The sequence below is a fragment of the Jannaschia seosinensis genome (assembly GCF_001408515.1).
Classification (GTDB): domain Bacteria; phylum Pseudomonadota; class Alphaproteobacteria; order Rhodobacterales; family Rhodobacteraceae; genus Jannaschia; species Jannaschia seosinensis.
Window position 1 is genome coordinate 1 of sequence record NZ_CYPR01000173.1, and the last position, 57069, is coordinate 57069.

Sequence of the window (57069 nt, forward strand, 5' to 3'; positions counted from 1 at the left end):
GCGAGGGCCTTCAGCCCTTTGGTCTTCGCGTCGATCCTTTCCGTCTTCTCAGCAATCTGCGCCAGCAAGTCCTGGCATTCCGCAATGATCAGCGACGGCAGATCGGACGCGGGATCATCCATCAGCGCCTCGATCCGCTTCAGATGAACAAGGCCGGTCGGGAATACATGGCCGTATTCGTAGAGAACGGCCCGCAGCGCGTTCACGAGCTCGGTGCGCTGATGGACCAGGCGCTCTCGGCTCCGGAACATTACCGCCTTTGCCTGCTGCTCCGCCGTCTTCGGCGCGACGAAGCGCATCTCCGGCTGGCGCGCGGCGATCACGATCGCCTCGGCATCAGCCGCGTCGTTTTTCTGACGCTTGACGAAGGGCCTGACGTATTGCGGCGCGATAAGTTTCGCTTCATGGCCGAGCGATTCCATCTCCCGCGCCCAGTAACTGGCGCTACCGCAAGCCTCGAACACGACAATGCACGCGGGCTGCTCGAACATGAACCGCCGGAACTGCTCCCGCGTCAGCTTCTTCCGGAACTTCACCTGCCCCGTCATCGAAGCTCCGTGCACTTGGAAAACTCGCTTTGCCAAGTCCACCCCGATCATCGTATCCTTCATCTCGCCGTCCTCCTCGCTGCGTGGCGTTGAACACCACGACCATGGCACATTGCGATGCCGTCTGGGGAGGGCGGCAACCATCCCATCTCCAAAGATGTAGGCCCAGGCGTAGCGGCAGTCCTTCGGTGCCCGCCGGCGCGTCCCCTTGCGGGCCCAGAGACGCGCGAGCGTCCCCTGTTGGCCAACGCGCGCCTCATCTTGGAACCAGACCTCCAGAGGCTTTTCCTTTGCCTCCTCAGGCAGGGCCGTGCGCACCAGTTCTGGAAAGTTTTTTATATAGCTCCTGGGCGTCTGGATCGCTCTGCGGATGACGCGGCCGCGCCGACAGCTTCACGAAGCCGAGCCGGCGGAGGATCGAGCTCATCGTCCGCTCCGCCACGCGAATGCCAAAGCGGCGCTCCACCACTGCGCACAGATCAACCCGCCGCCAGCGCACAACTCCGTCCATCTCCGGGTCCGGCCCCGCTTCGACGATCGCCGCCAGCTCGCTCATCTGCTCCGTGCTGAGCATGGGCGTCCGGCCCGGAAGAGGACGATCGATGAGACCCGAAAGCCCCTCCGCATTATAGCGATGAACCCAGTCGCGCAGGGTCTGCCGATCCATCCCGCAACTCTCTGCCGCCTCCGTCCGTGTCCGCCCGTCGAGCACGAAGGCCAGCGCAAGCATCCGCCGCGACGCCCTTGCGTCCTTCGCCCGCGCCGCCTCGCGCCGTAGGTCCGCCGCCGACAGCTCCCTACGCGTGATCTCCACCCCCATGCTGATCCTCCCTCACATCCCAGAGAGAGTGAATCAGCAACTGATACACCTGGGAAGCCCTCACAGAGTCAAAGCCTCGGGCCGTTGGTATCATTAAATAGTTGCCGGCGTCAAAATGGGTGAGGATCCGGGTGGGATCGTCCTGCGCGGTCGAAGCTCCCAAAGGCCCTTCGGGGTAAAGGTCCAGCATCAGGGCGCCCATCGAAGCTCGATCCGTGGCGTCAAGCCAGTCGGTCAGGGCGTGCAGGTTACGGACATCGTGATGGGCGTAGACAAACAGCTCGTCCGCATCGAGGGTCAGGCACCAATGCTCGTGCCCGTACCGCGCCAGAAGTACCGTCAGCCAATCCATTCCGAACCGGGCTTTTCTGTAGCTGTCGGGCGTGGTCCAGAGCGAGACGTCCGGCTGCGTGGCGAGATAATCGCGCGTGCCGTCGTCGCTGTCATTGTCGACGATCAGGAAGTGATTGACGCCCATAGCGCGGTGATGGCGCAGGAAGTGGGGCAGGCGGCCCATTTCGTTGCGCATTGTGGAGAAAACGAGGATGTCAGTGGGGGCGATATCCGCAGTGCGGTCGGCGACGGCGGCGATCTGCCGCCGCTTGGCGAAGGACTGCGCAAGAAGGCGGCGACGGCGCCATCGCAGCGTATAGGCCGCGCGAAGCTCCGCCGCGCGGCCCATGTCCGATCAGATTTGCCCCGCCGCGCTCAACTCCCGAAGATAGCCCCGCAGGTCGTCCTTCAGATCGTCGCGGGCCAGGCCGAAGGCCACGGTCGCCTGCAGGAACCCGTCCTTGGAGCCGCAATCGAAGCGCTGCCCCTCGAAGCGGAAGCCGTACACGCCGTCGTCGCCGTCGATCTCGCGCGCGATGGCGTCGGTAAGCTGGATCTCGCCCCCCGCACCTGCGTCGAGGCCGCCGAGATGGCGCATGACGTTCGGGCTCAGGATGTAGCGGCCGATCACCGCGAGGTTCGAGGGCGCGTCCTCCGTCGCCGGCTTCTCGACCATGCCGCGCACGCGCATCGCCTGTTTCGAGGAATCGTCGACGTCGAGGATGCCGTAGGAGGAGATGCGGTCTTCAGCGACTTCCATCGCGGCGACCATGCTGCCGCCGGTTTCGGCATGGGCATCGACCATCTGCGCAAGGCAGGATTTCTCCGACGCAATCACGTCGTCCGGCAGGATGACCGCGAAGGGTTCGTCATGGATCAGGCGCCGGGCGCAGGCGACCGCGTGGCCGAGGCCCAAGGCGTGGGCCTGACGGACATAGGCGATCTGTCCGTTCTCCATGTTGGTCTTGTGCAGGACGTCGAGAAGCTTGTCCTTCTTCTTGCGCTTGAGCTCCGCCTCGAGGATCGGGTTGTCGTCGAAGTAATCGCTCAGCGCCGACTTGCCGCGTGACGTGACGAAGATGAATTCCTCGATCCCGGCATCGCGCGCCTCGTCGATCGCGTACTGGATCAGCGGACGATCCACGAGAGTCATGATCTCTTTGGGAATGGATTTCGTTGCGGGCAGAAAACGGGTGCCGAGTCCCGCGACGGGGAAGATCGCCTTCGTGACGGTGCGTTGCATTGGTCCTCTGAATGTTGTGCGGAGTAGAACGCCCGCGGATCAGGTCAGGTTGCTTCGGGGTGCGAAATTATTGGCCAATCAGGTTAATTCCGGGGGCATGCGCGATGAAAAACGGGTTCTCGAAGCCGCTTTTACCGTAGCGCAGCGGGGTGTGGTCGTCGAATCGCACGACATGACCGCCCGCGCCGCGCAGCACGGCGTCGCCAGCGGCCGTATCCCATTCCATCGTCCGGCCGAGACGAGGATAGAGATCCGCCTCTCCGGTCGCGACGAGGCAGAATTTCAGGGACGATCCGGCGGACCGCATGTCGGCCACGGGATACTTGCCGATATATTCGTCCGTCGCGGCGTCGCGGTGCGACTTCGACGCGACGACGAGAAGGGCCTCCGGGTTCGGGGTCGAGACGCTGATCGATCGCGTTGCGCCGGGCGTCTCCTTGTCGAACGGCCCGTCTTCCTCGACCGATGTGCCGTCGCCCAGCGTCCAGAACAGCCGGTTGCGGGCCGGTGCATAGACGACGCCGCGCACGGGCACGCCGTCCGCGACCCAGGCGATGTTGACGGTGAAATCCCCGCGCCGCTGCACGAATTCCTTCGTTCCGTCGAGCGGATCGACGATGAAGAAGTCCGACACGTTCTGGCCGTGGGTCGCCGATTGCTCCTCGGTCACCAGAGCGGCATCGGGAAAGGCCGCGCGCAATCCGGCGGAGATGTGGGCGTCGGCGGCCTCGTCCGCGGCGGTCACGGGGCTGTCGTCGAGTTTGGCGCGGACGGCGAAGTCGTCGGTATCGTAGATCTCCATGATCCGGTCCCCCGCCTCGAGGGCCAGCTTCCGGAGCACCGTCATCATTCGCTCGAACTCCATGCCGCCATCCCTCGTATCGAACCTTCTTGTGGGATGAGACTTATGGTATCGAAGCGACGTAGGGCAAGCATTTGCTGCACCGCAGCGCCAGGAGGCGGAAAGGGCCGGAATGTTCAGGATCGAACAGCGCAATAATGCGGCATCCCGCGCCTTCGCACTGGCCGAACGGGTTTTCCACGCGACGGTGCGCCAGACCCGCAAGGGTCACGGCAACGGGCTGATCGCGCTGGTGATGAACATCGTGCAATCGGCGATCTTCATCGCGGCCTTCGTCCTGATGTTCGGCGTCCTCGGCCTTCGCGGCGCGGCGATCCGGGGGGATTTCATCCTCTACATCATGTCCGGCGTCTTCTTGTTCATGACGCATGTGAAGGCTCTGGGCGCGGTCGCGATGGCGGAGGGGCCGTCATCGCCGATGATGAAGCACGCGCCCATGAACACCGCCATCTCGGTCCTCGCGGCCGGGCTTTCGTCGCTCTACGTCCAGGTGCTGTCGGCGGTGCTGATTCTTGTCGTCGTCCATGTCGCGTGGCGGCCGATCGAGATCTACGATGCCGGCGGCTTCGCGCTGATGTTCCTGCTGGCTTGGTTCACGGGGGCGGCGATCGGGATGGTCCTGTTCGCGGTGAAGCCATGGGCGTCGAATTTCGTCGGCATCGTCACCTCGATCTACAGCCGCCTGAACATGATCGCCTCGGGCAAGATGTTCGTGGCGAACGCGCTGCCCTCGTCGATGCTGGCCTTCTTCGACTGGAACCCGCTGTTCCACACGATCGACCAGGCGCGGGGCTACGCGTTCATCAACTACAACCCGCATTACACGAACTGGGCCTATCCGCTGACGATCGGGATGATCTTTCTGGTGATCGGCATGATGGGCGAGTTCTACACCCGCCGGAACGTCTCGGTCTCATGGTTCGCCGGGCGCTGATCGTGTTGCTGCTCCTTGCCGGGGCGGCGGGGGCGGAGACGGGCGAGTTGCCCGCGCTGTTCGACGTGCGCGGAGTGGCGGCCGACGATGTGCTCAACATACGGGCCCAGCCTCGGGCGAGCGCCGAAATCCTCGGCACGCTCGCGCCAGAGGCCGAGGGCGTGGAAGTCGTCGACGCGGCTGATGGCTGGGGGCAGGTGAATGCGGGCGAGCGGGCCGGTTGGGTGGCGATGCGGTTTCTCGTGCGGCAGACCGGTCAGGAGGGATTGCCGGAGGCCTTGGCCTGCCAAGGGACAGAGCCGTTCTGGATCCTGCGGACCGGGGCTGCGCCGGCGTTTGTCACGCCCGAACGCGAAATCGCCGTGGATGCGCCCGAGATCCTGCGATCGCGCAACCGCACCGACCGCTACGGGGTCCTCGCCGAGACGGCGGCCGGGCCGCTTCGCGCCATCGTCGCGCGCGAGACATGCGGCGACGGCATGTCGGATCGGGCGTTCGGTTTCGGCATCGACATGATCTTTGGGGGCAAGGTCTATTCCGGCTGCTGCTCCATCGGCGACTGACCCGTCACCACGCGCAGCGTCAGGTTGATCCGGCCCGGCGCCTCCAGCAGGGTCGAGGTGCCCGGCGCGATCCGGTCTACCCCGTGGTGCAAAAGGCGGGCCTCGCCGCCCAAGACCATTACGTCACCCGAACGCAGCCAGACGCTCTCGGTCCGTCCGCCGCGCGCCTCGTTGCCGATGCGGAACAACGCGTCGTCGCCCAGTGAAATCGACACGACAGGCTGATCGAAATCCCCCTCGTCGCGATCCTGGTGCATCCCCATCCGCGCACCCGGCGCGTACCAGTTCACAAGGCAGCTTTCGGGGCTGCGGGCATCCGGCGCGACCGCGCGCCAGACGGCAAGGACGGAGGGCGGGATCGGCGGCCATTCCACACCCGACGGATGCCGCCGCTCATAGCGGTAGCCGCGCCGGTCGGGGATCCAGCCGAAGGTGCCGGCGGAGGTCATGCGCACAGACATCTCCTGCCCGCGGCGGGTCACCGGCACAAGGAACGGCGCGGTGCGCGCCAGGGCGCGAATGTCGGCCACCATCGCCGCCTGCGCCGCCGGATCGAGCATCCCGTCGAACAGGCGCACACCGCGGACTTCGCGGAAGTCGGGTTCAGTGTTCATTTCGTGTCCGTTCACGTCCTTGCGAGGCCAAAACCCCCTCCCTATATAGCGCCCGAACCGCGGAACGGGACGATCCCGATCCGTTTTCCAATGGGATGAGGCCCGGAGTGCCTGAGAGTGGGCTTCGGGACGAGCAAATCGCCAAGAGAGGATAATTCGAAATGGCAAAAGTCATCGGTATCGACCTCGGAACCACAAATTCCTGCGTCGCAATCATGGACGGATCGCAGCCCCGCGTGATCGAGAACGCGGAAGGCGCGCGCACCACGCCGTCGATCGTCGGATACACCGAGTCCGAGCGTCTGGTTGGCCAGCCCGCCAAGCGTCAGGCCGTCACCAACCCTGAAAACACCGTCTTCGGTGTCAAGCGCCTGATCGGCCGTCGCTTCGAGGACGAGCATCTCGCGAAGGACAAGAAGAACCTCCCCTTCAACGTCGTGTCCGGCAACGGCGACGCTTGGGTCGAGGTCCGCGGCGAGAAGTATTCGCCCGCGCAGGTTTCCGCGCTGATCCTTCAGAAGATGAAGGAGACCGCCGAGTCCTATCTCGGCGAAGAGGTGACGCAGGCCGTCATCACCGTGCCCGCCTACTTCAACGACGCCCAGCGTCAGGCGACCAAGGATGCCGGCAAGATCGCCGGTCTCGAGGTCCTGCGCATCATCAACGAGCCGACGGCCGCCGCGCTGGCCTACGGTCTCGACAAGAAGGAAGCGAAGACGATTGCGGTCTACGACCTCGGCGGCGGCACGTTCGACGTGACCATCCTCGAGATCGATGACGGCCTGTTCGAAGTGAAATCGACCAACGGGGACACGTTCCTCGGCGGCGAGGATTTCGACATGCGGATCGTCAACTACCTCGCGGACGAGTTCAAGAAAGAGCACGGCACCGATCTGACGCAGGACAAGATGGCCCTGCAGCGCCTCAAGGAGGCCGCCGAGAAGGCGAAGATCGAGCTCAGCTCCAGCCAGCAGACCGAGATCAACCAGCCGTTCATCTCGATGGGCTCCAACGGCCAGCCGCTGCACATGGTCATGAAGCTGACGCGTGCGAAGCTCGAAAGCCTTGTGGGCGATCTGATCAAGGCGTCGCTGAAGCCGTGTCAGGCCGCGCTCAAGGATGCCGGCATCTCAAAGGACGAGATCGACGAGGTCGTCCTCGTCGGCGGCATGACCCGCATGCCCAAGGTCGTCGAGGAAGTGACCAAGTTCTTCGGCAAGGAGCCGCACAAGGGCGTGAACCCCGACGAGGTCGTGGCGCTGGGTGCCGCGATTCAGGCGGGCGTGCTGCAGGGTGACGTCAAGGACGTGGTCTTGCTCGACGTGACGCCGCTGAGCCTCGGCATCGAGACGCTGGGCGGTGTGTTCACCCGGCTGATCGACCGCAACACGACGATCCCGACCAAGAAGTCCCAGGTCTTCTCGACTGCCGAGGACAACCAGAACGCCGTGACGATCCGGGTCTTCCAGGGTGAGCGCGAGATGGCGGCCGACAACAAGATGCTCGGTCAGTTCAACCTCGAGGACATCCCGCCCGCGCCCCGCGGCCTGCCGCAGATCGAAGTGACGTTCGACATCGACGCGAACGGCATCGTCTCAGTCTCGGCCAAGGACAAGGGCACCGGCAAGGAGCAGAACATCACGATCCAGGCGTCGGGTGGTCTGTCGGAGTCGGATATCGAGCAGATGGTCAAGGACGCCGAGGCGAATGCCGAGGCCGACAAGTCCCGTCGCGAACTGGTGGAAGCGAAGAACCAGGCGGAGAGCCTGATCCACACCACCAAGAAGCAGCTCGAGGAGCATGGCGACAAGGTCGATCCGTCCACCGTCGAAGCGATCGAACTTGCGGTATCGGCGCTTGAGGAGTCGATGGACAGCGAGGATGCCGGTAAGATCAAGTCGGGCATTCAGAACGTCTCCGAAGCCGCGATGCGGCTGGGCGAGGCGATCTACAAGGCGCAGTCCCAGGCGGAGGGCGGTGACGCCTCCGATGCCGGGGATACGTCCGAGGGCGAAGCGAACGACGAGGAAATCCTCGACGCCGACTTCGAGGACATCGACGACGAGAAGCGGGCCTGATCCCCGAGGCGAAACCGGAACGGACCGGCCCTGCGGGGCCGGTCTTTTCGTTGGAGAATTAAGCGATGGCAAAACGTGACTACTACGAGACTCTCGGGGTCTCGAAGGGCGCCGGCGCCGACGAGATCAAGAAGGCCTACCGCCGCAAGGCGAAGGAGTTGCATCCCGACCGCAACGCCGACAATCCCAATGCCGAGGCGCAGTTCAAGGAGGCCAACGAGGCCTACGACGTTCTGAAAGACGCCGAGAAGAAGGCCGCCTACGACCGCTTCGGTCATGCCGCCTTCGAAGGTGGCATGGGCGGCGGTGGCGGCGGCGGAGCACGTCGGCCGCATCCGGGTCAGCAGGGCGACTTCGCCTCGGCCTTCTCGGACGTGTTCGAGGATCTCTTCGGCGATTTCATGGGTGGCCAGGGCGGTCGTCCCGGTGGCGGGCGCGCGCGCGCGACGCGGGGCAGCGACCTGCGCTACAACATGAACATCACGCTCGAGGAAGCCTTCTCGGGCGAGCAGAAGACGATCACCGTGCCGACGGCGGTGCAATGCGGAACCTGCGACGGCAAGGGCACCGAGGGAGCGAGCGAGCCCGCGACCTGCCCGACCTGTTCCGGCATGGGCAAGGTGCGGGCACAGCAGGGCTTCTTCACGGTCGAGCGTGCGTGCCCAACCTGTGCGGGCGCGGGCCAGATCATCAAGAATCCATGCAAGGTCTGCGGCGGTTCGGGGCGCGTCGAGAAGGAGCGTCAGCTTTCCGTCAACATCCCGGCCGGCGTCGAGACCGGAACGCGCATCCGCCTGTCCGGCGAGGGTGAGGCCGGGCTTCGCGGCGGACCGACAGGCGACCTCTACATCTTCATCGAGGTTCAGCCGCATCCGCTCTTCGAGCGCGACGGCCCGAACCTGTTCTGCTCTGTGCCGGTGACGATGTCGACCGCTGCGCTCGGTGGGGAAGTTGAAGTGCCGACGATCGACGGCGGGCGGTCCCGTGTGAAGGTGCCGGCCGGCTCGCAGACCGGACGCCAGATGCGCCTGCGCGGCAAGGGGATGCCTGCGCTTCGCGGCGGAGGAACTGGCGACATGATGATCGAACTCGCCGTCGAGACGCCGGTGAATCTCACCTCGCGCCAGAAAGACCTGCTGCGCGAATTCGAGAAGATCGAGGCCGATAACAATCCCCAGGGCGACAGCTTCTTCCGCAAGGTGAAGGGCTTCTGGGACGGCATGACGCAATGAAACGTCGCGCGGCGCTGACCCTGATCGGCGCCGCGCTGACCGCGCCGGCCATCGCGCGGGGGCAGGGCCTCGAAGACGTGCGCGACACGGCTTCCCAACTCGATCAGCTTCACGCCATCATCGTCGTCCGGGACGGTGAAGAGATCGTGGCCGAGGCGTTCCGCGGCCCCGGCCTCGACAACGTGACCAACGTCAAATCCGTGTCCAAGACGCTTTTGTCTCTCTTGGTCGGCATCGGCACGGAACGCGGCGTGATTTCCCTCGATGACCGGCTCCTGCCGCTTCTTGGGCGCGATCCTGCGGGCAATGCCCGCGACGACATTACCGTGGCGGACCTCCTGACCCTCCGCGCCGGGCTGGGCAGCACGTCCGGCGGCAATTACGGGGCTTGGGTCTCCAGCGGCAACTGGGTCGACTTCGCGCTGAGCCGCCCGTTGGAATTGGAGCCGGGCGAAGACTTCATCTACTCCACCGGGACGACGCATCTTCTGGGCGTGGCGCTGGCGCGTGCGGCGGGGGCCGATCTTCTGACGCTCGCGCGGGACTGGCTGGGCGATCCGCTCGACATCGTCTTCGCGCCATGGGTCGCGGACCCGCAGGGCAATTATCTCGGTGGCAACGACATGGGGCTCAGCCCGCGCGCGCTGTCGCGAATCGGGCGGATGTGCCTGAATGACGGCGTGTGGAACGCGACACGGGTCGTGCCGGCCGGCTGGCTCGACCGTGCATGGACCCCGCGCGCCAAGTCGCCATGGTCGGGCGACGGATATGGCTATGGCTGGTTCCTGACGCGTCTGGCAGGGACGCGGGCGGCCTATGCGCGCGGTTATGGCGGGCAGGTTCTGGCGGTGCTGCCCGAGACGCGGACGGTCGTCACGATCACCTCGGATCCGACCCGGCCGGCCCGGTCCGGGGGATATTTCGGCGATCTGAAGCGCCTGATGGCGCAGATTGCCGCGACATGAGCGCATCCTCGGCGGGGCAGTAAGCGACTGAATTTCCTGCGCCGCGCGAATCCGGTCGATCCCGGTGGCGCCCTTGCCCACGCAACGATAGAAGGACCCCGCCGAGCAGCGGGAGCCGTCCATGTCCGTCACGCCGATGATGGCCCAGTACCTCGAGATCAAGGCCGAGGCGCGCGATGCGCTGCTGTTCTACCGGATGGGCGATTTCTACGAGTTGTTCTTCGATGACGCGGCCGAGGCGGCGGCGGCGCTCGACATCGCGCTGACCAAGCGGGGGCAACATGAGGGACGCGATATCGCCATGTGCGGCGTCCCCGTCCACTCCGCCGAAAGCTACCTCATGACGCTGATCCGAAAGGGCTTTCGGGTCGCCGTGGCGGAACAACTCGAACCCCCCGAAGAGGCCAAGAAGCGCGGGTCCAAGGCGGTCGTCGCGCGCGGGATCGTCCGGCTCGTCACGCCCGGAACGCTGACCGAGGATACGCTGCTCGAGGCCCGCGCCCACAATTACCTCGCCGCCTGGGCGGAGGTGCGCGGCGAGGGCGCCTTGGCTTGGGTCGACATTTCCACCGGCGCCTTTCACGTCGCCGCCTGCCCGCAGGTGCGGCTGGGGCCCGACCTCGCGCGGCTGGGCGTGCGGGAGATCGTGCTGGCCGAAGGCGAGACCGAGGCCCCCGCCGCCATCGCCGCCGAGCAGGGTGCCGCCGTCACGCCCTTGGGCCGCAGCGCGTTCGACTCCGCCTCCGCCGCGACGCGATTGAAGGCACTGTTCGGTGTCGGGTCGCTCGACGCGTTCGGCGCCTTCGGCCGGGCGGAACTGGGCGCCATGGGGGCGCTGGTCGAATATGTGGAGCTGACGCAGCGCGGCAAGCTTCCCCTGCTGCGTCCGCCGCGGATGGAGGCGGCGGGCACGCTCATGGCCATCGACGGCGCGACACGTCGCAATCTGGAACTGACGGTGGGCGCCGTCGGGGGGCGGAAAGGGTCGCTCCTCTGGGCGATCGATCGGACGGTGACGGCCGGCGGCGGACGGCTCCTGGAGCGGCGCATTTCGGCCCCCTCGACCGATGTGGACGTGATCCGTGGCCGGCTCGATGCCGTGGATTGGGCCGTGACTGACGAGGCGTCGGCGGGTGAGCTTCGCGATGTCCTGCGACGCGTGCCGGACATGGACCGCGCCCTGTCGCGCCTTTCGCTCGACCGTGGGGGGCCGCGCGACCTCGCGGCGATCCGGGGCGGCCTGAAGGCGGCGGAGACCCTGTTCGCACGCCTTGCGCAAACCGACCTGCCGCTCGACCTCGGCGATTTGACCGGGCAGGAAGCGCTGCGCGAGACGCTCGAAGCCGCGCTTGCCGCCGAACCGCCCATGCATCTGCGCGATGGCGGCGCGATCGCGCCCGGCTTCGACGCGGAACTCGACGAGGTCCGCACCCTGCGCGACGAGGGACGCGGCGTGATTGCGGCGCTGCAGGGTCGGTACGCCGAGGCGACCGGCATCGCCTCCCTCAAGGTCAAGCACAACAACGTGCTGGGCTATTTCATTGAGACGACTGCCATCCATGCCGACCGGATGCGCGCGAACGACACGTTCATCCACCGGCAGACCACCGCGAACCAGGTCCGCTTCACCACCGTGGAATTGTCGGATCTGGAGACCCGCATCCTCAATGCCGGCGCGCGTGCGCAGGATATCGAGGCCCGGCTTTTCGCCGCCCTGCGCAAGCAGGTGATCGACGCGGCCCCCGCGATCTTTGCCGCCGCGCGGGTACTTGCGGAACTCGACGTGACGGCGTCGCTGGCGGATCTCGCCCGCGGGGAAGATTGGTGCCGCCCAAATGTCGACCGCTCCCGCGCCTTTGCCGTCGCCGCCGGCCGCCATCCGGTCGTGGAGCGTGCGCTGAAATCCGATGGCGTGCCCTTCGTGGCCAACGACACGGAGTTGACCGCCGAGGACGGCGCGGCGATCCGGCTTCTGACCGGCCCGAACATGGCGGGCAAATCGACATGGCTGCGCCAGAATGCGCTGATCGCGGTGCTGGCGCAGATGGGCAGCTACGTTCCCGCCGATTCCGCCCATATCGGCGTCGTCAGCCAGCTCTTCAGCCGGGTCGGCGCATCCGACGATCTGGCGCGCGGTCGGTCGACCTTCATGGTGGAAATGGTCGAGACCGCCGCGATCCTGAATCAGGCCGACGACCGCGCGCTCGTCATCCTCGACGAGATCGGTCGCGGCACGGCGACCTATGACGGCCTTTCAATCGCTTGGGCGACCTTGGAGCATCTGCACGACGTCAACCGCTGCCGCGCGCTATTCGCGACGCATTACCACGAGATGACCGCGCTCGCCGCCAAGCTCGACGGGGCCGAGAACGCGACCGTCGCGGTGCGCGAATGGGAGGGCGACGTGATCTTCCTGCACGAGGTCCGCGCCGGCGCCGCCGATCGCTCCTACGGTGTGCAGGTGGCAAAGCTGGCCGGGCTGCCGGACGCGGTCGTGGCCCGGGCCCGCGCCGTGCTGGAGGCGCTTGAGGAGGGCGAGCGGTCCGGCGGCGCGAAACCCAAGGCGATCATCGACGACCTGCCGCTTTTCGCCACGACACCGGCCCCCGCGCCGAAACCCGTCAAGGACAACGCCGTCGAGGCGCGGCTGCGCGATGTCCTTCCCGACACGCTCAGCCCGCGCGAGGCGCTCGATCTGGTTTACGAATTGAAGCGGCTCGTGTGAGTGCTCCTGCCTTCTCGAACCGTGCCGAAGGCGGGAGCCGTTCCACGCGCCGGGGTCCCAAAGTCATCCCGCCACATCGCATGCTGCCGGCTCTGCGTCGGCGGCATGTCTTCCCTCGGCTCTAAGCCGGCGGTGTCGGTCGATATCCAGAAGGGCCGGAAAGCGCCCCGCCTGCCATGAGGCCCACGTCCTGCTGCGCCTGGCTCGACAGGACCGGCCCAAGCAACATCCGGCTGTTCCCCGACCGGCGCGCCTGACAAAGATTTTCCGACACTCGACGAAGGAGCATGCGATGAACTACGTCCTGCCGCCGCCCGAACAGGCCGCGATTGCCGTCAGGGGCACCGATGACCTGTTTCCCGTCCGGCGCATCTTCTGCGTGGGGCGCAACTATGCCGCCCATGCCCGCGAAATGGGCCGCGACCCGGACCGGGAGCCCCCGTTCTTCTTCACCAAGCCCGCCGATGCCGCCGTTCCCGCCGTCGGCGCGATCCCCTATCCGCCCGAGACGGAGAACCTTCATTACGAGGCGGAACTGGTCGTTGCCATCGGCACCGGCGGCCGGGACATTCCGCCCGAGCGCGTTGCCGATCACATCTGGGGTGCGACCATCGGGTTGGACATGACGCGCCGCGATCTGCAACTCGCCGCGCGCGACCTGGGGCGGCCGTGGGATTGGGGCAAGGCCTTCGACAATTCCGCCCCGCTCGCCCCTCTCGTCCCGCTGGCAGAGGTGCCGAGCCTGACCGAAGGCCGAATCTGGCTCAAGGTGAACGGCGAATTGCGACAGGATGCCGACCTTGCCGACCTGATCTGGCCGGTGGCCGAACATATCTCGATCCTGTCACGGTCGATGGCCATCGCGCCAGGCGACCTGGTGATGACCGGGACGCCTGCGGGCGTGGGCGCGGTAGTGCCGGGCGACGTCATCGCGGCGGGCATCGACGGGTTGGCCGAGATGGAGGTCACGATCGGTCCGCAGGCCTGAACGCCGGGGATCAGCCCTCGGCCACAACCGGCTGCGTCCTTGCCATGCGGCACAGGTCGCAGACCCGGACCGCTTCGGTAATCCCCATCAGCGCGAGGTCCCGGAACGACGGCAGCGCGTAATCATCGGCTTGCCCGTAATCCACCTCGTAGCCGAGATCCGCGAAGGACGCGATCGACAGGGCCGAGAGGGGACGGTGATCGCCCGACAGGAACCCTGTCAGAAGCTCGTCCCCGAAGACAAGCTCCCGCCAATGTCCCTCCCGGGTGCCCGCCCCGCCGGTATTGGCGATCGGCACATGCGCGCCGCCCTCGGGGTCGAGCCGCGCATATTCCCGCGCCGCGTTCATGCCGGTGAAGCGTGGATCGATGCTGCCGGACCCGGCCACCAGACCCTGCCGCGACCAGAGTGTGCCGAATCCCAGAACATGCGCCATCTCGTGCAGGATCACGTCGCGCAGCCGCCCGCCCGCATCCAGCGCATCCGCATCGGCCGTGTCGAAGGCCATGATGCCCGCGGCCGGAAGCTCCGTCCCGGGGCGCAGCACTGTCGGCCCCGCCTGGCCCAGAACGCCCTGTGGCCCGTCAATTGGTGCGATGGAGACGTCGATCACCAACCCCGGCAGTGTCCGGCCCTGATGGTCCACGGGCGGCAGGTCGGTATCGAGAACATCGTCCCACAGCCGCGCGGCGTCCTCGAACAGCGCGCGGCGCGCGGGGGGCAGATCGGCGAGATAGTGCAGCGTGATCATCGGCGCGTTCCTCCTGTGCCTACGATCAGACAGGCCTGAGGCGCCGTTGGAAAGAGGTGTCGTGCCGGAGGGACGACAATCGGCGCGGTGCGCGCCGACGAAATTGCGACGCGCACCGACCGAAGGAATCGCTTGCAGGTGAGGGGGCGGGCACGCCGCCCCCTCAGGGACGGGCGATCTCAGCCCGCCGCGCGCGCCTGTCTTTTCCGCTCGTGCGGGTCGAGGAACCGCTTGCGCAGGCGGATGGAGTTCGGCGTCACCTCGACCAGTTCGTCGCTGTCGATATAGGCGATGGCCTGCTCCAGCGACATCTTCACCGGCGTCGTCAGGCGCACCGCCTCATCCGTTCCCGAAGCGCGGACGTTGGTCAGCTGCTTGCCCTTGAGCGGGTTGATCTCCAGGTCGTTCTCCCGGGAATGCTCGCCCAGAATCATCCCCTGATAGACCTGCTCCTGCGCGCCGATGAAGAACTTGCCGCGATCCTCCAGCTTCCACAGGGCGTAGGCCACCGACACGCCGTCCTCCATGGAGATCAGGACACCGGCCCGGCGCCCGGGGATCGGTCCCTTGTAGGGCGCCCATTCGTGGAACACGCGGTTCATCACGCCGGTGCCGCGCGTGTCGGTCAGGAATTCGCCGTGGTAACCGATCAGGCCGCGCGACGGGACATGCGCGATGATCCGGGTCTTGCCGGCGCCGGCGGGCTTCATCTCCACGAGATCGCCCTTGCGCGCACCGGTGATCTTCTCGATCACCGCGCCGGAATATTCGTCATCCACGTCGATGGTGACTTCCTCGACGGGTTCCAGCCGCTGGCCGCCCTCCTCAAGGAACAGGACCTGCGGCCGCGAGATCGAGAGCTCGAACCCTTCGCGGCGCATGTTCTCGATCAGAACGCCCATCTGCAATTCGCCCCGGCCCGCGACCTCGAAGGCCTCGCCGCCCGGCGTGTCGGTGACCTTGATGGCCACGTTCGTCTCGGCTTCCTTCATCAGCCGCTCGCGGATCACACGGGACTGCACCTTCTTGCCGTCGCGGCCGGCGAGCGGGCTGTCGTTGATGCCGAAGGTCACGGTGATGGTCGGCGGGTCGATCGGCTGCGCGGGCAGGGGCACGTCGATCGACGTGTCGGCCAGCGTGTCGGCGACGGTTGCCTTGGACATGCCCGCGATGGTGACGATGTCGCCCGCCTCGGCCACGTCGATCGGCTGCTGGCCCAGACCCCGGAAGGCGAGGATCTTGGTGGCGCGGAACTGCTCGATGCGGTCGCCTTCGCGCGACAGCGCATGGATCGTCTGCCCGGCGCGAAGCGTGCCGGATTCGACGCGACCCGTCAGGATGCGGCCGATGAACGGATCGGCGCCGAGCGTCGTTGCCAGCATCCGGAACGGCTTGTCGCGGTCGGCGATCTGCCGCGGGGCGGGAACATGCTCCACGATCAGGTCGAACAGCGCGTCGAGATTCTCGCGCGGCCCGTCCAGTTCCGCATCGGCCCAGCCGCTGCGCCCGCTCGCATACATGGTCGGGAAGTCGAGCTGGTCGTCATCGGCGCCCAGATTGGCGAACAGGTCGAACACCTCGTCGAGCGCGCGGTCGGGTTCCGCGTCCGGCTTGTCCACCTTGTTGAGCACGACGATCGGCCGCAGGCCCAGCGCCAGCGCCTTCGAGGTGACGAACTTGGTCTGCGGCATCGGCCCCTCGGCCGCATCCACGAGCAGCACGACGCCGTCCACCATCGACAGGATCCGCTCCACCTCGCCGCCGAAATCGGCGTGGCCGGGCGTGTCGACGATGTTGACGCGCGTGCCTTTCCATTCGACCGCGGTGCATTTGGCGAGGATGGTAATCCCGCGCTCGCGCTCCAGGTCGTTGGAGTCCATGGCGCGCTCGTTGACGGCCTGGTTTTCCCGGAACGCGCCGGATTGCTTGAGAAGCTCATCGACCAGCGTCGTCTTGCCGTGGTCGACATGCGCGATAATCGCGATGTTGCGAAGGTCCATTGGAATGCCTCAGATGTCGGGTTGCGCGCGCGATACTATGCTGCGGCGCGGAAAGCCAGAGCGACGGTCGATCCGCGGCGGCACAATGTTGCCTGCCCGCCGCCGCCCGCGGCCCGCGGGGGCCTTTCCCTCGCCCGGCGCACGTGCATCATGCCGTCCCATGATCCGCACGCTCGCCCTCTGCCTGTTCGCCCTGCCCGCCGCCGCGATGGATTTCCCGGCCCCCGTCACCGACGACCTCTACCGCACGACGAACCCGGCGCAGGTCGCGATGGGGCGGCTCCTGTTCTGGGATCCGATCCTGTCGGGCAACCGCAACATCTCCTGCGGGACGTGCCATCACCCGCGGTTCGGCACCGGCGACGGGCTGTCGCTGGGGATGGGCGAGGGGGGCACCGGCCTCGGACCCGACCGCGTCGCCGATCCGCGCAATTCGCCCGAGCGCCGGGTCCCGCGCAACGCGCCGGGTCTGTGGAATCTCGGCGCGCACGAATTCGCCGTCCTGTTCCACGATGGCCGGATCGAGACGACGCCCGAGGGCCTGCGCACCCCGATGGGCCCCGAGATGACCGCGGGCTTCGACACGCTGCTTTCGGCCCAGACCATGTTTCCCGTCCTGTCTGCCGACGAGATGGCAGGCCATTATTCCGAGAACGAGGTTTCGCAAGCCGTCCGTCAGGGCCGCATCACCGGCGAGGGCGGCGCCTGGGACCTGCTCGCCGCGCGCATCCGGGCGATCCCCGAATATACCGAAATGTGGCGCGCCGCCTTCCCTCGGGACGACAGGCTCGACTTCACCGACATCTCCGACGCAATTGCCGCCTTCGTGGAGCATGAATGGCGCTCCGACACCTCGCCCTTCGATGCGTGGCTCCGCGGGACGGGCGATCTGCCGTCGAAGGCGCTGGCGGGGATCGAGCTGTTCTATGGCTCCGCCGGCTGCGCCACCTGTCATTCCGGGCCGTTCCAGACCGATCACGGCTTCCACGCGACGGGTGCGCCGCAACTCGGCCCCGGCAAGGCGGAAAGGTTCGAGACGCACGCCCGCGACGACGGCCGGATGCGCGTGACCGGCGATCCCGCCGACCGCTTCGCCTTTCGCACGCCATCCCTGCGCAACGTGACCGAAACAGGTCCTTGGGGCCATGCGGGCGGCCATTCCGACCTGCGCGCCTTCTTGCGCGACCATGCCGCACCGCGCGCCGCCGCCATCCGTCCCTCGCGCGATGCCATTCTACCGGCAATGGAGGCCGAGGATTGGCGCATCTTGGACGATCCCGCCGAGACGGCCGCCATTGCGGCCGCCATCAAGGGCCCGGACCGTGTCCTGACTGAAGACGAGGTGACGTCGCTCATGGCCTTCCTCGAAGCCCTCCGCGATCCCGCCGCTTTGGCCGGCCGCCTCGGCTCCCCCGAGACCGTGCCGTCGGGATTGCCGGTCGATCGCTAGGCGGCCCGGCCCGGAACATGCGGGGCCGGCGCCCGCCAAGTGCTCAGCGCCGCAAAAGAACGCGCCCCGGTGCGACCGTGCGCCATTCCCCGGCCGTCCCGTCGGGCCAGATCACCCGGACCTCCGCCTCGTCCGCCTCGCCGATCCCGAAATGCAGCGGCCCCACCGCGCCGCCCGCATGCCCGCCGCCAAGCGTCAGCTCCTGCCGCTGCACCCCTCCGCCCGCGCGCAGTTCCACCCACGCGCCCACCGCATCGCGGTTCCCGCCTGGCTGTTCCACAATCACCGACACGGCATGCCCCGTCTCCGAGCCGTTTTGCCACACCTCCAGCGGCGCCCGCCGGTTCACCACCGCAAGGTCCAGCCGTCCGTCGCCATCCAGATCGACCAGCGCCGCGCCCCGTCCGCGATGCATCGACGCGACGCCCGCCCCCTCCGACACCTCACGAAAACGCGGCGCATCCGGTTCGCCCTCGTTCAGCAGCAGGTTGTTGGGATCGGCCATCGCCATACCCGGCATCTGGTCGACATTGCCCTTGGCGATGAACAGGTCGGCATCGCCGTCATTGTCCACGTCGCCCCATTGCGCATGCCACCCGGTCGAGGGCCGCCCGTCGTCGCCCACATGCGGACGGTGTGCGAAGCTGCCGATCTCGAACGGCGCCATCTCGTGCCCGGTCGCCGTCGATAGCATGGTCAGTTGATCGCCCATTGAGGTCAGGACCAGATCCGGCCGCCCGTCGCCCGTCACATCGCGCGACGCGATGCCCATCCCCCAGATCGACGGCGCATCGAACCCGTCCTCGGCCCCGAGAAATCGCGCCTCCTGCGGCGACCACATCTGCTCCTTGCCGTCACTCACGTAATAATGCCGGTCGTTCGACAGCCGAAGCGTCGGGCGCCCGTCACGATCCTCGTCCGAAAACAGAACCGACAACGCGCAGAATCCGGGCGTCAGCGCGATTTCCTCCCACCCGTCGCCCTCCGGCTCCGGCCTGAGGATCAGGTTATCGTCGCAGGCCCGGAACGGCCCCTCCGGATCGCTGCGATCCACGTAATGTCCGAAGGCCAGGGTCGGGCGCGCATCTCCCTCCGCCCACATCGCCGAGAAGGCCGTGGTCCAGCGGTCCTCGTCGGGCAGGCCGATATCCCAAGGAACGAACCCGCAGGCCCCGTCGCCGCGCAGCACGACATCCGGACCCACCCGCAACACGACCAGATCGCGCGCCCCGTCCGCATCGAGATCCAGCGCATAGAGCCCCGACGCCCCGGTCACCTCCGGAAGCGTGCCGGCTTCGAAGACCATGTTCCCGCGATTGTGCAACAGCGTGACCGGATTCGTTCCCCCCGCCGCGGCAAGTTCCGGCAGCCCGTCGCCGTCGCAATCGAAGGCGGCGATCCCGCCGCCGACGAAATGCTCCCACCCGCCGTCATAGACATGCACGGGCACGGGAACCGGCGCAAATCGCGGATCGGCCGCGGCCGGCGCAGCCAACAGCAGCAGCATCCACCTCATGCCAGAAGCCGCGGCGTCAGGTCCGACAGCGCCAGCGCTGCCGCCCCCCGTGCCCAGACGAAATCGTCCCAAGCATTCACCTCGATCGGCGGTGGATCGTTCAGCGTCAGACCCGGCACCTCGGCCAGCATCTCTTCGGCATAGAGGAAGTCATAGCGCATCCGGCTGCCCGACAGGATGATGCGGTTGGGGTCGAACAGATTGGCCACGTTGGCCAGCCCCAGCGCAAGGTAGCGCCCCGCCCGGTCGAAGATCGCGCGCGCCGCCGCATTGCCGTCCTTGGCCTGCGCGAACAGGGCCTCCAGAACCTCGCCGCGCGGCGGGATCTCGCCGTTGAGCGCCACCGCCGCCTCCCGCACCAGTGCGAAATCGGCGACATAGGCCTCCAGACAGCCCCGCTGGCCGCAGCGGCACAGCGCCCCGTCAAGCTGAACCTTCGTGTGGCCAAGCTCCATCCCGTGACCATGCGCCCCGCGATAAGGGGCGTGATCGACCACGAGGCCAAGACCGACGCCGTATTCGATCGTCACCACCGCGAAATCCGACAGGGCGCGGCCCTTGCCGAACCAGAGCTCGGCCATCGTCAGCAGGTTCGCGTCGTTGTCGACCGAGGTCTCGATGCCCAGCCGCTCCGACACGCACACGGCCAGATCCACGTCCCGCTCGGCCATGATGGGGGACCAGCGCATCCGCCCGCTGGCATGGTCGAGCATGCCCGGCATGCCCAGCCCCGCCCCGAGGACGGGCGGCCCGTCGCCCGCCGTCGCCAGCAGGCGGGCATAAAGCTCCGCCACATCGTCGAGCAGTCGCGGCACGGACCGGCTCTCGGCGGCGCGGGGCAGGGTGGCGCGGGCGACCGGCTGGCCCGCCAGATCGACCAGCAGCGCCGAATATTCGTGATCGCTCACCTTCAGCCCCGCCACCAGGGCACGGTCCGCCCGCACGGCCAGCGTCACCGGCGGCCGGCCCCGCGCCCCGGTCTGCCCCACATCCTCCAGCTCGCACAGAAGCTCCGTCGCCAGCAGGTCGGACACGACCGGCGTGACCGATCCGGGCGAGACCTCCAGATCCTTCGCCAGGGCGGCCCGGCTGATGCGCCCGGCAGAGCGGACCTTCTCGTAGATGCGCTGGCGCAGGGGCAGGGACGAACTCGGACGGGCGCTGCGCAAAGGACCGCAACCGGGCGGGTCGCCGTCGGTCCGGATCGCATTGATGCGCGGGTCGTCAAGAGACATTAATTCGTGTCCGAAACAAATATTCCTGCCTGAACCCGCCGCACCCCCACGAAAGGCGGGGGTTCCGGGCTTCGGCACGGGGGGATTGAACGATTCTTCGATCTTCGCGTCAAATTATTTTTGACAATCGAACATAAACTTGGTTCGGTATCCGCGTCCGGCCTCCGCGCAAGCGCAGCCGTACCGCAACGGGAGGATAACATGAAGAAACTGTTCACGGTGGCTGCGGCCGCCACGCTGACATTCACGACTGCCGCGATTGCGCAGGACGCCCCGACCGTCGGCGTCAGCTGGTCGAACTTCCAGGAGGAGCGCTGGAAGACCGACGAGACCGCGATCCGCGAGGCGCTCGATGCCGCTGGCGCCAGCTATATTTCCTCCGATGCGCAATCCTCCGCCTCCAAGCAGCTTTCCGACATCGAGAGCCTGATCGCGCAGGGTGCCGACGCCCTCATCATCCTCGCGCAGGATGCCGACGCGATCGGCCCCGCCGTCCAGCGTGCCGCGGACGAGGGCATCCCCGTCGTCGGCTATGACCGCCTGATCGAGGACCCGCGCGCCTTCTACCTGACCTTCGACAACATCGAGGTCGGCCGCATGCAGGCCCGCGCGGTGCTCGAAGAGGCGCCCACCGGCAACTACGTGATGATCAAGGGCTCGCCGACCGATCCGAACGCGGACTTCCTGCGCGCGGGCCAGGGCGAGGTGCTGGAGGAGGCGATCGCCGCCGGCGACATCACCATCGTCGCCGAAGCCTATACCGACGGCTGGCTACCCGCGAACGCGCAGCGCAACATGGAGCAGATTCTGACGGCGCAGAACAACGAGGTCGACGCGGTCGTGGCGTCCAATGACGGCACCGCCGGCGGCGCCGTCGCGGCGCTGACGGCGCAGGGCATGGAGGGCATTCCGGTCTCGGGTCAGGACGCCGATCACGCCGCGCTCAACCGCGTCGCCGGTGGCACGCAGACAGTCAGCGTCTGGAAGGATTCGCGCGACCTCGGCCGCGCCGCGGGCGAAATCGCCCTCCAGCTGGCCCAAGGCGCCGACCTGTCGGAGATCGAGGATTCCGTCGAGTGGGAATCACCCGGCGGCACCACGCTGCAGGCGCGCTTCCTCGAGCCGATCCCGGTCACGCGGGACAACCTGGAAGTTGTCGTCGATGCCGGCTGGATCAGCCAGGAAGCGCTCTGCCAGGGCGTCGAGGACGGCCCGGCCCCCTGCAACTGAGCCTGAACTGACGGAGGGCCCGCCCCGGCACGGGGGCGGACCCTTCCTTCAGCCCCATTCCATTTCAATGACTTGCGCGAATTACCCATGGGTAATCGCAGCGGAGGCCCCATGACCGACGCCACGTCCGCCCCCAAGGCCGCGCCACAGCGCAAGGGCCTCGCCGCGCTGGAAGTCGATACCCGTCTTCTTGGCATGATCGGCGCCTTCGTGTTGATCTGTCTCGCGTTCCATTTCGCCTCGGATGGGCGATTCATCACGCCGCGCAACCTGTTCAACCTGACGATCCAGACGGCATCCGTGGCGATCATGGCGACCGGAATGGTCTTCGTCATCGTCATGCGCCACATCGACCTGTCGGTGGGCTCGGTCCTCGCCACCTGTTCGGCCGTCATGGCGATGATGCAGACGGCCGTCGTGCCCGAATGGTTCGGCCTCGGGCTGGACCATCCGGCGATCGCGCCGCTGGCCATCCTCGCGGGCCTCGTGACGGGCGCGCTGATCGGGGCGTTCCACGGCTGGCTGATCGGCTATCTCGCCATTCCCGCCTTCATCGTGACGCTGGGCGGTCTGCTGATCTGGCGCAACGTCGCCTGGTATCTCACCAGCGGTCAGACGATCGGCCCCCTCAACGAGACGTTCCAGCTTTTCGGGGGCATCAACGGCACGCTGGGCGAGACCTGGTCGTGGATCGTGGGCGCGCTCGCCGCCGCCGCCGCCGTCTGGAGCCTGATCTCGGCGCGGCGCAACAAGATCTCGCATGAAATGCCGGTCAAGCCGCTCTGGGCGGAGGCCGCGCTCGCGCTCGTCGTGGTCGCCGGCATCCTGGGCTTCGTGGCGCTGCTCAATGCCTATACCGTCCCGTGGCGGGTGCTGGAGCGGGAATTCGCGGCGCGGGGCGCAGTCATGCCCGAGGGCTACAGCGAGGGCTACGGCCTGCCGATCTCCGTGGTGCTCGTGATCGCGGTGGCGATCGTGATGACGGTCATCGCGCGGCGCACCCGCTTCGGCCGCTATATCTTCGCCACCGGGGGCAACCCCGATGCGGCGGAGCTGTCGGGCATCGACACGCGGATGCTGACGGTCAAGGTCTTCGCGCTTCTGGGTGTGCTCTGCGCGCTGGCCGCGGTGGTCGCCTCGGCGCGCCTGACGAACCACTCCAACGATATCGGCATCCTCGACGAATTGCGCGTGATCGCCGCCGCCGTGATCGGGGGCACCGCGCTCAAGGGCGGGATCGGCACGATCTACGGCGCGATCATCGGCGCACTCATCATGCAGTCCCTGCAATCGGGCATGGCGATGGTGGGCGTGGATGCGCCGCTTCAGAACATCGTGGTCGGCTCGGTCCTCGTCTTCGCCGTCTTCGTGGACATCCTCTACCGCAAGCGCACGGGCGCGCGCGACTGATCCGTTCGCCGGGGCGCGGGGCTGCGGCCCCGGCCCCGGCGGGCACAACGAATGCCCGCGACCGCATGGGAGCAAATCGAATGGTAGATTATTCCGGAACCCCCCTCGTCGAGCTGCGCGACATCTCGATCGCCTTCGGGGGCGTGCAGGCCGTCGACCGCGTGTCGCTCGACCTCTATCCCGGCGAGGTGGTCGGACTGCTGGGCCATAACGGCGCGGGCAAGTCCACGCTTATCAAGTGCCTGTCGGGCGCCTATACGCGCGATTCCGGCGAGATCCTGATCGACGGTCAGCCCGCCGACATCCGCTCTCCCGCCGATGCGCGGCACCACAATATCGAGACGATCTACCAGACCCTCGCGCTGGCCGACAATCTCGACGCGCCGGCGAACCTGTTCCTCGGGCGCGAGCTGACGACGAAGCTGGGCCTCGTCGACGACGCGCGGATGGAATCGGAGACGCGCAAGATCATGGCGCGCCTCAACCCCAACTTCCGCAAGATCAACGAGCCGGTCAGCGCCCTGTCGGGCGGTCAGCGGCAATCCGTGGCCATCGCCCGCGCGGTCTATTTCAACGCGCGCATCCTGATCATGGACGAGCCGACCGCCGCGCTCGGCGTGCACGAGACCAAGATGGTCGCCGACCTGATCGAGGAGCTGAAAAGCCAGGGCCTCGGCATCTTCCTCATCAGCCACGACACCCGCGAGATGATGGATCTCTGCGACCGCGTGTCGGTGATGAAGAACGGCCAGCTCATCGGCACCGAGCGGGTCGAGGACGTGACCGAGGACGACATCCTCAGCATGATCATCCTCGGCAAGAACCCCAGGGCGGCGGCCTGACGCCATTTCGAACGCGGCGGCGGTCCGCCCGGCGATGCCGGGCTGCCGCGCCGTGCCTCCGGGTCGCGCGCGGCCCGCAAACGCTCCACGGAGTTTCCTGATGTATCTCGGTCTCGACCTCGGCACCTCCTCGCTCAAGGCGCTTCTGATCGACGCGGCGCAATCCGTCGTCGCAGAAGCCACCGCGCCCCTCGATGTGCAGCGCCCCCGCTCCGGCTGGTCCGAGCAGGACGCGACCGCGTGGGAAGGCGCCTGCGAAAAGGCCGTGCGCGGCCTCGATGCCGATCTGTCGAAGGTCCGCGCGATCGGGCTGGCGGGGCACATGCACGGCGCGACGCTCGTGGACGGCGATGACCGGCCGCTGCGGCCGTGTCTTTTGTGGAACGATACCCGCGCCGCCGACGAGGCCACCGCAATGGACGATGCGCAGGCCCGGCGGATCACCGGCAACATCGTCTTTCCCGGCTTCACCGCGCCCAAGGCCGAATGGGTCCGGCGCACGGAACCGGAGATCTGGGACCGCGTCGCACGGATCCTTCTGCCCAAGGATTACCTGCGCCTGTGGCTGACCGGCGAGGCCGTGTCCGAGATGTCGGATGCCGCGGGGACCGCATGGCTCGACGTGGGCGCGCGGGATTGGTCGGAGGCGATGCTGGCGCGGCAGGGTCTGACGCGCGATCACATGCCGCGGCTGGTCGAGGGGTCGGAGATCTCGGCCCGGCTGCGCGACGAACTCGCCGACCGCCTCGGCCTGCCGCGCGGCACGCCGGTCGCGGGCGGGGCGGGCGACAATGCCGCCGCCGCAATGGGGACCGGTGCGGTCGCGCCGGGTCAGGGCTTCGTCTCGCTGGGCACGTCGGGCGTGCTGTTCGTCTCGTCGGCGGCGTTCCAGCCCGCCCCCGAGACGGCCGTGCACACCTTCTGCCATGCGGTGCCGGACACCTGGCACCAGATGGGCGTGATCCTGAACTGCACCGACAGCCTGGAATGGGCCGCGCGCCTGACCGGGCGCGATGCGGGGGCGCTCGCCTCCGGTGATCTCATGCCACCGGGCCGGCCGCTGTTCCTGCCCTATCTCGGCGGCGAGCGGACGCCGCACAATGATGCCGGCGTGCGCGGCAGCCTGCTTGGGATCGAGCATGCCACCGACGCCGCCGCCCTCGGCCGCGCGGTGATGGAGGGAGTGGCCTTCGCGCTCCGCGACAATCTCGATGCCCTGCGCGGCACCGGCACCCCGATCGAGCGGCTCCTGGCCGTCGGCGGCGGCGCCCGGTCCGAGACGTGGCTCAGGATGATCGCCACCGTTCTCGACATGCCGCTCCACCTGCCCCGCGACGGCCAGTTCGGCGCGGCGCTCGGGGCCTGCCGCCTCGCCATGATGGCCGACGGCGCGGGATCCGACGTCGCCGAGGCCCCGCCCATCGACCGCGTGATCGAACCCGATCCCGACCTGCGCGACGCCTTCACCGAAGGCCACGCGCGCTTCAAAGCTGCCTATGCCCCCACGAGGACCCTATGACCGACTTCTTCCAAGGTATCGAACCCGTCCGTTTCGACCCCCAGGGTGACGGCGACCTGACATTCCGGCACTACGACCCCGACGCGACCGTCATGGGCAAGCGGCTGGAGGATCACCTGCGCTTCTCCGTCGCGTGGTGGCATTCCTTCGCGTGGGAGGGCGGCGATCCGTTCGGCGGCCAGACGTTCCAGCGGCCGTGGTTCGCCGACGCCGCCGGGGGCGACACGATCGCGGCCGCGAAGATGAAGGCCGACGCCGCCTTCGAGATGTTCGACATCCTCGGCCAGCCGTTCTTCTGCTTCCACGATGCCGACATCCGGCCCGAGGGCGCGGATTTCGCCGAGAACACCGCCAACCTCGACGAGATCACCGATTACATCGGCACCAAGATGGAGCGCTCGCGAACCCGGCTTCTGTGGGGCACCGCCAACCTGTTCGGCCACCGCCGCTACATGTCCGGCGCGGCGACCAATCCCGATCCGGATGTCTTCGCCTTCGCCGCGGCCACGGTGAAGACCTGCATCGACGCGACGAAGAAGCTCGGAGGGCAGAATTACGTGCTCTGGGGCGGTCGCGAGGGGTACGAGACGCTGCTCAACACCGACCTCACGCGCGAGCGGGAGCAGGCCGGCCGGTTCCTGTGCATGGCCGTCGATTACGCCCGCAAGATCGGCTTCGACGGCGCCATTATGATCGAGCCCAAGCCGCAGGAGCCGACCAAGCATCAATACGATTACGACGTCGCCACGGTCTATTCCTTCCTCAAGGATTTCGGGCTTGAGGACGAGGTGAAGGTCAATATCGAGCAGGGCCACGCGATCCTCGCCGGCCATTCCTTCGAGCACGAACTGGCGCTCGCCGCCTCGCTGGGGATCTTCGGCTCCATCGACATGAACCGCAACGACTACCAGTCGGGCTGGGATACCGACCAGTTCCCCGACAACGTCCCGGAAGTGGCGCGGGCCTATTACGAGGTGCTGCGCGCAGGCGGCTTCACCACCGGCGGCACCAATTTCGACGCCAAGCTGCGGCGGCAATCGCTGGAGCCGGTCGACCTGATCGCCGCCCATGTCGGCGCGATGGATGTCTGCGCGCGCGGCCTCAAGGCGGCGGCGGCCCTGCTGGAGGACGGCGCACTCGAGACGGCGCGCGAGGCCCGCTATGCCGGTTGGGAGGAGGGCGACCTTCTGGATTCCGATCTCGAATCCATCGCCGAGAAGGTGCGCCGCGAAGGCATCAATCCCGAGCCCCGCTCCGGTCGGCAGGAACGGCTGGAGAATATCTGGAACCGCTTCGTCTGAGGTGCAGCGGCGGGTCCGCAAGGGCCCGCTCCTTGCTCCTGAGGCGCACCGGGGACCGATCTCCGGCTCGTCTCAGGCGCCTCAGATCACGGCCAGTTCCGGAAACGGCACCCCGGTCAGAAGCCGCTCCGGCCCGAACGGCGTCAGGTCGAGGCTTTCGTAGCGGCCATGCACGATCCGTTCTGCAAGTCCCCGGCCGAGCGCGGGGGACTGTTGCAAGCCATGGCCCGAAAGCCCGTTCAGGATCATGAAACCCGGCAGGTCGGGATGTTCGCCGACGATGGCATTCGCATCGAACACGTTCAGGTCGTAATGCCCGACCCAGGATTGCTCGACCCGCAACTCCTCGAAGGCGGGGATCCGGGTGGCCATGGCGGGCCACACGACCTCCTCCCAGATCTCCCACCGGCCTGCGAAGTCGTCCGGGTCCACCGCCGGATCCTCGGCCGGGGTGGCGCCGGCCATGTAGAGCGCGCCGTCGGTGCGCACGTGAAAGCCGTTCGGATCGATGGTCAAAGGCAGATCCCGCGGCAGCGGCGTCTTGGCCGAAAACACCCAGGTGTAGCGCTTGCGCGGCTCCACCGGCAGGTCGAGGCCCGCCATCCGCGCGATCTGCGCACCGCGCGTGCCGGCGGCGTTGACGACGATATCCGCCTCGAGCCGCGTGCCCGAGGCGAGCCGCACGCCGCGGACTCGACCGCCCGCCGTGTTTATGCCGGTGACCTCGTCATGCAGGTAGGTCACCCCCCGCTCGGCCGCGATGCGGCGCCACCAGTCGAACATCGTGGTCCCGTCGAAATAGCCCTCGTCCCGCGTGCCGTGCGAGCCGAGCACGATGCCGTCCGTGTCGAAAAAGGGCCATTCGGCGGCGATTTCCTCCGGCGTCATCAGCCGCGTCCCCGCCCCCTCGGCCACCTGCACCGCGTGGGCCCTCCGCAGCCGGTCCGCCATCGCCTCATTGTCGGCGAGATAGAGATAGCCGAACGGATGCAGATGCACCTCCGGCACCCTTTCGTCGCCCATATGTCTTCGGAAGTCCTTCAGGAACGAGATGCCGAACTGGCTGATCCGGACGTTGAGCGGGTTGCCGAATTGCTGCCTGATGCAGGAATTGGTGAAGGCCGTGCCGCAGGCGGCGTAGGTCGGGTCGCGTTCCACCACCGTGATCGCACCCGCCGGGTGGCCCAGTTCGGTCAGCCACCAAGCCAGTGAGGAGCCCATGATGGCCCCGCCCACGATCACGACCCGCTCCGCCATGACGCCCCTCCGTGCACCTTCCGCCCGATCACGCTGGCAGGTTGGTTTGTTCCGCGCAAGCGGCTGCGAAAGGACGGCCCCGAGGCCGGCCGCCTGCGCGCCATCCGGCACGCCCAAGGGCGCCCGGGGGCTTGCATTCTTCCCGGAGGGCTCGACATGGAGCGAGGCGACATGCCGGTGCGGATGTCGTGACCTATCCGCACCGCATCTGTCGGCGCGGAACCTGATCGCGGAGGCGCAGGAGTGACGAAACCGGTTCTCGTCCTGATCCATGGGGGCGGCACGGATGCGCGGTGCTGGGGCGCGGTGCGCCCGCTGCTCGAGGACAGGTTCCGCATTCTCGCGCCGGACCTGCCGGGTCATGGGGACGCGCCTGCGCCACCGGAGGCATCGGTCGAAGCCCTCGCCGCCCCGATCACCGACCGGATCGCGCGGGAGGTGCCGGGGCCTTACGCCCTTCTGGGCCATTCGCTGGGCGGGATGGTGGCGATGCGGATCGCGGCCGACGGGCCCCGGCCCGACCGTTTGATCCTTGCGGACACGTTCGACAAGCCGGCCAGCGGGTTGCAGGCCTGGGGCCGGATCATGGGCATGGGTCTGGCCGCGCGCCTCCTCGGGCGCAGACGGGCGACCGAATATCTGATCGAGGCACAGGGCCTCGGCGCGGGCGGATTCGATGCCGACCTGCGGGCCTCGATGCTGCACGAAGGCGCGATGCCGCTGCACGCGATGATGCGGGCGGTTCGCCGGTTCGACGGGCGGCCGCTGCTCGACCGGCTCGACATGCCCACGCTGCTCCTCATGGCGGGCGGCAATCCGGCGACCGAGCCGGCGGGCCGACGGATGGAGGCGCGGCTGCCCGATGCGCGGCGAGTGATGATGCCGGAGGTCGGGCATATGCAGATGCGCGACGACCCGGAGGGGTTTGCGCGCGAGGTGATCGGGTTTCTCGGCGGGTAGGCGATACCTGAGGGTTCGGATGACGGCTTCTGCCGCATTCCACCGAGATTGGCATGGACGGTCGACGATATTTCATCGGGCTGCCGATATTCCGGCACAATTCGCGGCACAGAAAGCTGTTTTCCATGAAGGCTTTTCGATGCTTCGATTTCTGGCACGTCTCCTCGCATCTCCCAAGAAATCCAGACCGGTTCCTCCCGTCAGGGACAAGCCGCTCGCCAGACATGCCCCGAATCCGCCGGAACGACGCCCGGTGGCAATGCCGGTCCGCGCACCTGCGCCCTCGGCAGGAACTGGAATACCTCCTTCCGCCGCCCCGTCGGATGAAAAGAAGGTCCTCACGAGAAAATGCTACGTGATCGACGGCGACACGATCGTCATTTCCGGAACGCATATCCGCCTGGCGGGCATCGACGCGCCGGAAATGGATCAGCCTTGGGGGCGGAAGGCGAAATCGGCGATGATCGGGTTGTGCAAGGGACAGGTCGTGAATGCCGAGCATGTCGGCGGAGATGATTGCGACCGTTTCGTCGCCAAATGCACGCTTGCGGACGGAACCGATCTTTCCGCCGCCCTCGTGAAGGAAGGTCTGGCGCTGGATTGGGCGAAGTTCTCCGGCGGGGCGGCTCTGTTGCACGGAACGCCTGAAGGCCGAGCTTCCCCTTTCCCCCGTGGGGATCAGCCGACAGGTCGCGTGATGGGGATGCCGAGGGCGGTGTAGCGATTGAGGATGGCGATGCGGACCTGGAGTTCGGCGGTTTGTCTGTCGAAGGTGAGGCATCGAGCCGCCATCGGTCCGAGGCCGATGCCGAACGGCCATGAGTTTTTGCCCGAGCAGCTTCATGCAGTTCATCTTGGTCTCGGCGCGGCTTCGGCGGTGGTAGCCGCTCCATCGGCGCCAGATGGTCCGGCCAAGACGCTTGATCGCGCGTAAGGCCTCGTTCCTTCCTGCCGCCCCTGGGCTGTGCTTCTTCCACGGCTTGGCGTTGCGCCTGGGAGGGATGACCGCATCCGCGCCCCGGTTCGCGATGGCATCGCGGCAACCGCGGGTGTCGTAGGCGCCGTCGGCGGTGACGGATGCGATCTCCTCGTCTGCTGGGACCTGGCCGAGCAGGTCCGGCAATACGGGTGCATCGCCCACGCCGCTGCCGGTGATCTCGACAGCACGAACCTCCAAGGTCGCCTCGTCCATGGCCAGATGGACCTTGCGCCAAACCCGCCTTCGCGCCCCGCCATGCTTGCGCGCATGCCATTCGCCCTCGCCCCGGACCTTGATGCCCGTGCTGTCTCTCACCCGGCAGGGCATCACATGGTGATGTCCCGAGAGGGCACAAGAAGGTGCAGCGAGCCGCCGCTGCCCCGGTAGGGCAGCTGCACGGCCAGCGTCCTCTGCCGTCGGCAAAGTGTCGAGACTGAGGAGGATCAGCGAGCCTTCCAGTGGAAGGCTCGCCCGACGAAGGGCACCGGCCATTCGAGCCCCGCCAGCTTTAGAAGGCTCGCGACAAATCCCGTCGTCTGGCAAAGCGGTAAGCCGAAAAGAACCTTGATCGTCAGGCAGGCCTGGATGGCGGCGTCGCTATAGACCGGCTGCCCCCCGCGCTTGCCCGACGGTGCCGCGTGCCAAGGCGTAGACGGATCGAACCAGACGGTCAGCGATCCACGCTCACGCAGCGCGGCGTTGTAGGTAGACCAGTTCAGGGTGCGGTAGCGGGTCGGGACAGGCTTGGACATGTCGCCCAGCTACGCCGCTGGACTCGCGATGTGAATCCCAGGCAGGCTCCGTGCAACAAGGCCTCCCAGCGATGGAAGACCCGATATCCGATCGGTCAGGCAATAGGCAGGCGATGGTATTTCAGGTTCAGGGCAGGACCTGCGGCCATTGCGAGCGGGCGGTCGCGCAGGCAGTCCGGACAGCGATCGAAGACGAGGGCTATCGCGTTTCGCAGTGGGCTACGGCGACAACGAGTTTGTGCCCTGGAAGATTGGCGCGACGCTGTGACATGACCCACCGTTTTGCCTGCGTGGCAGAATGCATGGTCGAATTAGCCGAGTCCGGCCCGGCCATCTACCGTTGCAGCTTTGCGGGCGACACGTCCAACGTCGCCTGGTACGCCCGCCGCGCGCTGCCCGGCAGCTGGGAGGTGGCGTAGCCACGTGCACGGCCCCGACGCCGTCTCGGGCGTGATGGTAGCCTTCATCGAGAGCGAGGGACCGCCACAGACGCGCTGCGGCGGGTGCCGGGTCGCACCGTCGGGCTCTACATGATTGCGTGTTTCGCTCGACACGAACATCCGGCCCCGCCTCTGGGAGGACTGCCGAGACCACCCGTGCGGAGCTGACCGACTGCGCCCAAGCCTGCGATGTGCTACTGCCCAGCTTCGACGAGGAGGCGGCACTCTTCGGGGACAGAACTCCCGAAGCAACGCTGGCGCGCTACCGCGAGGCGGGCGCGCGGGTCGTGGTGGTCAAGAATGGTGCCGCGCCGATCCGCGCCGGCGCAGCTCTCGGAGGTGCTCGCGCGGCTGGTGACCGAACTGCCGGAGTTCGCCGGCAATATCGTCTATGCCGGCGCCACCCTGCCGTCGCCCGAGGACCTGCCGGCCACCGCCGACCTGATCGCGGCCCATCAGTCGGAGCTCGCTCGGGCAAGTGCGAGCAGGTGGATTACGCCGGGGCACCGAAGATGGCGCGCCACACGCCGACGCGGATGCCCGGGCGTGTGATCTGCTGGCGAAGCTGGAGGGCTGCCTCGCACTTATCGCGGGACTGTCACCGGGCACGCGTGCGCTGACAACCTCCGCGCTGCGCAGCGATGACCCCTTAACGAGGAGCGCGCTCGATACCTGCATGACCTTTCTCACCTGGCAGGATCACCTCGAGACAATTAGCGAGGTCCGGTTCCCGCTGGGAGGCTGCAGCGCGGCCGATTCCCACCAGGCTGCGCAGCGCGGGGCGGCAGGACAGAAACCCGTCGGCTTCTCGCTCTTTGGAGGCGCGCTGAAAGCAGCCGTGGCCGAGCCACCGTGAAGGGCAGGGCACCGAACGGTCCGGAAGGCTGGCGAGCCGTCAATTTTGCCAACGCGAGTGCATTCGGAGCTGGCGCGTCAGCTGCTTTCTGCCTCGAAATAAGTCGGCAGCGTAGCGGCAATCGCCTTCAGATCGCTAAGCACACCGCGCAAATGCGCGCGGATGGAAGCCTCTGCCGCTGCCTCATCTCCTGCGGCGACGGCTTCCACCACTGCCCGATGCTGCTCGATCAGGTGATCGAGCGGGAATTCTTCGGCGGTCAGGTGCCGCACGCGGTCCATGTGCATCTTGATCGGCTGGATATGCGACCAGACCCCGGCCAAGCCAGCGGCCGCAGCGAGTGTCTGGTGGAACCGGTCATCGAGCTTGACGAAGACCTCGCCCCCTTCGCTCAGGCGTCGTGTCTGTTCCGTGATTTGATCGCGCAGGTCCATGACCCATTTCGCGCCCGCCGTGTTCGCGCGCGCCGTGCGCGCGGCGGCGCGGGCGATGTCTGCTTCCACCGCCTCTCGTACAAACTGCGAGTGAGTGACGTCGCTGAGATTGATCTTGGAAACATAAGTGCCACGCTGGGGGCGGATCTCCACCAGCCGCTCTGCTCCGAGCTTGATGAAGGCTTCCCGTACCGGCTGCCGAGACATCCCATAGGCGGCGGCAATCTCCTGCTCGGACAAGCGCGTACCCGGCGGCAAGGCACCGGTGATGATCCTCGCGCGCAGATCAGCGGTCAGCTGAACACCGATCGGTGCGGTCACTTCGATGGTCGCGAGCCTGTCCATGATCGAGGTTTAGCCGTCGCTTCCGCCCACCGCAAGCATCAAGATACTACCATACTTGTATCTGGCCTGCGACTCGGCTACTGATGCCGCAGCGGAGGAGGATCGGAATGCAGCAGACTTGGCGATGGTTTGGGCCCATGGACGGTGTTGCCGTCGACGACATGTTGCAGGCAGGCGTCGAAGGCGTCGTTTCCGCCCTTCATCACGTGCCGACCGGAGCGGTCTGGACTTCAGGGGAAATTCGAAAGCGTCAGGCGGAAATAGCAACCCGGCGCGACGGCACGCCCTCTGGCCTCGCCTGGGAGGTCGTCGAAAGCCTCCCGGTGTCTGAAGACATCAAGAAGCAGGTTGGCGCCTGGCGCGACCACATCGCCGCATATCAACAAAGTCTGCGGAACCTGGCCGAAGCGGGAATAGAAGTCGTCTGCTACAACTTCATGCCGGTTCTCGACTGGACGCGCACGGACCTTGCCTGGAGGGTCCGCCACGGCGGGACCGCGATGCGGTTCGACCTTGTGGATTTCGCCGCCTTTGACATCCACATCCTGAAGAGGCCCGGCGCGGCTGAGAACTTTCCCGGCGCGGTGATTGAGGCTGCTCGCGCACGCTTCGCAGAGATGACGGAGGCGCGCAAAACTGAGCTGGCCGGGAACGTGGTGTTCGGCTTGCCGGGCGCGGCAGAGCGCTTCACCCTCAGTGACGTCCGCGCCCATCTCGCCGAATACGCGGGCCTGTCGCCGGATACCCTGCGCACCCACCTCGTCGACTTCCTTTCCGAGGTTGCGCCCGAGGCTGATCGCCTGGGAATTCGGCTCTGCTGCCATCCGGACGATCCGCCGTTTCCGCTTCTCGGTCTGCCCCGCGTCATGTCGACCGAGAAGGATTACCGAGCTATGCTCGACGCGGTGGACATCCGCGCGAACGGGATCACGCTCTGTTCCGGTTCGCTCGGCGCGCGGCCCGATAACGACCTTCCAGGCATGATGAAGCGGCTCGGCGACAGGGTGCATTTCCTGCACCTGCGCAACGTCACGCGCGAGACCGAAGGCACGCCCTGCTCGTTCCATGAGGCCGAGCACCTCGGTGGCGGCACCGATATGGTCGCGCTGATCAAGGCCGCGCTCGACGAAGAATCTCGACGGCGCGCCGCCAATCGCAGCGACGCCTCCATTCCATTCCGGCCCGATCACGGCCAGGACATCCTCGATGATCTGACGCGTAGGGCGCAGCCGGGGTATCCAGCTATCGGGCGACTGAAGGGGCTTGCCGAGCTACGCGGCATCCTTACCGCTCTTAGCCACCCCCTTGCGAGCTCCGCATGACGCGGCTGACGGCAAAACTTCTTCCTCAACTGCCCGAGGGGGTCCGCCCGGCTTATGATCCTGCGGCCCAAGCGGCAGGAATTTTGCATCTCGGCCTCGGCGCATTTCACCGTGCCCACCAAGCGTTTTACACCGACGCCGCGCTCGCCCGGGATGGCGGCGACTGGCGCATCCTCGCCGTGAGCCTTCGTTCCACCGAGACCGTTGACGCGCTCCGGGCCCAGGATGGCCTTTTCACCCTGGTCGAGCGCGGCCCGCACGGAGATCGCGCGCAGGTCATCGGAGCCGTGGCAGATGCGCTGGCCGCGGCGCGCGATTCCCAGGAAGTCCTCGCCGTCTTTGAGCGGCCGGAAATTCGGATCGTGACGCTGACCGTCACCGAGAAAGCCTATGGATTCGACCGTGCATCGATGGACATCGAGCCGGGTCACGAAGCGATCGCCGCCGATCTTGCTGCGCCCCAACAGCCTCGGGGGGTCATCGGACTGCTTGTCGAGGGGCTTCGACGCCGGCGAGCGGCGGACCTTCGGCCGCCGGCAATTCTGTGCTGCGACAATCTGCCTGAAAACGGACCGCTGCTGCGCGCTGGCGTTCTTGGTTTCGCTCGACGGGTGGACGTCGATCTGGCGGAATGGATCGCGCAGGAGGTGGCTTTTCCAGCTTCAATGGTCGATCGCATCACCCCGGCCACCACTGATGAGACCGCCAAACGTGCCCAAGCACTCATCGGCGCGGATGACGCAGCGGCCGTAGAGACCGAGCCCTTTACGCAGTGGGTGATCGAGGAGAACTTCCCGCAGGGCCGGCCGTCTTGGGAGGCCGGCGGCGCAGTCTTCGTGGCGGATGTCGCCCCGTTCGAGCGAATGAAACTGCGGATGCTCAACGGCGCGCATTCCCTAATTGCCTATGCCGGATTTCTTGCCGGGCATGCCTATGTCCGTGATGCGATGAGCGACGCCTCTCTGGCAGTTCTGGTCGACCGGCACATTCGGGCGGCAGCAGGAACAGTGGGACGGCTCGAGGGCATCGATCTCGACGCCTACCGCGCTGATCTTCTCGCCCGGTTCGCCAACCCCGCGATCGCCCATCAGACCTATCAGATCGCCATGGACGGAACCGAGAAGCTGCCGCAGCGGATTTTTGCGCCTGCGACCGATGCGTTGACCTCGGGTGCTGATCTCGCGCCCTACGCTTTCGCCGTGGCGGCCTGGATGTGCTATGCGACTGGCCGCGACGCAAAGGGTAAAAACTACGACCTGCGCGACCCTCGGGAAGATGAGCTGCGTCGTGCCGTGCTGCACGCAGGGAATGATGCATCGGCCCTCGTCGCCGCGCTGACGGCGCTACCCAGCTTCTTTCCCGTCAGCCTCCGTGACAGCCCGGCCTTCAGGCATGCGCTCGAAACCCGGCTGGCGGTCATGCTGGATAGGGGAATGCCAGAAGCGATCAGGCGGGAGGCAGCATGAGGCGCCTTGTTGCCATCGGCGAAGTGATGGTGGAGCTTTGCGGCGGGCAAGAGAACGTTTGGCGCTCGGGGTTCGCCGGAGACACGCTCAACACGCTCTGGTATGCTCGCGCCGGACTCGATCCGGAACGAGACACGGTCTTCTATGTGACCGCGCTCGGCACCGATAGCATGTCGGACCGCATCCTCGAATTCCTCGCCACCGCCGGGATCGAAACCAGCGGGATCAGGCGTATCGAGGGGCGGAATCCCGGCCTCTACATGATAGAGCAGAAAGCGGGCGATCGCGCTTTCCTGTACTGGCGCGGGCAGTCCGCGGCACGCTGCTTGGCCGACGACGAGCATTCTCTTCGAGACGCGCTCCGCGGCGCCGACATGATCTATCTCAGTGGCATCACCCTCGCGATCCTCCCCCCAGCTGCTCGGGAGAGGCTTCTGACGGTGCTGCAAGAGGCGCGAGCGAACGGCGCCACTCTGGCCTTCGATCCGAATATCCGGCCGGCTCTGTGGGAAGATGCAGAGACGATGCGGGACGTCCTTTCGCGCATGGCGGGGGCCTCGCAGATCGTCCTGCCGAGCTTCGACGACGAGGCGCGCACGTTCGGCGATGTCGATCCCGCCGCAACCATCGCGCGCTACCTTTCGGCAGGCGCACAAGAGGTTGCCGTCAAGGACGGCGGACGTCCGGTGAAGCTCTCCGATGGCGCCTCGATAGAAGTGGCCGCGGTTGCGGAAGTGGTCGATGCGACTGCGGCGGGCGACAGCTTCAACGGCGCCTATCTTGCCGCCCGGCTCGCAGGCCACACACCGTCAGAATCCGCGCGTGTCGGCATCTCTACGGCGCAGCAGGTTGTTGCGGCGCCGGGCGCGTGCATCAATCTGAAGTCTCTCGCCGCTTGGCGCCAGAGGGCCGGATCAGAAGGCGACGGTGTCGCCCGGGGCGCCCGGGCCGCCAGGCACTTCGCCCTGTGCCTGATGCCCGACTGGCTAAAGGTGGCGCTGCCGCCGGATGGCGACCCCGCCCCTGTCGTGGAGGCCCTCGGGGATGACGATACACCGCAGCGCACGACGCTTGCCCAGTGCCGGACCGTCTTTACCCTTGCTCACCTTTACCTCGTGACGGGTGGGCCAGAGTTTCTTAAGGCTGCAGGCCGAATTCAGGCCTTCGTCATGCGCCATCTTCGAGACGAAGATGGCGGCTTTCGGTGCGCCGTCGCGACAGACGGCGCTCTTCTTGACGATCCGGAGACCCGGCTCCGGCGCAGTTACGACCAATCATTCGCGCTTCTCGCGCTCGTGACACTTCGTCGCGCCGACCCAACAGCAGCAAGCGCAGCCGATGTGGACGCCTGCTGGCGCTTCATCGAAACCTGCCTGATCGAGCACGCAACCGGCGCGCTCTGGGAGGACGACCGCGGCGCAGCCGGCTCCCTCGTCCGGGGACAGAACCCGCAGATGCACATGCTGGAGGCGCTTCTCCAGGCGCATGAAATGACCGGCGAACCGGTTTGGCTGTCACGGGCCCGATCCTTCGTGGAAGTCGCTGAGAAGCACTTCATCGACCCCGTCACCGGAGCCGTCCGCGAGTTTGTGGGAGCGGACCTCGCCCCGCTTGATACCGAAGCCGGTCGCCGACACGAGCCGGGGCACCAATTCGAATGGGCTTGGCTCCTGCGCCGCTACGCGGCCTTTTCAGGGGACCCCGCTCCGATGGCGCATGCAGAGCGGATGCAAGCTTTTGCAGAAACGCATGGCGTGCGGCCGGCCGGCCCGATGGCCGGCGCTCCGTACGACGCTGTGGATGCAGATGGGCGTGTGACGGAGGAAGGTCACTTGCTCTGGCCGCTGACGGAGGCGGGCAAGCTATATGCCGCCCGGGCGCTCGCCGAGCACGACCGTGTCGCCGCAGACCGGGCGCGAGAGATCGCCGAAACCGTTTTCGGCCGGTATTTCGCGGATGGCGCCGTGGCGTGGGTCAACCGACTCGACAGCCAAGGACAGATACTCTGGGGGGCGGCGCTGAGCCGCCTTCTCTACCATGTGGCGATTTTCGTCACTGAGGGAGGCCGCGCTGGTCTCTGGAGGCTCAATGGGCAGGACGGGCGGCCCATCGAAGACACGAGCCCGTATCAATCCGAGGAGGAGAGAAAATGCACTACCTGACCAAAGGCGCGGTGGCCGCAGTCGCCGCCATCGTCGCCACGCAAGCCGCAGCGCAGGACTACGAGCTCGCGCTTTCCACATCGCAGCCGCTGACCGACCCGCTCGTCATCGCGATGAAGAGCGCCGAGGAGCAGATCGAGAAACGCTCGGACGGACGCCTTGCGATCACCATCTTCCCGAGCTCGCAGCTCGGAGAAGACAACGACGTCCTGGAACAGATCCGCAGTGGCGCGCCGATTGCGGTGCTTGTGGACGCCGGCCGGCTGGCGCCGTTCCAAGAGGAACTGGGCATTCTTTCCGCGCCCTATCTGGTCGACGACTACACCGACTATGCGAAGATCACCGCGTCGCCGGTGTACCAGGAATGGGCCGACGAACTTGCAGAGAACTCCGGTCTGCGGCTCCTGAACTACAACTGGTTCCAGGGAACCCGGCAGATGTTCACCAACAAGCTGGTGGAAACTCCGGAGGATCTGTCCGGGGTTCGGGTCCGCACCATCGACGCGCCCGGCTGGGTGGCGACGATTGACGCAATGGGTGCCACGCCCGCTCCAATGGCATGGTCGGAAGTCTATTCGGCGTTGCAGCTCGGCGCCATAGACGGTGCAGAGGCCCAGCTGACCGGGGCCTTTGGCATCAAGCTCCATGAGGTGACGACCAACGTGGCATTCACCAACCACATCCAGCTGTTCACGGGGCTGGTAACGTCCGACGACTGGTATCAGGCTCTTCCCGAGGACCTGCGCCTTATCCTGGACGAGGAGCTGAGCGCCGCAGGCGAGGCTGCCACCGCGGCGACTGTGGCGAAGCTTGAGGAAGTGCAAAGGGAAATGGAGGCGGCCGGCGTCGCCTTCAACGAGGTCGACGAGGAGCCCTTCCGGCAAGCGGTTGACGGCGTCTATGAGGAACTCGGCCTCAGCGAAGCTCGCTCGGCGCTCGAGCCTTACATCGACGGCGACCAGTAAAAGGCTTCGTCCCGGCCTCGATCCGAGGCCGGGACCCATTGCAGGACGGGGGAGGACGTCATGGCGCTTTGGAAGATATTCGACCGGGTGGAGCAGGTGGTGGCGCTGATCGCGCTGCTCGGCGTCGTTCTTTCGGTCCTGCTCGCGGGCATCGGTCGCAGCATCGGCCTGCCGATGGCCGCGGCGCCGCAATACGCTCAACTCTCGCTGATCTGGGCGTGCATGCTCGGTGCGGATCTCGCCGCGCGGCAGGGCCGGCACATCCGCGTCACCGCCCTGGCCGACGCAGTTCCGACGCACGTGCGCGCCGCTCTCTCGCTGGTGATCCTCGTCCTGATCCTGCCTTTCCTCGGCTTCGTCGCCTGGCACGGCTGGTTCCTGGCCATCAACAATTGGGAGCGCGAGCTTGGCGCCTCGGGCCTCTCCTACGGGGTCGTAACGCTGGCACTTCCGGTGGGTGCGGTACTGCTCGCGACATCCTTCATACGACGCTTGCTCTCCGTCGGGCTTGCAGGGTTGCTCGACCACTCGGCAGATCCCGATGCACCTGGCGGCAATGCTGCGCGCGACGCGGAGGACCTGCTATGATATCCGCCCTGATCCTGGGCATGGCGCTCCTGCTGATCGCCATTGGCATGCCCGTCGCCTTCGCCATCGGCATCGCTGGCACCTCCTTCTTCCTGCTGCCGTCGACCTTCCTGCCCGACGCGACCGCAGTGCAACGGATCGTCGCCGTCAGCCAGTCCTTCCCGCTCCTCGCGGTGCCGCTTTTCATCCTGCTCGGCAACCTCATGAACGGCTCGGGCATCACCAGTCGCCTGATCCAGCTTGCGACAACGCTTGCAGGGTGGATGCGTGGCGGCCTTGCTCAATCCTCGATCCTGCTCAGCGCGCTGATGGGCGGCGTCTCGGGTTCGGCGGTTGCAGATTCCGCGATGCAGGCGCGAATCCTGGGGCTGCCCATGGTCCAGAAGGGATATAGCCCGGGTTTTGTCGGCGCGGTTCTGGCTATCGGCGGCCTGATCACTGCAACAATTCCGCCAAGCCTCGGGCTTATCCTCTACGGCTACCTCGGAGAGGTCTCGATCGGTCGCCTGTTCATCGCAGGCCTCGTGCCGGGCTTTCTACTGACTGTCGCGCTCATGCTGACCACGACCATCGTCGCGCGCCGCCGGAACTACGTGCCTGAGCTTGAATCCCTGCCAACGGCCCGCGAGGTCTGGCGCGACTTCAAGAACGGCTTCTGGGCTGTTCTCTTCCCGGTCTGGCTGCTGCTGGGCATTCGCTTCGGCTACTTCACGCCATCGGAAGCCGGCGGCTTCGCAGTACTCTACGCGCTGGTGGTCGGCATGGTCATCTACCGGGAGTTGACGCCACGCCGTGTGCTCGATGCGTTTGTGCAAACGCTGAACGACATCGGCATGATCATGCTGATCATCCTGTTCTCCGGCACCTTTGGCTACGTCATCACCTTTGAGCGGGTGCCGCAGGACATCGCGGAGTTCACCCTCACGGCCTTCACCAATCCGACGGTTCTGCTCTTCGTGGTCTCGGGCTTCTTGCTTGTGCTCGGCATGCTGGTCGAGGCCACCGTGCTGGTGATGCTTCTGACACCGATTCTCGTGCCTGTCGTGACCGCGGCGGGCATCGACCCCGTGCACTTCGGTCTAGTGATGATGACCCTTGTGACCTTTGGCGGCATGACGCCTCCGGTAGGGGTTTCGATGTTCACGGTCTGCGGGATCATGGGTTGCTCATACCGCGATTACACGACCGAGGCCCTGCCCTTCATCGCCGCTGTCCTGATTACCGTGACCATCATGATCCTCTTTCCGCAAATCGTTCTCTTCCTTCCAAACTGGCTGATGTGAACCCCATGCCTCTGCACCCCGACCGCCTTTTTCCAGTCGATCAGGCCACCCGCGAGCTGGCCCGGAACATCTTCGCCACTATTGAAGGCGCGCCGATCATCTCGCCGCACGGGCACACCGACCCGCGCTGGTGGGGAGAGAACGCGCCGTTCTCAGATCCCGCCTCGCTGTTTGTGACGCCCGACCACTACTTGACGCGAATGCTCACAAGCCAAGGAGTGGCATTTGAGGATATGGGCATCGGCAGAGGCGCCGAGACCGACCCCCGTGCGATTTGGCGCACCTTTGCTGAGCACTACTATCTCTTCGCGGGAACTCCCTCGCGGCTCTGGGTGGATCATGCTCTCTCGGAGGTCTTTGGCATCGCTGAGCGACTTTCTCCCCGCACCGCAGACGCCGCCTACGACGCCGTTGCTGAAAAGCTGGCGCAGCCCGAATACCGGCCTCGGGCGCTTTATGAGAGCTTCGGGATCTCCGCGATAGCTACCACAGACGGTGCTCTCGACGACCTGCGTTGGCACCGCAAGGTGCGCGACGATGGCTGGAGCGGTCGCGTTCTCCCGACCTACCGGCCCGACGCGGTGATAGACCCGGATCAATCCGATTTCGCCTTGAACCTCGACAAGCTGGGCGAGATGACAGGATGCGATACCGGCACTTGGCAAGGCTATCTTGACGCCCACCGGAGCCGCCGCGCTTTCTTCAAGGAGATGGGTGCAACCGCGAGTGATCACGGCCACCCAACGCCGCGCACAGCCGATCTGCCCGCGGCCGAGGCGCAGGCGCTGTTCGATCGGATTCGCGCGGCCAAGGCAGGTCCCGATGACGCCGAACTCTTCCGCGCACAGATGCTCACCGAAATGGCTCGCATGTCGGTCTCGGACGGGCTCGTGCTGCAAATCCATCCCGGCTCGTTCCGCAGTCAATCCGTTGCGGTGCGCAATGCCTATGGTGCGGATCGCGGCTTCGATATCCCGGTCCCGGTCAGCTTTACCGAGGCGCTTCGCCCGCTCCTCAACGCGGTAGGACTCGAGCCGGAACTGAAGGTAATTATCTATACACTTGACGAGACGACATATGCGCGCGAACTCGCGCCGCTCGCTGGTGTGTGGCCCTGCCTGCTCCTCGGCCCGCCTTGGTGGTTTCACGACAGTTATGAAGGGATGCGCCGCTATCGCGCGTCGGTGACCGAGACCGCCGGATTCTGGAACTGCGCGGGCTTCAACGACGATACCCGCGCGCTCTGTTCTATCCCCGCACGCCACGACGTGGCTCGGCGGGTCGACAGCTCTTTTCTCGCTGAGTTGGTCACCAGCCATCGCGTCGATGAAGAGGAAGCGTTCGCTATCGCCCCGCTTCTGGCGGGCGGGCTCGCGTCAAGGGCTTTCCGGCTCTAATCATCGTCGATGAACGCCCCGCCGAAGCAGGACTCGGACTATTCAGTGGCAGTGTCGGCGACAGCTACAACAACGCGCTGGCCGAGACGATTAACGGGCTCTTCAACAAGGCCGAGCTCATCCACCGCCTCAGGCCATGGCGAAGCATTGAAGCCGTGGAATACGCGACGCTGGAATAGGCGGACAGCTCCAACAACCGCCGCCTGCTCGAGCCTATCCTGTCGAGCGAACGCAGCCTCGGCGCGACATCAAGGGTTTGAACGAACCTGCTGAACACCTCGGGGTTCTGCACGAAGGGCCCCGTCAGGATCACCCGCTCGGGAAACAGCAGCCGGCACAGGTTCGCAGTCAGACGCAGCATCTCGGAAAGCGCGATTTGGACGACCGGCGACTCGCGCAGGTCCATCCGCGCGAGATGAGCGGTGACCCCGCTTTCGCTCGAGGGCAAACCCGGAAATTCGGCCGAAAGGGCAGGCTGAATCGACCAAAGGCCGGCCACGGTTTCCAAGCAGTCGGTGTTGCCGCAGTTGCAGCGCAGGCCGCGCCCGTTGCCAAGGCCCCAGTGGCCGATCTCGCAGAAGCGGCCACGGCTGCGGTTCACGACGTCGCCACCCGCGGCATAGGCGGCGCCGATGCCATGGCCCCAGTGCAGCAAGAGAGCGGTCTCCTCGGCGCCGTGGCCCTCGTGCAGGCGCAGGCCGGCCAGTTCAGCATCAAGGTTGCGGATCAGCCAGACCGGGCAGTTGAATCCGGCCAGCGCCGCACCAAGATGGAAGTTCCGCAACTCGGGCCAGCGAGCCGAGACACACCAGGTCTCGCGGCCCACGTCCAGCAGGCCGGACATTGAACAGACGATGGCGCAAAGCTCGGCCCGGGGCGCGAAAATCGCTGCGGTGTCCCGAATCAAGCTGCGCAGGCATGCCGCCATAGCGGCATTGTCGGACTCGTGCGGCGGGGCAGCGGTGACCTGTCCCAGAACGCGCAGGTCCAAGTCAACGGCACTGGCCACCAGTGTCTGATCTGTGACAGTGATGAAGACCGCGCCAAGGCGCAGTGGGTTGAATGACAGCACCGCCGCCGGACGCCCCTTGCCGCGCCCGCGCGCGGTGTTCTCGTGCAGCAGGTCATGAGCGGTTAGCTGGCCCACCAGATCGGCCTTGTTGCACGGAGCCTGCCGGGGATTCACATCGCGAGTCCAGCGGCGTAGCTGGGCGGGTCGTGTCGCGAAGGTGGTGGAAATTTGAAGGCGGCGTAATCTCCGGGTGAACCAACCACCCCTTGGCGCAAGGTCCATCTGGCCATGGACGAGGCGACCTTGGAGGTTCGTGCTGTCGAGATCACCGGCAGCGGCGTGGGCGATGCACCCGTATTGCCGGACCTGCTCGGCCAGGTCCCAGCAGACGAGGAGATCGCATCCGTCACCGCCGACGGCGCCTACGACACCCGCGGTTGCCGCGATGCCATCGCGAACCGGAGCGCGGATGCGGTCATCCCTCCCGGGCGCAACGCCAAGCCGTGGAAGAAGCACAGCCCAGGGGCGGCAGGAAGGAACGAGGCCTTACGCGCGATCAAGCGTCTTGGCCGGACCATCTGGCGCCGATGGAGCGGATACCACCGCCGAAGCCGCGCCGAGACCAAGATGAACTGCATGAAGCTGCTCGGGCAAAAACTCATGGCCCGAGACTTCGACAGACAAACCGCCGAACTCCAGGTCCGCATCGCCATCCTCAATCGCTTCACCGCCCTCGGCATCCCCATCACGCGACCTGTCGGCTGATCCCCACGGGGGAAAGGGGAAGCTCGGCCTTCAGGCGTTCCGTGCAACAGAGCCACCGGAAGGGCTTCGATTTTCCAGCAGACACCGCAATCACGCTGAACCCTGGGATCACTATGTTGTCGCCTGAATTCTACACCGACCCAGAACGGTTCGATCCTTCTCGGTTTTCGCCTAACCGTGCAGAAGACCAGGTGCACAAATTCGCACGGACGCTGTTTGGTGGAGGTGCGCACAAGTGCATAGGCATGCATTTCTCGACCTTGCAGGTCAAGCTTTTCATCGCGACCTTGCTGCGCGAGCGTCGAGTGGAGCTGGCGAGCCCAACCGGAACCGAATGGCAACGCATGCCTATCCCAAGGCCCAAGAATGGTCTTCCGATTGTATTGCATCCCGTCGCCACGCATTGACTGTGCATGCCGACCCGACATGTCCGGCATCAGCGCCGATGGGACACCTGTTTCTCGAACTGGTGCCCTTTCCCGCGGGCCAGATGATATAAATAGAAGCTCTCTACTTCCCCAGCTCTATAGCTTGGTAGATCCTGCTTGATCGTCCATGTTGCTCGAAGTTTACCAACGGCCGGGGAGGTGATCTGCAAAGGGATGCGGGACGCCAATGCCCTGAGTATCGGGAAGGAGGTTCCCATCCGGTTCTCGACTACCATCGCATTGATCTTGATGTTGTCCGCTGCCGGACTGACCTACGAGATTGCCGCGGGCCGCGTTCTCGCTCCCTTCTTCGGAACGTCGCTGCTGACCTGGACAAGCGTCATCGCAATCGTCTTGGGAGGGTTTTCGCTGGGCAGCGCCCTCGGTGGCCTCATTGCAGAACGCCCCACCGCGGTCGCAGTTGGCACTGTCCGCAATGCGCTGGTCGCGGCGGCGGTCCTCATGGCGGTGTCACCGACCTTGCTCGGCCTGCTGCATTCTTGGGGCGCGCGGGGCACCGGGGGGATGCTGCTCAGCGTCTTTCTGGTCTTTTTCCCGGCATCGGTTTGCGTCACGCTGCCATCGCCCTTTCTGGCCAAGGTTGCGATCCAGGCGAGGCCCGGGCGGGAAGGTTCGTCGCTGGGTTTCGTGCTCGCGGCGGGATCGGTCGGCGCGATTTTCGGCGCGATCGTTGCCGGCTTCGTGGCTCTGCCGTTCATCGGTGCGACGGCAACCTTCGCCGCGTGTGGCGCGGCCACCCTTCTTTGCCTGCCATTTGTGCGAAATGCTCCGCCTGGCGGAGAAAGAAGGCAAGACGGGGGGGCAGATACCGCTGTGGCCGTCGCGGCGGCGGGGTTCGTGGCCTTCGCAGGTCTGGCCGGTGCGCCAGCATGCCAATACGAGTCCGGCCTGTCTTGCCTGCATGTCGTGCAGCGCGGCGCCGTGGTGCGACTTTTCTCGGACGGAACCGCGCAGGCGGCCGAGCGGGTCTCTCGGGGCGCTGAGCGAGACGGCCCCGTCGATCTCTCGCTTCCTTATACACAATGGCTCTGGATGCGCCTGGATCGCGACTTGGGCCCTGCGCCCTCCGTGCTGTTCATCGGTGGCGGCGGCTACAGCCTGCCGACAGAGCTTCTCGCGTCGCGCCCCGATGCCCAAGCCATCGCGGTGGAAATCGACCCCCTTGTGACGCGGGTGGTTCAGCAGCACTTGCCGCGGGCGGCGGAAATGATCGCGCGGACCGGTTACGACGCGGCCAACGACGCGCAGGAGGCGACGGGTCGGCTTGGCCTCGTTCATGCGGACGGACGAGTCTACCTGAACGAGACAGAACGCCGCTTCGATGCCGCCGTGATGGATGCATTCTCCTCGGGCTCGGTGCCGGCCCATCTGGCAACGCGCGAGACCTATGAGCGGCTGCGCACCATTGTGGACGGTCCAGTCTATGTGAACCTGATCGATGAACACGATGGGCCGCTTGTGCGCGGCGTTCACGCGATCCTGCGCGAGCTCTACCCGCATGTGGAAGCGGTTCGTGGCCCTCTGAATGATCAAGGCCGCGCCAACTTTCTCCTTGCCGCTTCTCCAACGGCACTCGCCTCTCTGGACACCTTGCCGGACGATTACGAACGCACCCGCATCTCCGAGGCTCGCGCCTTCACCGACGACCGAGAATGGGTCGGCCACCGATAGGGGCCAAATTTAGGTGGTAGACTTCAGCTGTTGGCTTCCCGCCGACGCAGTGCGTCGACCCTGCTCCTTGATCATCCCGATGGTCTGCGGCCCGCTGTAATGGCTCTTTCGCATCCGTCTGCTCCTTCGAGGTTGAGCAGACTCTGCATCACGGTGAGGGATTTCACGAGGGCAGGTCAGTGGCATTGCCGGTATCAATCGCCCACGCTGATCCACATAAAACAACCTGACAATCCCTTCCCGTCGTCTCTCGCGGGCAAGATCGTCCGCCGCGACATCTTCGACGACAGCTTCGCGCGCGATCTCAAGACCCTCATCGAGCGGTTCGGCGGGCAAATCAGGGATCGCACCCACGTCTACTGGCATGGCGATGAGCATCATGTCCGCGGCGGCTATGAGTGCACGTTTCGCGAGCCGGGGGCCGAGCCGATCGCAGCCGCGCTCGCTGAGCTCGATCTGCTCTACGACCTCGTGTCCGCAGCTCTCATCGCCGCCGGCGCTACGAGTATAGCGGCCAACATGATGGACGGATGAGTATCCTGGCGCCCCACTCCGGGGGCGCCGTTCCTTGAGGGTCAAATGACCCGGACTCGCGGAAGGATCACCGCGTGTCGGCGTGCCGGCGTCTCCTCCACCTGCTGCTCCGGCCGGCGCGCCATTGACCAGAACCATGGAGCATCGCGCAGTATTCCTGGCGCGACACGGCGACTACCGTAGCCGATATCCCGCCGCCTCGCGCAATCTGTCGATCTCCTTCCGAACCTCAGCCCGCGGACGCGGCTTCCAGCCATCGCCCTCAATACCGACCAGCTCATGAAGCAATGCTCGCATGGGCAATTCCAGGTCACTCCCATAAACTGGGCGCCCTCGAAGTTTGCCAATCGAATGCCCCATGAGATGTGCTCGCTCCTCGTTGGTCATCTCCGCATCGTCCATTCGATCTTCGAAGGAATGCCGAAGACCACTTATGACGTAGCGGCCAGTCTTTCCTCTGGGGGGCTCCGGGAAGAGATTGTTGCCGCGCAGAAACCCGTTCACATCACCCGAGTAGGAAGCCTTCCGCGATATCTTGTGAATTCCTTGGGGTGCCTCCGCATCGCTTCCAGAGCCGGCCCAAGCAATACGACAGCACGGGATGTGGACTTCCTCTTCAGTTCTCGCCTGTTCTCGCCCTCCAGCACCACTTGCAGCATGATGTGCGGGATCGGGGCGTCCAGGTGAATGTCTTCTTCTGGAAGATCGTAGATCTCGGATGCGCGACACCCGCAAATAGCCTCGATGATCGCGATGTCCGACGCCTCCTGATTGAGGCCTTCGAGCACTCGGTCTCTGACCAGACGCTGGCACACCCATTCTTCAGGGAGTGCAAGCTTCTTCCGTTCGTTATCCGAAGGGTCGTAGGAAAGCTTCTCCACGCCCATGCAGTCGAAAACGTTGGTCCGCTTGCTCTTTGGCAGCCTGATGTCGTCGAAGTGCGCGTCGATCATCTGGCGCACATATCGGATCTGCTTGTTCGCGTAGTTCGTCGTGACCGCGCCTGTCCTTGCACGCTTCTTCCAGAAATCCTCGTAGTCCACTGCGTTTTGCTCTGAGATCGTGAGGATCGTTCGCTCACCGACCTGTGCCCTGAAGTCCTTGGCGGCGCGCTTGAAGTTCCCGCACCACTCGCGGCGCTGGCGGGCGTTCTTCGCGCGAATGTCAGCCTCCTTGAGAACAGGCATGCGCTCTGCCATCTCGTCGAGGCAGGCATCCGGGAGGTCGATAGCACCGAGGGCTGCGGGAACTGCTGCCGAGTTCGGATCGATACTGGCTATGGTCTCGATGCGCGAAAGAAGTTCGTCCATCGGACCTGTGAGCAGGTCGTCCATCGGGGTGAACGTCATTCCCCAGCTCTTGAGGAGTTCGACCGAAGTATCGAAGATCGCGCGAGCGTCGGCTGCCTTCCCGGCGCGTCGCGCCCGCCAGTCATTGATCAGCGCGGCCCGCATGATTGCGCATTGCGCCTCAGCCTCGCCTCGATCGCGTGTTTTCAGAGACCTGTTGATCTCGGGGAGGGGTTCGACGTCAGCAAATTCGGCGGGAACGCGCATGCGTAGGTAGTAGGTTCTGCCTCGGAGATCGAGGTAATCGGCGGTAGAGATTGGCATAAGATCTGCCCCACATTCTGCCCCACAGCGGGGTCGGTTTTCAGGAACCTCATCCGGAGGTGGATGAGGCGATTTCTCCCGAAAAACTTGGGTTCATCTCGTCGAGCAGGGAAAAATCAACCTGCTGCCGGGCTTGCATCTCCTGGGCACCACGGTTCAACTCCAAACGTCGGGGTTTCTTGATGTCGCGAGTTTTTTCCTCGATCCCTAAATGTCGTGGCGCAGTTTGCGACGTGGTTTCTGCCGGATTGTTTTTTGCTCCGATCGCTTAGGTGCGCCTTACCCTTTCCGCGTTGAGGTGGTCAGGCGAATGCTTGCCCCTTGACCAGAACGCCGTGAGGTGGAGACAGCCGCGACGCAGCCGTTCCGGCCCCCTGATCCAGCGGCACCGCGCTTATTGTCCTGATGTCCGGCATCGGCGGCGATACGGCTCTGAACGCCCGCCCAATTATGGAAAAACATGGGAGACCCGGCTGCTCTCTGCTGATGCGAGCGACCGGCTCCACTGAAACGTACGCCCCTTGAAGTCAGTGATTCGCCTGCCGCGCGTCCCCAGACGCCTCAGGCGATCTCGATCCAGATCGGCAGGTGATCGGAGGCCCGCGCCGCCAGATGCCTTGGCCAGACGCCGGTGGCGCGCACCTCGAGGCCCGGTCCGTGCAGGAAGCGGTCGAAGGCCATCGTGGGCCGCTCGGCATGGAAGCTGGCTCCGGGTGAAATCGTGCGCCACCCCTCGGGGAGGCGAAGCGCATCCGGACGCTTGCGCCATTCGTTGAGGTCGCCGCCCATCAGGACCGGCCCCCCGAGGACCGCTGCCGCCGAGACCGCTTTCGCAACCTGCCGCAGGCGGTCGCGGCGGCGCAGGCCGAGATGGAGCGCACCGAGCGTCAGCGCCTCCTCGCCGTTTCCGATGCGCGCGAGAATACCGCCGCGCGGCTCCAGCCCCGGCAGTTCCAGTGGAACCATCCGCTCCACCTCCAGCCCGGGCCGCATCAGGATGGCGTTGCCGTGATGGCCGATCGACGGCGTGGCCGGATCGGCATCGATCCAGTCCCAGCCCGCGGCCCGCACCTGCGCGAGCGGGAGCGCCGGATGTCGCGGCGCCAGCCTGCGGTCGGCCTCCTGCAGGAGGATGATGTCGGGCGCCATCTCCTTGAGCACCCGCAACACCCGTGTCGGATCGCGGCGCCAGTCGAGGCCGACGGCCTTGCGAATGTTCCAGCTTGCGATTTTCAGACGCATCGCGACGACCTCACAACAACGGACCGAAAAGCCGCGCCACCGGCGCCAGCAGCCGGACATGGCGCGGCGGCGGGTCCGGCACGGGGCGCGACCGGTCGAAATCGGCATTCAGCATCGTCTCCACCTCCGAGGCAAAACCCTTGTCTTCGACCAGCGCCGTCGCCTCGAAGTTCAAAAGCAAGGACCGGATGTCGAGGTTCACCGTGCCGACGGACGCGATGTCGTCGTCGATCAGCATCACCTTCTGATGCATCAGGCCCGGCACATATTCGTGAACCTCGATCCCCATGCGGACCAGTTCCCGCGCGATGCCGCGGCTGGCATACCAGGCCAGCCATCTGTCGGCGGGGTAGGGGATCATGATGCGGACCTCGACGCCGCGCATATGTGCAAGCTGGATCGCCGTAAGGACATCGGCATGCGGCACCAGATAGGGCGTCGTGATCCACAGGCGCCGCCGCGCCAGCCCGATCAACCCGCAGAACAGAAGGCTGCCCCGCTCCAGCGGATCGGTCGGGCCGAACCCGGTCACGAGGCCGAGCCGGTCGCCCGCGGGGCCCGGCACGGGCATCTCCGGAAGGCTCTGACCCGACACAACTTCCCAATCGCCGGCGAAGAGCTTGCGCAGGTGCCCCACCATGGGGCCTTCGACCCGCAGATGCGTGTCGCGCCAAGTATCGAAATGCTTGCCGCCATCGACGTATTCGTCGCCGATATTGATGCCGCCGGTGAAGCCGACCTTGTTGTCGATCACGACGTTCTTGCGGTGGTTGCGGAAGTTGACGCCCACGCGGCCCATCGTGTGGTGCGGGGCCAGCATCCCGCGGACCTCCACTCCGGCCTCGCGCAATTCACGCGGATAGCGCCATCCCAGCGTGACCGACCCGATCAGGTCGCAGAGCACGCGAACCCGGACGCCCCGCCGGGACGCGGCGATCAGCCGGTCGCGCAGCGCCTCTCCGGTGCCGTCGGCGCGAATGATGTAGAACTGCACGAGGATTTCCGTCTCGGCCGCATCGATCGCCGCGAACATCGCGTCGAAGGTCGCCTGCCCGTCCACCAGCAGACGCAGATCGTTCCCCTCGCGCAGCGGCACATGGGTGATGGCGCGCAACGCGTGCAGGCGGCCGGGGGCGTCTTCCCTGTCATCGGTCGCGCCGTGGCGTTTGTCAGGCCTCTGGTTGATCCGCGAAAGACCGCCGAACAGCGCGAAGATCGGCACGGCGAACAGCGGATAGGCGAGCAGGAACACCACCCAGGCGGCCGCCCCCTGTGGCGTCCGCGCGGTGCTGAGCGCGGCGCGTGCCGCCGCCAGCGCGAGGAGTATCAGGCCGGTCGTGGCCCAGAGCGGAAGATCCCAGATGTCGATCATGAATGGCCGTTCCGATCCCTTCGTTGCCGTCTATCCTAAGGCGCCATCCCGCCGGGACGAGGCCGGGCGGTCGGGACGGGCCCCGCTTGCCCGCCGCCGCCGCGCGGTCTACCTCCGCGACAGGCCGGTGTCAGCCCGGCCCCTCGTGTTACCGGAAGGACGGCCATGACCATCGCCCTCGACAAGATCACCCTGCACCGCGGCGATCTGCCGGACGACCTCGACCTCGGCAACGCGGTCGCCATCGACTGCGAGACGATGGGTCTCGACCCGCATCGCGATCGGCTCTGCCTGGTGCAATTGTCCTCCGGCGACGGAACCGCGCATCTCGTCCAGATCGCGCGCGGTCAGGATGCGGCGCCCAATCTCGCCCGGCTGCTGACGGATCGCGCCGTCCTCAAGCTGTTCCACTTCGGACGCTTCGACATCGCCGCGATGTACCATACGTTCGGCGCTCTGGCCGAGCCGGTCTGGTGCTCCAAGATCGCGTCGCGTCTGGTGCGGACCTATACCGACCGGCACGGGCTCAAGGCGCTTCTGTCGGAATTGCTGGGCGAGGACATCTCCAAGCTGCAGCAGACCTCCGATTGGGGCGCGGAGGAGCTGACGAAGGACCAGATGGCCTATGCGGCCTCCGACGTGCTCTATCTGCACCGCCTGAAGGAAGCGCTCGATGCCCGCCTCGCGCGCGAGGAGCGGACCGAGCTGGCGCAGGCCTGCTTCGATTTCCTGCCGACCCGTGCGAAGCTCGACCTGATTGGCTATCCCGACACGGACATCTTCGCCCATTCCTGACCCGCAGGCACGACATGGCCGCTTCGATCCACCCCCCCGAAGGATGGCATACGCGCCTGGTGCGGCTGGGGCGGCTGGTTCTGCCGGTACTGGCGCTGATGCTTCTGAGCACGGTTTTCCTCCTCGCGCGCAGCGTCGATCCGCAGGACGCGATCTCCTTCGCCGATGTCGACGTGTCCGAACGCGCGCGCGACCAGCAGCTGACCGCCCCGAATGTCACGGGCGTCTCGGCCGACGGGACGGCGTTCGATCTGTCGGCGCGGATGGCGCGCCCGGACCCGGGCGATCCGGGGCTGATGAACGCGCAGACGGTGCGGCTGGTGCTGACGGGGGACGGCCGCGCGACCGTCACCTCCGATTTCGCGCGCATCGATACTCAGCAGCGCGACCTGATGTTGGACGGCGACGTCCGCATCGACACCTCGACCGGCTACCGGGTGCGGACCGAACGGCTGGAGGGCACGCTGGGCCGGCTGCGGATCGTCTCGCCGGGCGAGGTGACGGGGGAGGGGCCGCTGGGCCGGATGCGCGCCGGGTCGCTCACGATCGACGAGGATGCGGACGGCGCGGCACGGCTGCTGTTCACCGGCGGCGTTGACCTGTTATACACGCCGCCAAGCTGATCGGATGCCGCCATGATCCTCCGCCTTCTTCTGTTGCTCACGCTTTTGTCCGCCCCGGCGGCCGCGCAGAATGCCGCCATCGGGTTCGGCGCAGGCGATTTCGATGCCGCCGCCCCGGTCGAGGTCGCCGCCGATAGCCTCGAGGTCGATCAGGCCACGGGCCGTGCGACGCTGACGGGCAATGTCGTGATCGTGCAGGGCGATCTGCGGCTGTCGGCCGAACGGGTCACGGTGGATTACGCGACCGCCGGCGGCGACCGCTCCATCGAGCGTCTGAATGCCATGGGCGACGTGCTGATCGTCGCGGGCGAGGACGCCGCCGAGGGGCAGGAAGCGACCTACACGCTTGGCTCCTCCGACATCGTGCTGACCGGCGACGTGCTGGTGACGCAGGGTGGCAACACGCTGGCCGGCGACCGCCTCCTGGTGAACCTCGAAAGCGGGGCCGGCACGGTCACGGGACGCGTGCGGACCACGCTGCAACCTTGAGGGCGCCCTCCGTCATCGAAGGCTCGGGCGGTCTGGCGATCCGCAACCTGCGAAAGTCCTACCGCAAGCGGCCGGTCATCCGCGACGTGTCGATGGATCTGGCGCGCGGCGAGGTGGTGGCGCTGCTCGGGCCGAACGGGTCGGGCAAGACAACCACGTTCTACTGCATCGCGGGGCTGGTGACGCCGGATGGCGGCTCCGTCACGCTGGATGGGCAGGAGGTGACGTGGCTGCCGATGTATCGCCGGGCGCGGGCCGGGATCGGCTATCTGCCGCAGGAAATGTCGATCTTTCGCGGCCTCACCGTCGAGCAGAACATCATGGCCATCCTCGAAGTGGCCGAATCCAAACGCCATCGCCGCCGCGAGCGGCTGGAGGAGCTTCTGAGCGAGTTCCACATCGAACACCTGCGCCGGGCATCCGCGCTTGCGCTCTCCGGGGGCGAGCGGCGGCGGGTGGAGATCGCGCGCTGCTTGGCCGCCGCCCCGCGTTACCTTTTGCTCGACGAACCCTTCGCCGGCGTCGATCCGATCGCGGTGGGCGATATCCGCAGCTTGGTGGTGGAACTGAAGTCCCGCGGGATCGGCGTGCTCATCACCGACCACAACGTCCGTGAGACGCTGGAAATCGTCGACCGTGCCTATATCCTGCACGATGGCGGCGTCCTGATGTCAGGCAGCCCGGACGAGGTCGTCGCCGACGCCAATGTCCGCCGCGTCTATCTCGGCGATAGCTTCGCACGCTGAACCCGTCCGGATTGGGCGTTGACTTGCCCGCGCGTCCGGCGTGGGATCGTCGATGGAACGAGCGGCGTCTCCGGGGGTTTGACCTCGTGCCGGGCGGGCCAAAATCCAGACGTACAAGGAGGCATCATGCGCTATCAGATCACCGGCAAGCAGATCGACATCGGCGAGGCGCTGCAGACGCATGTGAAGGACGTGCTCGGCGTCGTCATGGAAAAATATGCCGGCCGCCCGACCGACGCCTCCGTCATCTTTTCGCGCGACGGGCATGAATACGTGTGCGAGGCGACCGTGCACCTGTCCACCGGCCTGACCACGCAGGCGCGCCACAAGGCAAGCGAGATCTATGCCGCGTTCGATGCCTGCGCCACCAAGATGGAAAAGCAGCTTCGGCGCTACAAACGGCGGCTCAAGAACCACCATCAGGCCCGCCAGCAACCAGTTGAACTCTCCGGGGCGTCTTCGTATATCCTCGCCGCCGAGGTCGGGGAAACCGAGGAGCCCGAAGACCTTGCGCCCGTGATCGTGGCCGAGATGGCGATGGAGATCCCGTCGCTCTCGGTCGGGGAAGCGGTTATGCAGATGGAGTTGGCCGGTGCCTCGGTGCTGGTCTTCAAGAACGAAAAAAGTGGCGGAACCAACGTGGTTTACCGGCGCGACGACGGCAATGTCGGGTGGATCGATCCGGCCACCAGCAGTTAACGCCAGGGTCGCGGCCCGGCGGAACCACGAGGGCGAGCCAATGCGGGTAAACGAGATCCTGGTTTCCAGGGCTGTGAAGGTTTTTCCCAAGGCCTCCAGCAAGAAACGTCTGTTCTGCGATCTCGCTCAGATCGCGCAGGATGTGCACGGCGTGGATTATACCACCGCCTTTGCGGCCCTTCAGGACCGCGAAGGCCTCGGCACGACCGGTGTCGGAGACGGCATCGCGCTGCCGCATGCGCGGCTTCCGGGGCTCGACCAGGTTCATGGCGTGTTCGTGCGGCTCGAGACGCCGCTCGATTTTGATGCGATGGACCGCAAGCCGGTCGATCTGATCTTTGCCCTCTTCGCGCCCGAAGGCGCGGGCGTGACGCATCTCAAGGCGTTGGCGCTCGTGTCGCGGACGCTTCGCGACCCGGCTTTATGCACGAAGCTGCGGGCGAATTCTGACCCCGGCCTGCTCTATACTCTGCTGACCGAGTCGCAGGCATCCCAAGCCGCCTGACGGCGCTCAGGTTTCCGTCCAGCGGCGGAAACCGAGTGCCTCGTAATCGCGCCGGTAAGCGTCGGCGCAGGCTGCTTCGATCTCATCGTCCGCGATCGCGTTGAGTGCGGCACGACCAAGCAGGTTGAGGCGCGGCGACGCCCGCCCCGCCAGCCGGTCCAGTTCCGCCTGTGCCTCCCCTTCCCGGATCAGGCGCAGCGGCAGCATCGTCTGCGCCATCCCCGCAAGCAGAGCCGCCTGCGTCGCCCGTTCCGGCGCCACCGGCAGGGCGGATTGCCCGTTCAGGTTGGCTTTCAGAAATTTCAGAAATCCCAGAAACGCCGCTTTTTCGGGCCCTCCCAGATCAACGCCGTGCTGGTTCGTCACGATCCGCCGCAGGATGTTCGCCTCCCGACCCTTGTCCGACAGCATGCCGGTGAACATGGTGTAGGCACGTGCGAGGGGGTGCCGCAAAAGCGTGAAGCTCAGGAACCCGCCATGTCGCCGCATCCAAGGGCGCAATTCCTTGAGCGTCCGGCTTTCCGTGGGCGGTGCCCCGTCGAGCGCGGTCAGCCATGTGCGCAGGGCCTCGCTCGTGTCGCTTGCCAAAGGTGCCGCCAGAACCGGGCTCTCGGCCGCCGCCATCAGCATCCCGGCCGCCGGACCGCGGGCAGGTTCGAGATGCACGGAACGCGACAGCAGGAACGGATCGAGCAGGGCGAGGTGGGCGCGCATCTCCGCGACATTCTCGACCTTTTCCTCGATCTCGCCCGGGTTCTGCTTCTTGATCTTGCCGGGCACCGTATCCAGCCGTGCCGCAATCCCGAGGAAGGCGGCCAATCCGTTCAGCACGTCGAGGTCGCCGATATTGTCGTAGGTGAGCCAGAATGCGCCCTGACCCGTCTCCTGCAACCGACGGTGGGTGCGGTCGCGAAAGGCCGCCTGTCGCGCGACCAACGCGTCGAACTCCTCCGGTTGAAACCGCGCCGTGGCCGTCTTCGCCATTTTCGCATTGGTCAGACGCCATTGACCCGTCTCCACCGCGATTTGCAGCGAAACATAGCTGTCGAGCGGGTTGCGCGTGAGAAAGACCTTGGCGATCCGCCGATTGTTCAGCACCGGGTCCAGCACGCGTGGATCATGGTCGTGAAAGAAGCGAAAGCCCGTCAGGCCGGGCGCGCCGACCACGGCACGCAGCAGCGGCATCGGGTCCGCCTCCCGCGCATGCATGTCGATCCCGAACAGGTCGGCGCGGTTCGGGGCACCGATGAAGACCGGATTGAAGACCTCGCCGAAGCTCTCCACACCGTCGAGCGCGGCCAGCGACGCTTCGAGATGGTTCGACCCCGTCCGCATTTCGGCGAACAGGACGAACGCGTCGTAATTACCCGACATGGCGGACCTCCCTTGCGCGCGGTACCGCACCGGGCGAGGCGTCGAAATCCCCGGTCACCTGCAGCTTGATACCAGCATCGCGCAGCCGCGGCAGGAATTCGAGCAGCGCCGACATGTCGCGCATCGGGGGCAAAGCCTGCATGCGGCGCGGCTCGGGCGGCGCGACTTCGTCGAGGACGCCGTCCAGATTCGCCTCCGGTTGAACCACGAAATCGGCCAGCGTCCAGAGATGCGTGCGCGCGATCGTTCCCGGCGCACGCAAAAGCCGTAGGAAATCCAGCTCGGCCCGCTGCAGGCGCGCGGCCTCGGCCATCATCGCCTCGAAGCTCAGGTCCGATCGGTGCAGCGGAACCGCCCACGCCCCGGAGATCACGGCGATCGTGGCGTTCGGGTCGCGGGCGAGGAACGCGGTCAGGTCCTGCCGGTCGCGGGGCCCGAACAGGAACGACTGCCGTTCGCCGCGCGTGGACCACAGCAGGTTCGTCAGGAACTGCGCCGGGCGGTGGTCGCGGAGGCTGGCGGAATCCGACAGGCAGCCGTTCATCACCGTCGCATCATCCGCAAATTCCGCCCGGTCGGGCGCATAGAGATGGCCGTGGACACGGCCGCCGATCCGCCGGGCCAGCCAGGGCCGGAACCCGTCGAACAGATCGTCGAAGCCGCAAAACACGTTATAGCGGGCGCAGGTGGGAATGCCGGAATAATGCGGCCCCGGAAAGCGGGCTTGGGAATAGAGCCCTGCGCGCCCCTCGCCGCGTCGGGCGTTCGCCTTGGAGAAGACGCGGTCGATCTTGCCCGGATTGGGGTCCGCTCGC

50 protein-coding genes and 5 pseudogenes (1 of these 55 only partly in view) are annotated in these 57069 nt (G+C 66.2%); 36 read left to right on the top strand and 19 right to left on the bottom strand.

Annotation, left to right across the window (positions count from 1 at the left end; genetic code table 11):
• The 5 genes and pseudogenes from JSE7799_RS13015 to cysQ all read right to left on the bottom strand — a co-directional run.
• The coding region (locus tag JSE7799_RS13015) for an IS110 family RNA-guided transposase (RefSeq protein ID WP_144431697.1) at positions 1-611 on the bottom strand (611 nt) is incomplete at its 3' end.
• Positions 612-698: 87 nt separating this feature from the next.
• A pseudogene (locus JSE7799_RS13020) lies at positions 699-1368 on the bottom strand (IS630 family transposase); the annotation flags it as partial.
• The gene (locus JSE7799_RS13025; RefSeq protein ID WP_055664006.1) at positions 1346-2050 is read right to left on the bottom strand and encodes a glycosyltransferase family 2 protein; all 705 of its coding nucleotides are present in this window, start codon (positions 2048-2050) and stop codon (positions 1346-1348) included. The pseudogene JSE7799_RS13020 and the gene JSE7799_RS13025, both read right to left, overlap by 23 nt.
• 6 nt (positions 2051-2056) lie before the next feature.
• On the bottom strand, positions 2057-2944 hold the full coding sequence (galU, locus tag JSE7799_RS13030; protein WP_055664007.1) for a UTP--glucose-1-phosphate uridylyltransferase GalU: 888 nt from the start codon (positions 2942-2944) through the stop codon (positions 2057-2059).
• 67 nt (positions 2945-3011) lie between these two features.
• Positions 3012-3809 carry a 3'(2'),5'-bisphosphate nucleotidase CysQ gene (gene cysQ, locus JSE7799_RS13035; RefSeq protein ID WP_055664008.1) on the bottom strand — a complete coding sequence of 266 codons (798 nt, stop codon included), beginning with the start codon at positions 3807-3809 and terminating at the stop codon, positions 3012-3014.
• A gap of 109 nt (positions 3810-3918) precedes the next feature.
• Between cysQ and JSE7799_RS13040 the strand changes: the two genes are divergently transcribed.
• Both JSE7799_RS13040 and JSE7799_RS13045 read left to right on the top strand, forming a co-directional pair.
• Complete coding sequence (locus tag JSE7799_RS13040; RefSeq protein ID WP_055664009.1) at positions 3919-4740, top strand: ABC transporter permease; 822 nt, start codon at positions 3919-3921, stop codon at positions 4738-4740.
• The gene (locus tag JSE7799_RS13045; RefSeq protein WP_055664010.1) at positions 4722-5303 is read left to right on the top strand and encodes an SH3 domain-containing protein; all 582 of its coding nucleotides are present in this window, start codon (positions 4722-4724) and stop codon (positions 5301-5303) included. Before JSE7799_RS13040 ends, JSE7799_RS13045 begins: the two co-directional genes overlap by 19 nt.
• On the opposite strand, the gene JSE7799_RS13050 is transcribed toward JSE7799_RS13045, so the two are convergent.
• A complete protein-coding gene (locus JSE7799_RS13050) occupies positions 5273-5917 on the bottom strand; it encodes an alpha-ketoglutarate-dependent dioxygenase AlkB family protein (RefSeq protein ID WP_055664011.1) in 645 nt (214 codons plus the stop codon). The genes JSE7799_RS13045 and JSE7799_RS13050 overlap by 31 nt on opposite strands.
• A gap of 161 nt (positions 5918-6078) precedes the next feature.
• Between JSE7799_RS13050 and dnaK the strand changes: the two genes are divergently transcribed.
• The 5 genes from dnaK to JSE7799_RS13075 all read left to right on the top strand — a co-directional run bounded on the left by dnaK (position 6079) and on the right by JSE7799_RS13075 (position 13905).
• Positions 6079-7995: a molecular chaperone DnaK gene (gene dnaK / locus JSE7799_RS13055; protein WP_055664012.1), complete on the top strand. Its 1917-nt coding sequence runs from the start codon at positions 6079-6081 to the stop codon at positions 7993-7995.
• 65 nt (positions 7996-8060) lie between these two features.
• On the top strand, positions 8061-9227 hold the full coding sequence (gene dnaJ, locus JSE7799_RS13060) for a molecular chaperone DnaJ (RefSeq protein WP_055664013.1): 1167 nt from the start codon (positions 8061-8063) through the stop codon (positions 9225-9227).
• Positions 9224-10192, top strand: a complete 969-nt coding sequence (locus JSE7799_RS13065; protein ID WP_055664014.1) for a serine hydrolase domain-containing protein — start codon at positions 9224-9226, stop codon at positions 10190-10192. Before dnaJ ends, JSE7799_RS13065 begins: the two co-directional genes overlap by 4 nt.
• 121 nt (positions 10193-10313) lie before the next feature.
• On the top strand, positions 10314-12917 hold the full coding sequence (mutS, locus tag JSE7799_RS13070; RefSeq protein ID WP_245624887.1) for a DNA mismatch repair protein MutS: 2604 nt from the start codon (positions 10314-10316) through the stop codon (positions 12915-12917).
• 292 nt (positions 12918-13209) lie between these two features.
• On the top strand, positions 13210-13905 hold the full coding sequence (locus JSE7799_RS13075) for a fumarylacetoacetate hydrolase family protein (protein ID WP_055664015.1): 696 nt from the start codon (positions 13210-13212) through the stop codon (positions 13903-13905).
• A 10-nt stretch (positions 13906-13915) separates the two neighbouring features.
• On the opposite strand, the gene JSE7799_RS13080 is transcribed toward JSE7799_RS13075, so the two are convergent.
• Both JSE7799_RS13080 and typA read right to left on the bottom strand, forming a co-directional pair.
• Positions 13916-14656, bottom strand: a complete 741-nt coding sequence (locus JSE7799_RS13080; protein WP_055664016.1) for a leishmanolysin-related zinc metalloendopeptidase — start codon at positions 14654-14656, stop codon at positions 13916-13918.
• 179 nt (positions 14657-14835) lie between these two features.
• A complete protein-coding gene (gene typA / locus JSE7799_RS13085) occupies positions 14836-16656 on the bottom strand; it encodes a translational GTPase TypA (protein ID WP_055664017.1) in 1821 nt (606 codons plus the stop codon).
• 160 nt (positions 16657-16816) lie between these two features.
• Here typA and JSE7799_RS13090 point away from each other — a divergent pair, with 160 nt between their 5' ends.
• Complete coding sequence (locus JSE7799_RS13090) at positions 16817-18106, top strand: cytochrome-c peroxidase (RefSeq protein WP_055664018.1); 1290 nt, start codon at positions 16817-16819, stop codon at positions 18104-18106.
• A 43-nt stretch (positions 18107-18149) separates the two neighbouring features.
• On the opposite strand, the gene JSE7799_RS13095 is transcribed toward JSE7799_RS13090, so the two are convergent.
• Both JSE7799_RS13095 and JSE7799_RS13100 read right to left on the bottom strand, forming a co-directional pair.
• Complete coding sequence (locus JSE7799_RS13095) at positions 18150-19613, bottom strand: CRTAC1 family protein (RefSeq protein WP_306455414.1); 1464 nt, start codon at positions 19611-19613, stop codon at positions 18150-18152.
• Between the two features lie 5 nt (positions 19614-19618).
• Complete coding sequence (locus JSE7799_RS13100; RefSeq protein ID WP_055664020.1) at positions 19619-20857, bottom strand: ROK family protein; 1239 nt, start codon at positions 20855-20857, stop codon at positions 19619-19621.
• Positions 20858-21058: 201 nt separating this feature from the next.
• On the opposite strand from JSE7799_RS13100, the gene xylF reads away from it, so the two are divergent.
• The 5 genes from xylF to xylA all read left to right on the top strand — a co-directional run bounded on the left by xylF (position 21059) and on the right by xylA (position 27159).
• A complete protein-coding gene (xylF, locus tag JSE7799_RS13105; protein WP_055664021.1) occupies positions 21059-22087 on the top strand; it encodes a D-xylose ABC transporter substrate-binding protein in 1029 nt (342 codons plus the stop codon).
• 111 nt (positions 22088-22198) lie between these two features.
• The gene (locus JSE7799_RS13110; protein WP_055664022.1) at positions 22199-23497 is read left to right on the top strand and encodes a sugar ABC transporter permease; all 1299 of its coding nucleotides are present in this window, start codon (positions 22199-22201) and stop codon (positions 23495-23497) included.
• A gap of 80 nt (positions 23498-23577) precedes the next feature.
• Entirely contained in the window at positions 23578-24339 is a 762-nt protein-coding gene (locus JSE7799_RS13115; protein ID WP_055664023.1) for an ATP-binding cassette domain-containing protein, read from the top strand.
• 100 nt (positions 24340-24439) lie between these two features.
• Positions 24440-25858, top strand: a complete 1419-nt coding sequence (gene xylB / locus JSE7799_RS13120) for a xylulokinase (protein WP_055664024.1) — start codon at positions 24440-24442, stop codon at positions 25856-25858.
• The gene (gene xylA / locus JSE7799_RS13125) at positions 25855-27159 is read left to right on the top strand and encodes a xylose isomerase (RefSeq protein WP_055664025.1); all 1305 of its coding nucleotides are present in this window, start codon (positions 25855-25857) and stop codon (positions 27157-27159) included. Before xylB ends, xylA begins: the two co-directional genes overlap by 4 nt.
• An 81-nt stretch (positions 27160-27240) precedes the next feature.
• Here xylA and JSE7799_RS13130 read toward each other — a convergent pair whose 3' ends face one another.
• The gene (locus JSE7799_RS13130; protein WP_055664026.1) at positions 27241-28416 is read right to left on the bottom strand and encodes an NAD(P)/FAD-dependent oxidoreductase; all 1176 of its coding nucleotides are present in this window, start codon (positions 28414-28416) and stop codon (positions 27241-27243) included.
• Between the two features lie 243 nt (positions 28417-28659).
• On the opposite strand from JSE7799_RS13130, the gene JSE7799_RS13135 reads away from it, so the two are divergent.
• Together JSE7799_RS13135 and JSE7799_RS21840 are read left to right on the top strand one after the other, a co-directional pair.
• The gene (locus JSE7799_RS13135; RefSeq protein ID WP_055664027.1) at positions 28660-29376 is read left to right on the top strand and encodes an alpha/beta fold hydrolase; all 717 of its coding nucleotides are present in this window, start codon (positions 28660-28662) and stop codon (positions 29374-29376) included.
• A 355-nt stretch (positions 29377-29731) separates the two neighbouring features.
• Positions 29732-30097 (top strand): thermonuclease family protein, encoded by a 366-nt coding sequence (locus tag JSE7799_RS21840; RefSeq protein WP_055664028.1) that lies wholly within the window; start codon positions 29732-29734, stop codon positions 30095-30097.
• On the opposite strand, the pseudogene JSE7799_RS13145 reads toward JSE7799_RS21840, so the two are convergent.
• Positions 30055-31107, bottom strand: a pseudogene (locus JSE7799_RS13145) (IS5 family transposase). The gene JSE7799_RS21840 and the pseudogene JSE7799_RS13145 overlap by 43 nt on opposite strands.
• A 269-nt stretch (positions 31108-31376) precedes the next feature.
• Between JSE7799_RS13145 and JSE7799_RS21105 the strand changes: the two are divergent.
• The 3 genes from JSE7799_RS21105 (at position 31377) to JSE7799_RS13155 (ending at position 32403) form a co-directional block, all read left to right on the top strand.
• Positions 31377-31526, top strand: coding sequence for a hypothetical protein (locus tag JSE7799_RS21105; RefSeq protein ID WP_186201939.1), 150 nt, complete (start codon positions 31377-31379; stop codon positions 31524-31526).
• A gap of 324 nt (positions 31527-31850) precedes the next feature.
• Positions 31851-32099: a hypothetical protein gene (locus tag JSE7799_RS21110; protein WP_186201940.1), complete on the top strand. Its 249-nt coding sequence runs from the start codon at positions 31851-31853 to the stop codon at positions 32097-32099.
• A gap of 124 nt (positions 32100-32223) precedes the next feature.
• Positions 32224-32403 carry a hypothetical protein gene (locus tag JSE7799_RS13155; RefSeq protein WP_055664030.1) on the top strand — a complete coding sequence of 60 codons (180 nt, stop codon included), beginning with the start codon at positions 32224-32226 and terminating at the stop codon, positions 32401-32403.
• Between the two features lie 77 nt (positions 32404-32480).
• Here JSE7799_RS13155 and JSE7799_RS13160 read toward each other — a convergent pair whose 3' ends face one another.
• Positions 32481-33182: a GntR family transcriptional regulator gene (locus JSE7799_RS13160; protein WP_055664031.1), complete on the bottom strand. Its 702-nt coding sequence runs from the start codon at positions 33180-33182 to the stop codon at positions 32481-32483.
• 107 nt (positions 33183-33289) lie between these two features.
• Between JSE7799_RS13160 and uxuA the strand changes: the two genes are divergently transcribed.
• The 8 genes and pseudogenes from uxuA to JSE7799_RS19960 form a co-directional block, all read left to right on the top strand.
• Positions 33290-34504, top strand: a complete 1215-nt coding sequence (gene uxuA / locus JSE7799_RS13165) for a mannonate dehydratase (RefSeq protein ID WP_055664032.1) — start codon at positions 33290-33292, stop codon at positions 34502-34504.
• Complete coding sequence (locus JSE7799_RS13170) at positions 34501-35970, top strand: mannitol dehydrogenase family protein (RefSeq protein ID WP_055664033.1); 1470 nt, start codon at positions 34501-34503, stop codon at positions 35968-35970. Before uxuA ends, JSE7799_RS13170 begins: the two co-directional genes overlap by 4 nt.
• Positions 35967-38132 (top strand): PfkB family carbohydrate kinase, encoded by a 2166-nt coding sequence (locus JSE7799_RS22155; RefSeq protein ID WP_083480586.1) that lies wholly within the window; start codon positions 35967-35969, stop codon positions 38130-38132. The genes JSE7799_RS13170 and JSE7799_RS22155 overlap by 4 nt, the downstream gene beginning before the upstream one ends.
• Positions 38120-39097: a C4-dicarboxylate TRAP transporter substrate-binding protein gene (locus JSE7799_RS13180; protein WP_055664034.1), complete on the top strand. Its 978-nt coding sequence runs from the start codon at positions 38120-38122 to the stop codon at positions 39095-39097. The genes JSE7799_RS22155 and JSE7799_RS13180 overlap by 13 nt, the downstream gene beginning before the upstream one ends.
• A gap of 60 nt (positions 39098-39157) precedes the next feature.
• Complete coding sequence (locus tag JSE7799_RS13185; protein WP_055664035.1) at positions 39158-39685, top strand: TRAP transporter small permease; 528 nt, start codon at positions 39158-39160, stop codon at positions 39683-39685.
• A complete protein-coding gene (locus JSE7799_RS13190) occupies positions 39682-40968 on the top strand; it encodes a TRAP transporter large permease (RefSeq protein WP_055664036.1) in 1287 nt (428 codons plus the stop codon). The genes JSE7799_RS13185 and JSE7799_RS13190 overlap by 4 nt, the downstream gene beginning before the upstream one ends.
• Before the next feature lie 5 nt (positions 40969-40973).
• Positions 40974-42365: a glucuronate isomerase gene (gene uxaC, locus JSE7799_RS13195; RefSeq protein ID WP_055664037.1), complete on the top strand. Its 1392-nt coding sequence runs from the start codon at positions 40974-40976 to the stop codon at positions 42363-42365.
• Between the two features lie 11 nt (positions 42366-42376).
• Positions 42377-42541 (top strand): annotated as a pseudogene (locus JSE7799_RS19960) (IS3 family transposase); the annotation flags it as partial.
• A gap of 107 nt (positions 42542-42648) precedes the next feature.
• Here JSE7799_RS19960 and JSE7799_RS21855 read toward each other — a convergent pair.
• Positions 42649-43659 (bottom strand): annotated as a pseudogene (locus JSE7799_RS21855) (ROK family protein); the annotation flags it as partial.
• Here JSE7799_RS21855 and JSE7799_RS13205 point away from each other — a divergent pair.
• The 4 genes and pseudogenes from JSE7799_RS13205 to JSE7799_RS13215 form a co-directional block, all read left to right on the top strand.
• Positions 43645-44142 (top strand): annotated as a pseudogene (locus JSE7799_RS13205) (IS5 family transposase); the annotation flags it as partial. The pseudogenes JSE7799_RS21855 and JSE7799_RS13205 sit on opposite strands and share 15 nt — an antisense overlap.
• 41 nt (positions 44143-44183) lie before the next feature.
• The gene (locus JSE7799_RS19965; protein ID WP_245624888.1) at positions 44184-44549 is read left to right on the top strand and encodes a cytochrome P450; all 366 of its coding nucleotides are present in this window, start codon (positions 44184-44186) and stop codon (positions 44547-44549) included.
• Positions 44550-44819: 270 nt separating this feature from the next.
• On the top strand, positions 44820-46262 hold the full coding sequence (locus JSE7799_RS13210; protein ID WP_055664052.1) for a fused MFS/spermidine synthase: 1443 nt from the start codon (positions 44820-44822) through the stop codon (positions 46260-46262).
• A 153-nt stretch (positions 46263-46415) separates the two neighbouring features.
• Positions 46416-46796 (top strand): hypothetical protein, encoded by a 381-nt coding sequence (locus tag JSE7799_RS13215; protein WP_055664039.1) that lies wholly within the window; start codon positions 46416-46418, stop codon positions 46794-46796.
• A 500-nt stretch (positions 46797-47296) separates the two neighbouring features.
• On the opposite strand, the gene JSE7799_RS13225 is transcribed toward JSE7799_RS13215, so the two are convergent.
• From JSE7799_RS13225 to cls, 3 genes are all read right to left on the bottom strand, one after another.
• Positions 47297-48409, bottom strand: coding sequence for a DUF6538 domain-containing protein (locus tag JSE7799_RS13225; protein WP_055664041.1), 1113 nt, complete (start codon positions 48407-48409; stop codon positions 47297-47299).
• A 561-nt stretch (positions 48410-48970) separates the two neighbouring features.
• A complete protein-coding gene (locus JSE7799_RS13230; RefSeq protein WP_245624889.1) occupies positions 48971-49651 on the bottom strand; it encodes an endonuclease/exonuclease/phosphatase family protein in 681 nt (226 codons plus the stop codon).
• Positions 49652-49661: 10 nt separating this feature from the next.
• A complete protein-coding gene (gene cls, locus JSE7799_RS13235) occupies positions 49662-51023 on the bottom strand; it encodes a cardiolipin synthase (protein WP_055664042.1) in 1362 nt (453 codons plus the stop codon).
• Positions 51024-51188: 165 nt separating this feature from the next.
• Here cls and JSE7799_RS13240 point away from each other — a divergent pair, with 165 nt between their 5' ends.
• From JSE7799_RS13240 to JSE7799_RS13265, 6 genes are all read left to right on the top strand, one after another.
• A complete protein-coding gene (locus JSE7799_RS13240) occupies positions 51189-51818 on the top strand; it encodes a ribonuclease D (protein WP_055664043.1) in 630 nt (209 codons plus the stop codon).
• Positions 51819-51832: 14 nt separating this feature from the next.
• Entirely contained in the window at positions 51833-52441 is a 609-nt protein-coding gene (gene lptC / locus JSE7799_RS13245) for an LPS export ABC transporter periplasmic protein LptC (protein WP_055664044.1), read from the top strand.
• A 12-nt stretch (positions 52442-52453) separates the two neighbouring features.
• Complete coding sequence (lptA, locus tag JSE7799_RS13250; RefSeq protein WP_144431700.1) at positions 52454-52930, top strand: lipopolysaccharide transport periplasmic protein LptA; 477 nt, start codon at positions 52454-52456, stop codon at positions 52928-52930.
• Positions 52927-53676, top strand: a complete 750-nt coding sequence (lptB, locus tag JSE7799_RS13255) for an LPS export ABC transporter ATP-binding protein (RefSeq protein WP_055664045.1) — start codon at positions 52927-52929, stop codon at positions 53674-53676. Before lptA ends, lptB begins: the two co-directional genes overlap by 4 nt.
• A gap of 126 nt (positions 53677-53802) precedes the next feature.
• Complete coding sequence (gene hpf / locus JSE7799_RS13260) at positions 53803-54375, top strand: ribosome hibernation-promoting factor, HPF/YfiA family (protein ID WP_055664046.1); 573 nt, start codon at positions 53803-53805, stop codon at positions 54373-54375.
• Positions 54376-54415: 40 nt separating this feature from the next.
• Positions 54416-54880 (top strand): PTS sugar transporter subunit IIA, encoded by a 465-nt coding sequence (locus JSE7799_RS13265; RefSeq protein WP_055664047.1) that lies wholly within the window; start codon positions 54416-54418, stop codon positions 54878-54880.
• Positions 54881-54886: 6 nt separating this feature from the next.
• Here the strand turns inward: JSE7799_RS13265 and JSE7799_RS13270 are convergent, their stop codons facing one another.
• Positions 54887-56254, bottom strand: coding sequence for a hypothetical protein (locus JSE7799_RS13270; RefSeq protein ID WP_055664048.1), 1368 nt, complete (start codon positions 56252-56254; stop codon positions 54887-54889).
• Positions 56244-57069: the 3' portion of a DUF5927 domain-containing protein gene (locus JSE7799_RS13275; RefSeq protein ID WP_055664049.1), read on the bottom strand. The gene runs 863 nt beyond the window's last position; the window shows 826 of its 1689 coding nt (coding positions 864-1689); its start codon lies off the right edge, out of view; the stop codon is at positions 56244-56246. The genes JSE7799_RS13270 and JSE7799_RS13275 overlap by 11 nt, the downstream gene beginning before the upstream one ends.

Bases quoted from the DNA above. Each gene is read 5' to 3' on its own strand.
- JSE7799_RS13025 (WP_055664006.1), bottom strand. From the start codon at position 2,050: ATGGGCCGCGCGGCGGAGCTTCGCGCGGCCTATACGCTGCGATGGCGC.
- galU (WP_055664007.1), bottom strand. From the start codon at position 2,944: ATGCAACGCACCGTCACGAAGGCGATCTTCCCCGTCGCGGGACTCGGC.
- cysQ (WP_055664008.1), bottom strand. From the start codon at position 3,809: ATGGAGTTCGAGCGAATGATGACGGTGCTCCGGAAGCTGGCCCTCGAG.
- JSE7799_RS13040 (WP_055664009.1), top strand. From the start codon at position 3,919: ATGTTCAGGATCGAACAGCGCAATAATGCGGCATCCCGCGCCTTCGCA.
- JSE7799_RS13045 (WP_055664010.1), top strand. From the start codon at position 4,722: ATGGTTCGCCGGGCGCTGATCGTGTTGCTGCTCCTTGCCGGGGCGGCG.
- JSE7799_RS13050 (WP_055664011.1), bottom strand. From the start codon at position 5,917: ATGAACACTGAACCCGACTTCCGCGAAGTCCGCGGTGTGCGCCTGTTC.
- dnaK (WP_055664012.1), top strand. From the start codon at position 6,079: ATGGCAAAAGTCATCGGTATCGACCTCGGAACCACAAATTCCTGCGTC.
- dnaJ (WP_055664013.1), top strand. From the start codon at position 8,061: ATGGCAAAACGTGACTACTACGAGACTCTCGGGGTCTCGAAGGGCGCC.
- JSE7799_RS13065 (WP_055664014.1), top strand. From the start codon at position 9,224: ATGAAACGTCGCGCGGCGCTGACCCTGATCGGCGCCGCGCTGACCGCG.
- mutS (WP_245624887.1), top strand. From the start codon at position 10,314: ATGTCCGTCACGCCGATGATGGCCCAGTACCTCGAGATCAAGGCCGAG.
- JSE7799_RS13075 (WP_055664015.1), top strand. From the start codon at position 13,210: ATGAACTACGTCCTGCCGCCGCCCGAACAGGCCGCGATTGCCGTCAGG.
- JSE7799_RS13080 (WP_055664016.1), bottom strand. From the start codon at position 14,656: ATGATCACGCTGCACTATCTCGCCGATCTGCCCCCCGCGCGCCGCGCG.
- typA (WP_055664017.1), bottom strand. From the start codon at position 16,656: ATGGACCTTCGCAACATCGCGATTATCGCGCATGTCGACCACGGCAAG.
- JSE7799_RS13090 (WP_055664018.1), top strand. From the start codon at position 16,817: ATGATCCGCACGCTCGCCCTCTGCCTGTTCGCCCTGCCCGCCGCCGCG.
- JSE7799_RS13095 (WP_306455414.1), bottom strand. From the start codon at position 19,613: ATGCTGCTGCTGTTGGCTGCGCCGGCCGCGGCCGATCCGCGATTTGCG.
- JSE7799_RS13100 (WP_055664020.1), bottom strand. From the start codon at position 20,857: ATGTCTCTTGACGACCCGCGCATCAATGCGATCCGGACCGACGGCGAC.
- xylF (WP_055664021.1), top strand. From the start codon at position 21,059: ATGAAGAAACTGTTCACGGTGGCTGCGGCCGCCACGCTGACATTCACG.
- JSE7799_RS13110 (WP_055664022.1), top strand. From the start codon at position 22,199: ATGACCGACGCCACGTCCGCCCCCAAGGCCGCGCCACAGCGCAAGGGC.
- JSE7799_RS13115 (WP_055664023.1), top strand. From the start codon at position 23,578: ATGGTAGATTATTCCGGAACCCCCCTCGTCGAGCTGCGCGACATCTCG.
- xylB (WP_055664024.1), top strand. From the start codon at position 24,440: ATGTATCTCGGTCTCGACCTCGGCACCTCCTCGCTCAAGGCGCTTCTG.
- xylA (WP_055664025.1), top strand. From the start codon at position 25,855: ATGACCGACTTCTTCCAAGGTATCGAACCCGTCCGTTTCGACCCCCAG.
- JSE7799_RS13130 (WP_055664026.1), bottom strand. From the start codon at position 28,416: ATGGCGGAGCGGGTCGTGATCGTGGGCGGGGCCATCATGGGCTCCTCA.
- JSE7799_RS21105 (WP_186201939.1), top strand. From the start codon at position 31,377: ATGACCCACCGTTTTGCCTGCGTGGCAGAATGCATGGTCGAATTAGCC.
- JSE7799_RS13155 (WP_055664030.1), top strand. From the start codon at position 32,224: ATGACCTTTCTCACCTGGCAGGATCACCTCGAGACAATTAGCGAGGTC.
- JSE7799_RS13160 (WP_055664031.1), bottom strand. From the start codon at position 33,182: ATGGACAGGCTCGCGACCATCGAAGTGACCGCACCGATCGGTGTTCAG.
- uxuA (WP_055664032.1), top strand. From the start codon at position 33,290: ATGCAGCAGACTTGGCGATGGTTTGGGCCCATGGACGGTGTTGCCGTC.
- JSE7799_RS13170 (WP_055664033.1), top strand. From the start codon at position 34,501: ATGACGCGGCTGACGGCAAAACTTCTTCCTCAACTGCCCGAGGGGGTC.
- JSE7799_RS22155 (WP_083480586.1), top strand. From the start codon at position 35,967: ATGAGGCGCCTTGTTGCCATCGGCGAAGTGATGGTGGAGCTTTGCGGC.
- JSE7799_RS13180 (WP_055664034.1), top strand. From the start codon at position 38,120: ATGCACTACCTGACCAAAGGCGCGGTGGCCGCAGTCGCCGCCATCGTC.
- JSE7799_RS13185 (WP_055664035.1), top strand. From the start codon at position 39,158: ATGGCGCTTTGGAAGATATTCGACCGGGTGGAGCAGGTGGTGGCGCTG.
- JSE7799_RS13190 (WP_055664036.1), top strand. From the start codon at position 39,682: ATGATATCCGCCCTGATCCTGGGCATGGCGCTCCTGCTGATCGCCATT.
- uxaC (WP_055664037.1), top strand. From the start codon at position 40,974: ATGCCTCTGCACCCCGACCGCCTTTTTCCAGTCGATCAGGCCACCCGC.
- JSE7799_RS13210 (WP_055664052.1), top strand. From the start codon at position 44,820: ATGTTGTCCGCTGCCGGACTGACCTACGAGATTGCCGCGGGCCGCGTT.
- JSE7799_RS13225 (WP_055664041.1), bottom strand. From the start codon at position 48,409: ATGCCAATCTCTACCGCCGATTACCTCGATCTCCGAGGCAGAACCTAC.
- JSE7799_RS13230 (WP_245624889.1), bottom strand. From the start codon at position 49,651: ATGCGTCTGAAAATCGCAAGCTGGAACATTCGCAAGGCCGTCGGCCTC.
- cls (WP_055664042.1), bottom strand. From the start codon at position 51,023: ATGATCGACATCTGGGATCTTCCGCTCTGGGCCACGACCGGCCTGATA.
- JSE7799_RS13240 (WP_055664043.1), top strand. From the start codon at position 51,189: ATGACCATCGCCCTCGACAAGATCACCCTGCACCGCGGCGATCTGCCG.
- lptC (WP_055664044.1), top strand. From the start codon at position 51,833: ATGGCCGCTTCGATCCACCCCCCCGAAGGATGGCATACGCGCCTGGTG.
- lptA (WP_144431700.1), top strand. From the start codon at position 52,454: ATGATCCTCCGCCTTCTTCTGTTGCTCACGCTTTTGTCCGCCCCGGCG.
- hpf (WP_055664046.1), top strand. From the start codon at position 53,803: ATGCGCTATCAGATCACCGGCAAGCAGATCGACATCGGCGAGGCGCTG.
- JSE7799_RS13265 (WP_055664047.1), top strand. From the start codon at position 54,416: ATGCGGGTAAACGAGATCCTGGTTTCCAGGGCTGTGAAGGTTTTTCCC.
- JSE7799_RS13270 (WP_055664048.1), bottom strand. From the start codon at position 56,254: ATGTCGGGTAATTACGACGCGTTCGTCCTGTTCGCCGAAATGCGGACG.